55 protein-coding genes (2 of these 55 cut by a window edge) are annotated in these 56404 nt (G+C 70.8%); 16 read left to right on the forward strand and 39 right to left on the reverse strand.

Features of this window, described 5'->3' with window-relative positions; genetic code table 11:
- The 5 genes from B2W79_RS03335 to B2W79_RS03355 all read right to left on the reverse strand — a co-directional run.
- Positions 1 to 966 carry the 5' portion of an SseB family protein gene (locus B2W79_RS03335; RefSeq protein WP_292787083.1) on the reverse strand. Its footprint begins 174 nt before the window's first position, so only the first 966 of its 1140 coding nucleotides appear in the window; its start codon is at positions 964 to 966; its stop codon lies beyond the left edge, outside the window.
- A 44-nt stretch (positions 967 to 1010) separates the two neighbouring features.
- Entirely contained in the window at positions 1011 to 3464 is a 2454-nt protein-coding gene (locus B2W79_RS03340) for an ATP-dependent helicase (RefSeq protein WP_292787085.1), read from the reverse strand.
- Positions 3465 to 3508: 44 nt separating this feature from the next.
- Positions 3509 to 4120, reverse strand: coding sequence for a LysE family translocator (locus tag B2W79_RS03345; protein ID WP_292787088.1), 612 nt, complete (start codon positions 4118 to 4120; stop codon positions 3509 to 3511).
- A gap of 79 nt (positions 4121 to 4199) precedes the next feature.
- Complete coding sequence (locus B2W79_RS03350) at positions 4200 to 5216, reverse strand: ABC transporter permease (RefSeq protein WP_071327458.1); 1017 nt, start codon at positions 5214 to 5216, stop codon at positions 4200 to 4202.
- Complete coding sequence (locus B2W79_RS03355; RefSeq protein ID WP_071327459.1) at positions 5213 to 6202, reverse strand: ABC transporter ATP-binding protein; 990 nt, start codon at positions 6200 to 6202, stop codon at positions 5213 to 5215. Before B2W79_RS03355 ends, B2W79_RS03350 begins: the two co-directional genes overlap by 4 nt.
- Before the next feature lie 89 nt (positions 6203 to 6291).
- Here B2W79_RS03355 and B2W79_RS03360 point away from each other — a divergent pair, with 89 nt between their 5' ends.
- Entirely contained in the window at positions 6292 to 6690 is a 399-nt protein-coding gene (locus B2W79_RS03360; protein ID WP_292787092.1) for a YccF domain-containing protein, read from the forward strand.
- 10 nt (positions 6691 to 6700) lie between these two features.
- Here the strand turns inward: B2W79_RS03360 and B2W79_RS03365 are convergent, their stop codons facing one another.
- The gene (locus tag B2W79_RS03365; protein WP_292787095.1) at positions 6701 to 7687 is read right to left on the reverse strand and encodes a glycerophosphodiester phosphodiesterase family protein; all 987 of its coding nucleotides are present in this window, start codon (positions 7685 to 7687) and stop codon (positions 6701 to 6703) included.
- A gap of 92 nt (positions 7688 to 7779) precedes the next feature.
- On the opposite strand from B2W79_RS03365, the gene B2W79_RS03370 reads away from it, so the two are divergent.
- Together B2W79_RS03370 and B2W79_RS03375 are read left to right on the forward strand one after the other, a co-directional pair.
- A complete protein-coding gene (locus tag B2W79_RS03370; protein WP_071327462.1) occupies positions 7780 to 8700 on the forward strand; it encodes a Bax inhibitor-1/YccA family protein in 921 nt (306 codons plus the stop codon).
- A gap of 161 nt (positions 8701 to 8861) precedes the next feature.
- Positions 8862 to 9134 (forward strand): GlsB/YeaQ/YmgE family stress response membrane protein, encoded by a 273-nt coding sequence (locus B2W79_RS03375; RefSeq protein ID WP_025103755.1) that lies wholly within the window; start codon positions 8862 to 8864, stop codon positions 9132 to 9134.
- A gap of 96 nt (positions 9135 to 9230) precedes the next feature.
- On the opposite strand, the gene B2W79_RS03380 is transcribed toward B2W79_RS03375, so the two are convergent.
- Both B2W79_RS03380 and B2W79_RS03385 read right to left on the reverse strand, forming a co-directional pair.
- A complete protein-coding gene (locus tag B2W79_RS03380; RefSeq protein ID WP_292787106.1) occupies positions 9231 to 10526 on the reverse strand; it encodes an RNA polymerase sigma factor in 1296 nt (431 codons plus the stop codon).
- A gap of 13 nt (positions 10527 to 10539) precedes the next feature.
- The gene (locus B2W79_RS03385; protein WP_292787109.1) at positions 10540 to 10968 is read right to left on the reverse strand and encodes a YciI family protein; all 429 of its coding nucleotides are present in this window, start codon (positions 10966 to 10968) and stop codon (positions 10540 to 10542) included.
- Positions 10969 to 11151: 183 nt separating this feature from the next.
- On the opposite strand from B2W79_RS03385, the gene B2W79_RS03390 reads away from it, so the two are divergent.
- Positions 11152 to 13248 carry a family 10 glycosylhydrolase gene (locus tag B2W79_RS03390; RefSeq protein ID WP_292787112.1) on the forward strand — a complete coding sequence of 699 codons (2097 nt, stop codon included), beginning with the start codon at positions 11152 to 11154 and terminating at the stop codon, positions 13246 to 13248.
- Between the two features lie 55 nt (positions 13249 to 13303).
- On the opposite strand, the gene B2W79_RS03395 is transcribed toward B2W79_RS03390, so the two are convergent.
- From B2W79_RS03395 to B2W79_RS03475, 17 genes are all read right to left on the reverse strand, one after another.
- Positions 13304 to 14692, reverse strand: coding sequence for a glycosyltransferase (locus B2W79_RS03395; protein ID WP_292787115.1), 1389 nt, complete (start codon positions 14690 to 14692; stop codon positions 13304 to 13306).
- Positions 14693 to 14700: 8 nt separating this feature from the next.
- Complete coding sequence (gene guaA, locus B2W79_RS03400) at positions 14701 to 16287, reverse strand: glutamine-hydrolyzing GMP synthase (protein ID WP_062635878.1); 1587 nt, start codon at positions 16285 to 16287, stop codon at positions 14701 to 14703.
- Complete coding sequence (locus B2W79_RS03405) at positions 16284 to 16796, reverse strand: DUF3817 domain-containing protein (protein ID WP_060922041.1); 513 nt, start codon at positions 16794 to 16796, stop codon at positions 16284 to 16286. Before B2W79_RS03405 ends, guaA begins: the two co-directional genes overlap by 4 nt.
- Before the next feature lie 103 nt (positions 16797 to 16899).
- On the reverse strand, positions 16900 to 21474 hold the full coding sequence (locus B2W79_RS03410; RefSeq protein ID WP_292787122.1) for an ExeM/NucH family extracellular endonuclease: 4575 nt from the start codon (positions 21472 to 21474) through the stop codon (positions 16900 to 16902).
- Between the two features lie 307 nt (positions 21475 to 21781).
- Entirely contained in the window at positions 21782 to 22540 is a 759-nt protein-coding gene (locus B2W79_RS03415) for an SURF1 family protein (protein WP_083391655.1), read from the reverse strand.
- Positions 22541 to 22597: 57 nt separating this feature from the next.
- On the reverse strand, positions 22598 to 23713 hold the full coding sequence (locus B2W79_RS03420; RefSeq protein WP_071327468.1) for a GuaB3 family IMP dehydrogenase-related protein: 1116 nt from the start codon (positions 23711 to 23713) through the stop codon (positions 22598 to 22600).
- Between the two features lie 45 nt (positions 23714 to 23758).
- Positions 23759 to 25447: an ABC-F family ATP-binding cassette domain-containing protein gene (locus tag B2W79_RS03425; protein WP_071327469.1), complete on the reverse strand. Its 1689-nt coding sequence runs from the start codon at positions 25445 to 25447 to the stop codon at positions 23759 to 23761.
- A gap of 80 nt (positions 25448 to 25527) precedes the next feature.
- Positions 25528 to 25893: a type II toxin-antitoxin system VapC family toxin gene (locus tag B2W79_RS03430; RefSeq protein WP_292787129.1), complete on the reverse strand. Its 366-nt coding sequence runs from the start codon at positions 25891 to 25893 to the stop codon at positions 25528 to 25530.
- Positions 25890 to 26135 (reverse strand): AbrB/MazE/SpoVT family DNA-binding domain-containing protein, encoded by a 246-nt coding sequence (locus tag B2W79_RS03435; RefSeq protein WP_292787132.1) that lies wholly within the window; start codon positions 26133 to 26135, stop codon positions 25890 to 25892. Before B2W79_RS03435 ends, B2W79_RS03430 begins: the two co-directional genes overlap by 4 nt.
- Before the next feature lie 33 nt (positions 26136 to 26168).
- Positions 26169 to 27989, reverse strand: a complete 1821-nt coding sequence (locus tag B2W79_RS03440) for a PAS domain-containing sensor histidine kinase (protein WP_071327471.1) — start codon at positions 27987 to 27989, stop codon at positions 26169 to 26171.
- Positions 27986 to 28333, reverse strand: a complete 348-nt coding sequence (locus B2W79_RS03445) for a response regulator (protein ID WP_071327472.1) — start codon at positions 28331 to 28333, stop codon at positions 27986 to 27988. Before B2W79_RS03445 ends, B2W79_RS03440 begins: the two co-directional genes overlap by 4 nt.
- Positions 28330 to 28473 (reverse strand): hypothetical protein, encoded by a 144-nt coding sequence (locus B2W79_RS03450; protein ID WP_292787137.1) that lies wholly within the window; start codon positions 28471 to 28473, stop codon positions 28330 to 28332. Before B2W79_RS03450 ends, B2W79_RS03445 begins: the two co-directional genes overlap by 4 nt.
- A complete protein-coding gene (locus tag B2W79_RS03455) occupies positions 28470 to 29957 on the reverse strand; it encodes a glycosyltransferase family 2 protein (protein ID WP_071327473.1) in 1488 nt (495 codons plus the stop codon). Before B2W79_RS03455 ends, B2W79_RS03450 begins: the two co-directional genes overlap by 4 nt.
- Entirely contained in the window at positions 29957 to 30670 is a 714-nt protein-coding gene (locus B2W79_RS03460; protein ID WP_071327474.1) for a PHP domain-containing protein, read from the reverse strand. The genes B2W79_RS03455 and B2W79_RS03460 overlap by 1 nt, the downstream gene beginning before the upstream one ends.
- Positions 30667 to 31656: an ATP-grasp domain-containing protein gene (locus tag B2W79_RS03465; RefSeq protein WP_292787143.1), complete on the reverse strand. Its 990-nt coding sequence runs from the start codon at positions 31654 to 31656 to the stop codon at positions 30667 to 30669. Before B2W79_RS03465 ends, B2W79_RS03460 begins: the two co-directional genes overlap by 4 nt.
- The gene (locus B2W79_RS03470) at positions 31656 to 32702 is read right to left on the reverse strand and encodes a response regulator (RefSeq protein WP_292787146.1); all 1047 of its coding nucleotides are present in this window, start codon (positions 32700 to 32702) and stop codon (positions 31656 to 31658) included. Before B2W79_RS03470 ends, B2W79_RS03465 begins: the two co-directional genes overlap by 1 nt.
- Before the next feature lie 138 nt (positions 32703 to 32840).
- A complete protein-coding gene (locus B2W79_RS03475) occupies positions 32841 to 33152 on the reverse strand; it encodes a DUF2277 domain-containing protein (RefSeq protein ID WP_071327477.1) in 312 nt (103 codons plus the stop codon).
- A gap of 100 nt (positions 33153 to 33252) precedes the next feature.
- Between B2W79_RS03475 and B2W79_RS03480 the strand changes: the two genes are divergently transcribed.
- Positions 33253 to 33663 (forward strand): hypothetical protein, encoded by a 411-nt coding sequence (locus tag B2W79_RS03480; RefSeq protein ID WP_292787152.1) that lies wholly within the window; start codon positions 33253 to 33255, stop codon positions 33661 to 33663.
- Positions 33664 to 33735: 72 nt separating this feature from the next.
- On the opposite strand, the gene guaB is transcribed toward B2W79_RS03480, so the two are convergent.
- Complete coding sequence (gene guaB, locus B2W79_RS03485; protein ID WP_025103734.1) at positions 33736 to 35238, reverse strand: IMP dehydrogenase; 1503 nt, start codon at positions 35236 to 35238, stop codon at positions 33736 to 33738.
- Between the two features lie 316 nt (positions 35239 to 35554).
- Here guaB and B2W79_RS03490 point away from each other — a divergent pair, with 316 nt between their 5' ends.
- The 4 genes from B2W79_RS03490 to B2W79_RS03505 are packed head-to-tail and all read left to right on the forward strand — an operon-like array spanning position 35555 to position 39574.
- A complete protein-coding gene (locus B2W79_RS03490) occupies positions 35555 to 36841 on the forward strand; it encodes an ABC transporter permease subunit (RefSeq protein WP_143049241.1) in 1287 nt (428 codons plus the stop codon).
- Positions 36842 to 36844: 3 nt separating this feature from the next.
- A complete protein-coding gene (locus B2W79_RS03495) occupies positions 36845 to 37822 on the forward strand; it encodes a branched-chain amino acid ABC transporter permease (RefSeq protein ID WP_025103732.1) in 978 nt (325 codons plus the stop codon).
- Positions 37812 to 38810, forward strand: a complete 999-nt coding sequence (locus B2W79_RS03500; RefSeq protein WP_292787158.1) for an ABC transporter ATP-binding protein — start codon at positions 37812 to 37814, stop codon at positions 38808 to 38810. Before B2W79_RS03495 ends, B2W79_RS03500 begins: the two co-directional genes overlap by 11 nt.
- Entirely contained in the window at positions 38807 to 39574 is a 768-nt protein-coding gene (locus B2W79_RS03505; protein ID WP_071327480.1) for an ABC transporter ATP-binding protein, read from the forward strand. The genes B2W79_RS03500 and B2W79_RS03505 overlap by 4 nt, the downstream gene beginning before the upstream one ends.
- Before the next feature lie 60 nt (positions 39575 to 39634).
- Here the strand turns inward: B2W79_RS03505 and B2W79_RS03510 are convergent, their stop codons facing one another.
- From B2W79_RS03510 to groES, 3 genes are all read right to left on the reverse strand, one after another.
- A complete protein-coding gene (locus B2W79_RS03510) occupies positions 39635 to 40891 on the reverse strand; it encodes an ABC transporter substrate-binding protein (RefSeq protein WP_071327481.1) in 1257 nt (418 codons plus the stop codon).
- Between the two features lie 144 nt (positions 40892 to 41035).
- Positions 41036 to 41968: an EamA family transporter RarD gene (gene rarD / locus B2W79_RS03515; protein ID WP_292787163.1), complete on the reverse strand. Its 933-nt coding sequence runs from the start codon at positions 41966 to 41968 to the stop codon at positions 41036 to 41038.
- Between the two features lie 103 nt (positions 41969 to 42071).
- Positions 42072 to 42368 (reverse strand): co-chaperone GroES, encoded by a 297-nt coding sequence (gene groES, locus B2W79_RS03520; protein ID WP_017203655.1) that lies wholly within the window; start codon positions 42366 to 42368, stop codon positions 42072 to 42074.
- Positions 42369 to 42519: 151 nt separating this feature from the next.
- On the opposite strand from groES, the gene B2W79_RS03525 reads away from it, so the two are divergent.
- Positions 42520 to 43725: a THUMP-like domain-containing protein gene (locus B2W79_RS03525; protein WP_071327483.1), complete on the forward strand. Its 1206-nt coding sequence runs from the start codon at positions 42520 to 42522 to the stop codon at positions 43723 to 43725.
- A 6-nt stretch (positions 43726 to 43731) separates the two neighbouring features.
- Here the strand turns inward: B2W79_RS03525 and B2W79_RS03530 are convergent, their stop codons facing one another.
- From B2W79_RS03530 to flgN, 10 genes are read right to left on the reverse strand one after another with little or no spacing between them, the layout of a single operon-like run.
- Positions 43732 to 44916, reverse strand: a complete 1185-nt coding sequence (locus tag B2W79_RS03530) for a hypothetical protein (RefSeq protein ID WP_292787166.1) — start codon at positions 44914 to 44916, stop codon at positions 43732 to 43734.
- Positions 44900 to 46030 carry a hypothetical protein gene (locus B2W79_RS03535; RefSeq protein ID WP_292787169.1) on the reverse strand — a complete coding sequence of 377 codons (1131 nt, stop codon included), beginning with the start codon at positions 46028 to 46030 and terminating at the stop codon, positions 44900 to 44902. Before B2W79_RS03535 ends, B2W79_RS03530 begins: the two co-directional genes overlap by 17 nt.
- 5 nt (positions 46031 to 46035) lie before the next feature.
- A complete protein-coding gene (locus tag B2W79_RS03540) occupies positions 46036 to 46518 on the reverse strand; it encodes a hypothetical protein (protein ID WP_256209335.1) in 483 nt (160 codons plus the stop codon).
- Positions 46515 to 47603: a tRNA (adenosine(37)-N6)-threonylcarbamoyltransferase complex transferase subunit TsaD gene (tsaD, locus tag B2W79_RS03545; protein WP_292787172.1), complete on the reverse strand. Its 1089-nt coding sequence runs from the start codon at positions 47601 to 47603 to the stop codon at positions 46515 to 46517. Before tsaD ends, B2W79_RS03540 begins: the two co-directional genes overlap by 4 nt.
- Positions 47600 to 48088: a ribosomal protein S18-alanine N-acetyltransferase gene (rimI, locus tag B2W79_RS03550; RefSeq protein ID WP_292787175.1), complete on the reverse strand. Its 489-nt coding sequence runs from the start codon at positions 48086 to 48088 to the stop codon at positions 47600 to 47602. The genes tsaD and rimI overlap by 4 nt, the downstream gene beginning before the upstream one ends.
- Positions 48085 to 48702 carry a tRNA (adenosine(37)-N6)-threonylcarbamoyltransferase complex dimerization subunit type 1 TsaB gene (gene tsaB, locus B2W79_RS03555; RefSeq protein ID WP_292787178.1) on the reverse strand — a complete coding sequence of 206 codons (618 nt, stop codon included), beginning with the start codon at positions 48700 to 48702 and terminating at the stop codon, positions 48085 to 48087. Before tsaB ends, rimI begins: the two co-directional genes overlap by 4 nt.
- Positions 48703 to 48759: 57 nt before the next feature.
- Positions 48760 to 49131, reverse strand: coding sequence for a flagellar assembly protein FliW (locus B2W79_RS03560; RefSeq protein ID WP_071327489.1), 372 nt, complete (start codon positions 49129 to 49131; stop codon positions 48760 to 48762).
- On the reverse strand, positions 49128 to 49997 hold the full coding sequence (gene flgL, locus B2W79_RS03565) for a flagellar hook-associated protein FlgL (RefSeq protein WP_313391149.1): 870 nt from the start codon (positions 49995 to 49997) through the stop codon (positions 49128 to 49130). The genes B2W79_RS03560 and flgL overlap by 4 nt, the downstream gene beginning before the upstream one ends.
- A 25-nt stretch (positions 49998 to 50022) precedes the next feature.
- Entirely contained in the window at positions 50023 to 51432 is a 1410-nt protein-coding gene (flgK, locus tag B2W79_RS03570) for a flagellar hook-associated protein FlgK (RefSeq protein ID WP_292787185.1), read from the reverse strand.
- Between the two features lie 13 nt (positions 51433 to 51445).
- Positions 51446 to 51928: a flagellar export chaperone FlgN gene (gene flgN, locus B2W79_RS03575; RefSeq protein ID WP_025104341.1), complete on the reverse strand. Its 483-nt coding sequence runs from the start codon at positions 51926 to 51928 to the stop codon at positions 51446 to 51448.
- Between the two features lie 217 nt (positions 51929 to 52145).
- On the opposite strand from flgN, the gene B2W79_RS03580 reads away from it, so the two are divergent.
- The 6 genes from B2W79_RS03580 to flgB form a co-directional block, all read left to right on the forward strand.
- Positions 52146 to 52949 carry a sigma-70 family RNA polymerase sigma factor gene (locus B2W79_RS03580; RefSeq protein ID WP_292787188.1) on the forward strand — a complete coding sequence of 268 codons (804 nt, stop codon included), beginning with the start codon at positions 52146 to 52148 and terminating at the stop codon, positions 52947 to 52949.
- An 81-nt stretch (positions 52950 to 53030) separates the two neighbouring features.
- A complete protein-coding gene (locus tag B2W79_RS03585; RefSeq protein WP_071327492.1) occupies positions 53031 to 53861 on the forward strand; it encodes a flagellin in 831 nt (276 codons plus the stop codon).
- Positions 53862 to 53949: 88 nt separating this feature from the next.
- Positions 53950 to 55338 carry a flagellar filament capping protein FliD gene (fliD, locus tag B2W79_RS03590; RefSeq protein WP_292787192.1) on the forward strand — a complete coding sequence of 463 codons (1389 nt, stop codon included), beginning with the start codon at positions 53950 to 53952 and terminating at the stop codon, positions 55336 to 55338.
- 2 nt (positions 55339 to 55340) lie between these two features.
- The gene (gene fliS, locus B2W79_RS03595; protein ID WP_062635829.1) at positions 55341 to 55727 is read left to right on the forward strand and encodes a flagellar export chaperone FliS; all 387 of its coding nucleotides are present in this window, start codon (positions 55341 to 55343) and stop codon (positions 55725 to 55727) included.
- Entirely contained in the window at positions 55724 to 56020 is a 297-nt protein-coding gene (locus B2W79_RS03600) for a hypothetical protein (RefSeq protein WP_062635827.1), read from the forward strand. The genes fliS and B2W79_RS03600 overlap by 4 nt, the downstream gene beginning before the upstream one ends.
- Positions 56021 to 56132: 112 nt before the next feature.
- Positions 56133 to 56404 carry the 5' portion of a flagellar basal body rod protein FlgB gene (gene flgB / locus B2W79_RS03605; protein ID WP_025104347.1) on the forward strand. It continues 70 nt past the right edge of the window, so 272 of the gene's 342 nt are visible here — the first part of the coding sequence; the start codon lies at positions 56133 to 56135; the stop codon falls past the right edge of the window.

Here is a 56404-nt window from a genome sequence, read left to right on the forward strand (position 1 = left end):
GATGACCTCCAGCGGGTGCGAGAAGAGCTGGAGGAAGCGGCGGCCGTCGGCGGTCTGCGCCTCGGCGATGCCGACCTGCCCGGTGCCGGATCCGTCGTTCACGGCCACCCACATGCGCGTCGTGGCGAGAGCCTCGCCCACCTTGGCGGGCGAGTCTTGCTCCCGCGGCGCCGCGAGCAGGGACTTGACGGTCATGTCGACGTCGGCCTGCTCGAGCGTCTTCTGCAGGAGCTCGGTGGGGAACACCACCCGGTGCGGCGCGGACGCGTTGTCGATGATGAGGCCCGCGAAGTCGCCGGACACGACCTGCTGCATGACCGAGGTCGTCGGCTGGGCGACAGCGGAGGTCGCGGACGGATCAGCTTCGAGCTGCACGGAATCCCGGACGGCGGCCGCCGAGCTGAACGCCAGCATGAACTGGCGCTCCCCGTCGCGGACCACGGCGACGGCCAGCGGCTTGCCCTCGCTGATCTGCGCGCGGGCATCGCCGTTCACGCGGATGTAGAGGTGCCCTTGGAGAGCCTGGCGGAGCACCCCGAGGAGCTGCTCGTTGGAGGCGCCCGCCTCGACCTGCGCCAGGGACTCGCGCAGGAGGACGTTGTCCTTCATGCCCGCCACGGTCTCGGTCTGCTCCGGCGGGAGCGCGGGAGCGAGCGGGAGCTTCCGCTCGGCCGCCGGTGCCGCAGGCTCCGCGGCGGGGCTGGGCGGCGTCGGCGCGGCAGCGGGCGCTGCGGCTGCCGCCGCGGCCTCCGGATCCGGAAGCGCGACCTCGGGCCCGGCTTCGGCGCCGACACCGCGGAACGCCTGAACCGAGATGCCGACGGTGGGCGATGCCTCGGCCGTCGACGCCTCCGACTCCTCGGTCGCCGTGCTCGCGTCCTCCTCGCTCTCGGTGGCCGGAGCGGCGGAGGGGGCGGGAGCGACGGCGTCGTCGCCGGACTTCTTGCGGCGGGAGAAGAGGGCCATGGGAGCCAGCCTAACCGTGTCTCCCCGCCCTCTCCGCCGCGACGTCAGAGCTTCTGGATCGGGGCGACCTTGATGAGCAGCTTCTTCTGCCCTGCCGTGTCGAACCGGACATGGGCGATGCGCTTGGCGCCTTCGCCGGTGACGGCGTCGACCCTTCCCTCGCCGAAGTCGTCGTGCCGGATGCGGTCACCGGCGGCGAGCTCGAGGTCGCCGTTGTCGCGCATCTTGGCGGTGACGCGGTTGGGGATCTTGTCCATCGCCGTCGAGAGCGGCTTGAGGGAGTCGCGGGGCAGGGCCTTCACGCCGAAGCGGTCGCCCGACCCACCGGAGCGACGGGCGTTCAGCGCACGCGACTGCATACCTCCGCGGGAGTTCACGTCGCCCGGGGACTGCCGCCAGTCGATGAGGGAGGCCGGGATCTCCTGCAGGAATCGGCTGGGCATGGCGACGGTCACCTCGCCGAACTGCGCGCGGGTCATCGCCAGGGACAGGTGCAGGCGCTTGCGGGCGCGGGTGATGCCCACGTAGAACAGGCGCCGCTCCTCCTGCGGGCCGCCGGGCTCTCCCGCCGAGATGCGGTGCGGGATGAGGTCTTCCTCGACGCCGGTGACGAAGACCGCGTCGTACTCCAGTCCCTTGGCGGTGTGCATCGTCATGAGCGAGACCGACCCGGACTCGTCATCGAGGTCGTCCGCGTCGGAGACCAGCGCGACCTCGGTGAGGAAGTCGGTGATGGTGCCCTCGGGGTTGTTCCGCGCGAAGTCGCGGGTCACGGCCACGAACTCGTCGAGGTTCTCCACGCGGGCCTCGTCCTGCGGATCGCGGCTGGCGCGCAGCGCGTCGAGGTAGCCGCTCTTGGAGAGCAGCAGGCTGAGCCCGTCCGCCACGGAGGTGGGCGGCGGCACCTCCCCCGTCGGCGGCAGCATGATCGCGGTCGCCTCGGCGAGCACGGCGTCGAGCTGGGCGATGGCTGCCTGGATCTTCGGGCCGACGCCGAGCTGGCCGGGCAGCGACAGGGCATCGCGGAAGGAGATGCCGTGCTCCTCGGCGAAGCGGGCGATGGCGGTCTCGGTGACGTCGCCGATGCCGCGCCGGGGCTTGTTGAGGATGCGGCGGACCGCCATCTCGTCGGCGGGGTTGGCGACCGCGACGAGGTAGGCCAGCGCGTCCTTGATCTCGGCGCGCTCGTAGAACTTGGTGCCGCCCATGATCTTGTACGGCACGGCCGAGCGGATGAAGATCTCCTCCAGCGCACGGGACTGCGAGTTCGTGCGGTAGAAGACGGCCATCTCCGAGTACGGCATGCCCTTGCGGTGCAGCGCTTCGATCTCGTCGGCGACGAACTGGGCCTCGTCGTGCTGCGAGTAGCCGGTGAAGCCGATGATCCTGTCGCCCTCGCCGCGGTCGCTCCAGAGCTTCTTGTCCTTGCGGTCGAAGTTGTTGCCGATGACCGCGTTCGCCGCGGAGAGGATGTTCTGCGTCGAGCGGTAGTTCTGTTCGAGGAGCACGACCTTCGCTCCCGGGAAGTCGCGCTCGAACTCGCTGATGTTGCGGATGTCCGCGCCGCGGAAGGCGTAGATCGACTGATCCGAGTCGCCGACCACCGTCAGCGACGCCCCGGCCTCGCCGGCTCCCGGCGCCGGCTCGGGGTCAGGCTCGAAGATCATCATGCCGTTGGCGGCATACGGCTCCGGTGTCGAGCCGACGCCGGACACCGGCCGGGTGAGCTCGTGGATGAGCGCGTACTGGGCGTGGTTGGTGTCCTGGTACTCGTCGACGAGGATGTGGCGGAAGCGGCGGCGGTAGGTGTCGGCGACCTGGGGGAAGGCCCGGAACAGGTAGACCGTCTGTCCGATGAGGTCGTCGAAGTCGAAGGCGTTGGCCTTCTGGAGCTGCCGCTGGTAGTCGGCGAAGACCTCGACGAAGACGCGCTCAGCCGGGTCGCTCATGTTGGCCTGGCGCGCATAGGCCTCGGCATCGGAGAGCTCGTTCTTGAGCTTGGAGATGCGCCCCTGGACAGCCGCCGGGGTGAGCCCGTAGGCATCGGCCTCGTGCTCCTTGACCAGCCGCTTGAGGAGGGCGCGGGAGTCTCCGGAGTCGTAGATGGTGAAGTTCTTCGTGAACCCGAACTGCTGCGCCTCGCGGCGGAGGATGCGCACGCACGCGGAGTGGAACGTGGAGATCCACATGCCGCGCGCGGCGTCGCCGATCAGCCCCTCGACGCGCTCGCGCATCTCGCCGGCGGCCTTGTTGGTGAAGGTGATGGCGAGGATCTGGCTCGGCCACGCCTCGCGGCTGCGCAGGAGCGAGGCGATGCGGCGCGTGAGCACGCTCGTCTTGCCCGAGCCGGCACCGGCGACGATGAGCAGGGCGGGGCCGCGATACGTGACGGCCTCGAGCTGCTGGGGGTTGAGGCCGGCGAGGAGGTCGTCCTGCGCGGGGGCGCCGGAGGACTGCGGGCCGACGGATCCGGGGACGATGAGAGGGGCTTCGGTCATGACCTCTCGAGTCTAGGCGGCGGCACCGACATCGAGGTCCCGGCCTAACGGGTCTCGAGCGCCAGACGCCCCGCCAGCAGCACATAGGTCGCCGCGAAGGAGCGCCGCAGCCACGCCATCACCTTCGGCCGGGTGAGGACGCGGGTGCGCATGGTCGCCGCGAAGACCCCGTACGCGGCGAACACGACGAAGGTGACCGCCATGAAGACCAGGCTCAGCATGATCATCTGCGCCGTGGCTCCGGTGCCTCCGGCGGCGACGAACTGCGGCAGGAAGGCGAAGAAGAAGATGGTCAGCTTCGGATTCAGGAGGTTGAGGAGGACGGCAGTGCGGATGATCCGCCACGACGACACGGGCACGGCGTCCTCCTCCGCCGACATCAGCGCAGTGTCCCGCAGCGTCCGCCACGCGAGGTACAGCAGGTAGGCGACACCGAACCACTTGATGACCTCGAAGGCGACGGCGGAGGCGTGCAGGATCGCGGCTAGACCGGTGATCGCGGCGATCATGTGCGGGACGACCCCCAGCGTGCAGCCGAGGGCGGCGACGACGCCGGCCCTCGCCCCCTGGGAGATCCCGATCGCCACCGAGTACACCGCCCCGGTTCCCGGGGTGGCGACGACCACCAGGGTCGTGAGGAGGAATGCGATGCTCATGCGGCCCTTCCGTCGCGGCGGTCGGTCCGCGTGTCCTGTCTACCGGCTCGACGCGCGACGCGCATCCCCCTTCTTCCGCTCAGGCGATGCGGGTGCCCGGCGGCAGCCGTCGCGCGGGCGTCCGAGTGCGGGCCCACGCTCCCGCGAACAGCGCCCCGGCGAGCACCACCTGCACGCCGAGCCCGACGAACCAGCTCGGCACGGTCTCGTCGATCACCTGCTCGGCCGTCTGCGAACCGCTCTCCGGATCGCAGTCGTCCCAGCGCTGCTCCAGCGGCGAGAGCTGCGCGCTGCGGACGCCCCACTTGATCTGCCCGTACAGATCGACCGGATAGCCGTCCGTGCTGAACTCGGTGGGGGTGGCATCAGCCAGCACGACGAACGGGTTGGCGGCGAGCGCCCACCACACGAGGTCGAACCGCGGCGCCTCGTACGTGTACTCCTCCCAGCTCTCGCAGTCCACGTTGCCGTTGCTGTCGTAGGGGCGGCTGTAGCTCGTCGCCTCGCTGCGCACGGCCAGGCCGCCGAGCGCGAAGACGATGATCGTGCCGATGACGAGCGCGGAGACCACGAGGTAGGTGGACGCGACGGAGAACAGCGGCCGGGCGATGAGGCCGCTCAGGCCGACGCCGATCGCGGCGACGATGATGATCTCGACGGCGAGGATGAGCAGCGCCACGAACAGCACGATCGGATCGGTCCCGCCCGCCAGCAGCGACGCCGCGAGGAAGGGAACCGCCACCAGGAGGAACGCGCCGCCCGTCGCGATCGCCGCGAGCAGCTTGCCCAGCATGATGTCGCCGGTCGACGCCGCGGTGACCTGGATCGGCGCGAGCGTGGCCGCCTCCCGGTCGCCGTTGATGGCGTTGCCGCTGAGCGTGGGAGAGACGAGCACGACGAGCAGCAGGACCACGTTGACGACGATGGACGACACGCCCGCCCCCACGTCCTCCCCCCAGGAGTACACGGCGAATGACAGGCCGGTGACGCCGAGGAGCACCAGTGCGAAGATGCCGAGGAGCACGTACCAGCCGACGCTCCGCAGCCGCTGGGTCAGTTCCAGGCGCGCGATGACGCCGATGTTCGCGAGACTCATGCTCCCGCCTCCGTTCCGTGGGGTGCCGCAGGCGGCGGGGGCGGCGGGGTCGTCCCCGCGGGCGGGTGCGGGTGCCGGAGCGCGAGGAACGTATGCTCCAGATCGCTCTGCGCGGGCGCGAACTCCGCGACCGGCAGCCCCGCCTCCACGAGGAGGCGCAGTGACTGGGCGGCGTCATCCTCCCCGGGAAAGCCGACGAGGACGGCGCCCCGGTCCACGGCGAGGGACTCGGGAGCCCGTCCGAGGGCCGAGGCGACCTGCCAGGTGTCCGCGTTCAGACGCTCCGCGGTCGCGCCGGCCAGCCGCACCCGCCACGCGCGGACCGTGCTCTGCGCCGGAGCGGCGTCCACGACGGCCCCGCCGACGAGGAAGACGGCGTCGTCGACGACCTCTTCCAGCTCGGACAGCACGTGGCTGGAGATGAGGACCGTGCGCCCTTCGGCCGCGAAGCGGCGCAGCAGGACCCGCAGCTGCACGCGGGCCTCGGGATCGAGGCCGGACGCCGGCTCGTCGAGAAGCAGCACCTGCGGGTCGTGGACGAGAGCGCGGGCGAGGCCGAGCTTCTGCTTCTGCCCACGGGAGAGCACCTTCGCGGCGGAATCCGCGAGCTCCCCCAGACCGACGAGACCGAGAAGGTGCTGCGCCCGCCGCTCCGCGTCCGCGCGGTCGATCCCGTAGAGCCGGGCCGTGGTCACGATCGTCTCGCGGGCGGTGAGGGAGGGCCAGGCGCCGAGGGCATCCGGCATCCACCCCAGCACGCGACGGGCGGCGAGCGGGTCGGCTTCGGGGTCGATGCCGCCGATGCGGATCGAGCCGCTGTCGGGGGCGAGCAACGAGGCGAGCATCAGGAGCAGCGTCGTCTTGCCCGCGCCGTTCGGGCCCACCAGACCCGTCACCCTTCCCGCTTCTGCGCGCAGCGTGGCCCCTCGCACGGCCTGCACGTCCCCGAATGCCCTGCTGACGTCGTCCACCACTATTCCGGTCATGCGGTCAGTCTGGCATCGCGGGGCGCGAGCGCCGGGGACCTCCGGGCTGATGCCCAGCCGCGCCGCGCCGCGGGTGACACAATCGCTGTATGCGCACGATCCTCAACATCATCTGGGTCATCCTCGCGGGCTGGGCGCTCTTCCTCGGCTACGTGCTGGCCGGCCTGCTGCTGTGCATCCCGATCATCACGATCCCCTGGGCGATCGCCTCGTTCCGCATCGCCGCCTACGCCATCTGGCCGTTCGGCCGCGAGGTCGTCAGCAAGCCGACGGCCGGCGTCGGGTCGTTCCTCGGGAACGTGCTCTGGGTCATCCTCGCGGGGTGGTGGCTCGCGCTCGGCCACATCGTGTCGGGACTCGCGCTGTGCATCACCATCATCGGCATCCCCATGGGCATCGCCGACTTCAAGATGGTCCCGGTGTCGCTCATGCCGCTCGGCAAGGAGATCATCTCCACCCGTCAGGGCGCGTTCGACCGCACGCTCTGACGCCGGCGGGTCAGCCGCGGAAGAACGCGACGCCGAGATCGGGGTGATCGACGAAGACGCCGTCCACGCCCTGCCGGGCGATCACGCCCCACTCGGCCTCGTAGTGCCCGAACGCGCTCTTGCCTCCCGGTCCGCGGTAGGGCGCCGCGAGGAAGGCGTTCTCCGGGCGGCAGGTCCACGTGAAGACGGTCAGGCCGCGGGCGTGCGCATCGGCGACCAGCGTCGTACCCGGCACCAGGAGCATCTTCTTGTCGACGCTGATCCCGTCGATCCGACCGACCAGGCGGTCCAGATTCCCGGGGGTCACGGTCTCCGGGTAGCTCAGGGCCTTCGGCCCCTCGGCGACGAGGAGGTCGTACGGCTGTCCCGCCGCCTCGATGAGGTAGACGAAGCTCGCGTCGACGCCCGCGGCGCGGAGCTGCCCGAGCACGGTCGACTCGAAGCTCTCCACGATCAGCGGCAACTCCCCCGCCGCCCATCCGGCGTCGCGCAGCTCCCGCGCGATGAGGGGCGCGAGGTCGAGTCCGATGCCCGCGAAATGCGTGGCGTGCTTCACTTCGAGCACGACGCCGATCGAGCGGCCCTGCTCCTGTGCTGCCGCCCGCACGAGGTCGAGGACGTCGCGCAGGCGCAGGATCGGCTCCGTGCCGTCGAAGGAGGCGCTGGATGCCCGGAGCTTCGGGAGCCGTTCCCGGCAGCGCAGCGTGGACAGCTCCGCCCAGGTGAAGTCCTCCGTGAACCAGCCGGTCAGTGCGGCACCGTCCACGCGCCTCGTCGTGCGGCGATCCGCGAACTCCGGGTGATCGGCGACGTCCGTGGTGCCGGAGATCTCGTTCTCGTGCCGCACGACCAGGACGCCGTCCTGGGTGGCGACCACGTCCGGCTCGACCGCGTCGACCCCCGTCGCGAGAGCGAGCTCGTAGGACGAACGGGTGTGCTCCGGTCGGTGGCCCGGGGCACCGCGGTGCCCGATGACGAGCGGGGATTTGCTGGGCACGCTCACAGCGTAAGGCACCCCGGGAGTGTCGCCTCACGGGTATCGTGGAGGAAAGCGACCTACGACCCCCCTTTTGGAGTGAGGCCCACCTGATGAGCAACTTCGCTTTCAACAATCCTGCTTTCCAGCAGCAGGACCCGCGCAACGTCGCGACCTACCCGGGTGCGCCCCAGGGCGCTCAGGGCGCGCAGGCCGCGTCGCTCCAGCACGGCGCGATGGATGCCGCCGCCAACGCGCAGCTCGAGGGCATGTACGCCGCCCCCGCCGCAGGCGCGCTCGAGACCGACCGGATGTCCGTCGAGGACACGGTGTGGAAGACCGCCGGCCTCTTCGGCATCCTCCTCGTCACCGCCGTCGTCGGCTGGGTGCTGACGCTCGGCGGCCTCGACGTGCCGCGCTACGACCCGTACAACCCCGCCGCCGTCAACGTGCTGCCCTGGGCCCTCGGGGCGCTCGGCGGCTTCGTGCTGGCGATGGTCATCACCTTCACCTCGCGCAAGAAGGTCCGCCCCGCGCTGATCTTCGCCTACGCGGCCTTCGAGGGTCTCTTCATCGGCGGCATCTCGGCGTTCTTCGAGGTCCGCTGGCCCGGCATCGTCTTCCAGGCGACGCTCGCGACCGTCTCGGTCGTCGGCGTGACTCTCGCCCTCTTCGCGAGCGGCAAGATCCGCGCCTCGAAGAAGGCCACGAAGATCTTCATGATCGCGATGATCGGCTACCTGGTCTTCTCGCTCCTGAACCTCGTCCTCATGTGGACCGGCGTCAACACCAACGCGTTCGGCATGCTCAGCCAGCCGATCATGGGCATTCCGCTCGGCCTCATCATCGGTGTCCTCGTCGTGATCATGGCGGCCTACTCGCTGGTGCTCGACTTCGACCAGATCCAGCAGGGCGTCCGCAACGGCGCTCCCCGCAAGTACGGCTGGCTCGGCGGCTTCGGCATCATGGTCACCGTCGTCTGGCTGTACGTCGAGATCCTTCGGATCATCGCCATCGCCCGCGGCAACAACTGACGCGCGACCCGTCGCGACGAGAGGCCCGTCTCCCTGGGAGGCGGGCCTCTTGCCATATCCGGGAGGGAGCGCGCAAGGGGTTGGCACGCGATTCCGTGGCCGGGCACAGTAGGTGTCACGAAGCCCCGGCACCCCGGGGCTCCTGACCCAAGGAGCTGACCATGAGTTTTCTCGGCTTTCTTCTTCTCGGCCTCATCGCCGGAGCCATCGCCAAGCTGATCCTGCCCGGCAAGCAGGGCGGCGGATGGTTCATCACCCTGCTGCTCGGCGTCGTCGGCGCCCTGCTCGGCGGCTGGCTCGGCAGCCTGATCCTCAACCGTCCGCTCACCGAGTTCTGGGACCTCGGCACCTGGCTCCTCGCCATCGGCGGTTCGATCATCGTGCTGCTGATCTACGGCCTCATCGCCGGCCGCGGCCAGCGGGTCAACGACTGACGCAGACCCCCCTCGACGCGCCCCGCGTCACCCACGCCCGTCCCTCACGGCTGCGAGAGCATCCGTGAGGGGCGGGTCTTTTCGTGCCGCGGACGGTCAGCTCGCCGTTCCCCGCGCCTTGCGCTCCAGGAGTCCGCGCTCACGGTCGTTGCCGGCCAGCCCCGCGGCCACGGCGAACTCGCTGCGTGCCTCGCTCTCCCGGCCGAGTCGGCGCAGCAGCTCGCCCCGCGTGGCCGGGAGCAGGTGGTAGCCGCGCAGCGCCCCGGACGCAGCCAGCTCATCGAGCATCTTCAGCGCGGAAGCGGGCCCGGTCGCCATGGCCACGGCGGCCGCGCGATTGAGCTCCACCACCGGGGACGGGGTGAGCCGGCCGAGCGCCTCGTAGAGGACGACGATGCGGTCCCAGTCGGTCTCCTCCACGGACGGCGCGACGGCATGGCATTCGGCGATGGCGGCCTGCAGACTGTACGGCCCGCGTCCACGGCCGAGCCCGTCCGCCCGCGCCAGTGCCGCTCTCCCCCGCGCGATGCGGCTGCGGTCCCACCGCCGACGGTCCTGATCGGCGAGCAGCACCGGGTCCCCGTTCCGGTCGGTCCGTGCGGGGAAGCGTGCGGCCGTGAGCTCCAGGAGCGCGAGCAGACCGTGCACCTCCGGTTCGCGAGGCTGCAGCGCGGCGAGCACCCTGGCGAGCCGGATGGCCTCGTCGCTCAGTTCCGGCCGCATCCACTCCGGACCGCTGCTGGCCGCGTGCGCTTCGTTGAAGATGAGGTAGAGCACCCCGAGGACCGCGCCGAGCCGCGCCGCATGCTCCTCCCGCGGCGGCACCTCGAACGGCGCGTGTGCCGCCGCCAGCGTCTTCTTCGCGCGCACGATCCGCTGTTGCACGGTCGCCGTGGGGACCAGGAAGGCGCGGGCGATCTCCTCGCTCGACAGCCCGCCGACGACCCGCAGCGTCAACGCGACCTGCGCCTCCCGAGAGAGGACCGGGTGGCACGCGATGAAGAGGAGGCGCAGCACATCGTCGTCCACGGCATCCGGGTCCCACGGCAGCTCGTGGCCCTCCGCCTGCTCCTGTTCGAGGTCGTGCGCGATCAGCGCGAGACGGTCGTCCAGCCGCTCGCGGCGTCGCCATCCGTCCACCGCCTTCCGCTTCGCCACGGCTGTGAGCCACGCGGCGGGGTTCCGCGGGACGCCCTCGGCGGGCCATTGCCGCAGCGCGGCGACCAAGGCCTCCTGCGCGAGGTCCTCCGCCAGGCCGAAGTCGCCGACCATCCGCGTCAGCGTGCCGACGATGCGCGCGGCTTCGATTCGCCACACGGCCGCGACGGCCCGCTCGGCCGCCTCCTGCGCGGAGGCGGCCGAGTTCGCCACGGGGTCGGACGAGCCGTCCATCAGCGGAGCGTCGTCACGCCTGCTCGGCGCGGCGGGCCTGCTCCTCCCGCCAGCCCGCCTCCTTCTCGATCCACTCGTTGTCGGCGGGGAAGTCCTCCGGGCCGGTCACCCGGCGCACCTCGAGGAACGATCCCGCTCCGAGCGGCGCCCGGCTCGCCCACTCCGCGGCCTCCTCGCGCGAGGAGACCTCGATGATCCAGAAGCCGTTGAAGAGCTCCTTCGTCTCCCCGTAGGGGCCGTCCGTGATCAGCGGCTTCTCGGCGCTGAAGTCGACGACGAAGCCCTCCGCCGCGTCGGTCAGGCCCTCCCCAGCGACGAGGACGCCCGCCTTCATCATCGACTCGTTGTAACGACCCATCGCCTCGATGACCTGCTCGAAGGGCATCTCCTGGTAGGCCGCCACCGCGTCGTCGGTCGCGCGCATGATGAGCATGAACTTCATGATGTTCTCCTTGTTCCGAAGGGCCGTTCCTCGACCCTCTCATCACAGACGTCGAACGGGAACGGCGGAGATCGACATCGGGCGAAAAATTCCTCCCGGTCTTCTGCCGAGAGCCGCATCGGCATAGAGTTTCAGTTCAACCCCTTTCAGTGGAAATTCTTTTCCAGATCGAACGAGGACTCGATGAAGAGACGCATCGCCGCCACCGCCGCGGCCGCCCTGCTCCTGCTGGCGCTCCCCACGACCGCCGGAGCGGCCCCCGACGAGGAGCCGCTCACCCGGTACGTCAAGGACACCTCCGGCGCCTATGGCTACGGCACGGAGCCCGTGTACACCTATCCGGGATCCGGCGAGCAGGTCGCCATTCCCACGACGCTGACCCCGGAGAACCGCCGCTTCTCCAGTGCCTGGGTCGGCACGATCGGCAACCTGAACTTCGGCAAGCCCGCGGATGCGGCGGACTTCGACGCCCGCTACGCGACGGTGCTCGACGACTTCGCCTCCTGGAACATGAACGCCGTGATCTTCCAGGTGCGTCCGCTGCTGGACGCGTACTACCCCTCGGCGCTCAACCCGTGGTCCGAGTTCCTCACCGGCACCCAGGGCGCCGATCCCGGGTACGACCCGCTGCAGCGCATGGTGGAGGCCACGCACGCGCGCGGCATGGAGTTCCACGCCTGGTTGAACCCCTATCGCGTGACCAACGCGAAGATGACCTCGCCGGGGATCCTCACGGCCCTCGGGCTCACCGCGGACGAGGTGAAGGCGCTCTCGATCCCGCAGTACATCGCGGCATTGAACGACGCCGGCATCCTCGCCGACGACAACTTCGCCGTGCAGCACCCCGACTGGGTGCTGTCCTTCGAGGAGAAGCTGTTCCTGGACCCGGGCCAGCCCGAGGTTCCCGCGTACGTCGCGGCCACCGTCGCCGAGATCACGGAGAACTACGACGTCGACGCCATCCACTTCGACGACTACTTCTACCCGTACCGAATCACCGTCGACGGCCAGAACGTGTTCTTCGGCGCGCAAGGCGAGGACCGCGCGACGTTCGAGGAGTTCGGCCTCACGGCGGGCTATCCCGACACCGTCGCCGGCATCGAGGCGTGGCGGCGCGACAACATCACGGGTCTGATCACCCTCGTCGGCGACGCGATCGACGCCGGCAACGCGGCGCGCGGCACTGCCGTGCAGCTCGGCATCAGCCCGTTCGGGATCTGGGAGCACAAGGCGCTCGACCCGGCCGGGTCCCACACGCCGACGAGTTCGTCGCAGACGTACAGCCAGGCGATCTTCGCCGACACCCGCGGGTGGGTGCAGGACGAGCTGATCGACTACATCGTGCCGCAGATCTACTGGAGCTTCGATCAGGCCGCCGCCCCCTACGGGGAGCTCGCGCAGTGGTGGAGCGACGTGGCAGCAGGCAGCCGCACCCAGGTCTATGTCGGCCACGCGCTCTACAAGCACGTCAACAACGGGGGCTGGGAGCAGGCCTGGATGAACCCGGAGGAGGTGCCGAACCAGATCCGGTACAACCAGAAGCTCGACGGCATCGAGGGCAGCGTCCTGTTCAGCTACAACGACATGAAGCCGAGTGACCTGGCCGCTCTGCCCGCGGATCAGCAGCCCAAGCACGAGGCCAGGAACACCGCGATCGAGCTCCTCGAGGGCGAGGCCTTCGCCCACCCCACGCTCGTTCCGGCCAAGCCCTGGCTCTCGGACGGACAGGTGGCAGCCCCGGCGGCACCCGAGATCGTCGACGGCGAGCTCCGCTGGCAGGCCGGCGACGCGCGGGAGGCCCGCCAGTATGCGATCTACCGCGGTACCGGCGATCCGGCGCAGATCGTCACCACCCCGGGCGCGCTGGTCGACACGGTCTGGGCAGGCGGTGCGGCGTCGTTCCGCTTCCCCCTCCCCGCCGACGATGCCCCGGCCGCCGCGCGCGCCGCGACGGAGACCTGGGTGGTGACCGCGTTGGATGCCGCCGCCGTCGAGAGTGGACCGGTGGCTGTCGCCGTGGACGAGCCGGTGGACCCGACCGATCCGGGCACTCCGACGGATCCGACCGGACCGACGGACCCCGGCAGCCCGTCGAACCCGGGCGCTGCGGGTGAGGACGGCGTCACGGCACCCGGGAGCGGGGCCACGCGTGGCGAGCGCGGTGATCTCGCGACGACGGGTGGCGATGCCCCCATCGTCGCTCTGCTGCTGGGCGGCCTGCTGCTGGCTGCCGGCGCCGTCACCACGGTCGTGGCCGCGCGCAGACGCCGCACGCGATGACGCCAGCGACCGCCGGGAGTCGCTCGCGACCTCCCGGCGGTCGCGACGGTCGGGTTCAGCGGCGCCGCGACGGCGCCTGCACGGCGGCCGCGATGGTCGCGACCAGTGCATCCGCGGAGCGCTCGGGACTCCACGCCGCAGCGACGGCCGGCGCTTCGACACGCAGCGCCGCCAGACGGTCCGGGTCGGTCAGCAGTCCCCGCAATGCAGCGCCCAGCGCACCGATGTCTCCCGCGGGGACGAGAACGCCGCCGCCCGCGCCGAGAACATCCCGGATGCCGTACCGCACGTCGTAGGACACCACCGGCGTGCCGTGCAGGAGCGCCTCCACGATGCCGAGCGGCTGCCCTTCGAACGCAGTGGAGGTGACCAGCACGGACGCCCGGTCGAGCACGGTGGCGGAATCGTCGGTGTAGCCGCAGAGATGCACGCGGTCCGCGGCGTCGAGCTCGGCGATCAGTGCCGCCAGCCGCTCCTGCTCTGCTCCCGTGCCCCAGATCTCCATCCGGGAGCCCGGCACGTCCGCCTCGACGAAGGCGCGGATGGAATGGTCGATGCGCTTGCCGGCCGCGAGCCGACCCAGCACGACCACGAGGCCCTCCTCGCGCAGGTCGTCACGGCGCTCGACCGGCGCGATGGGGTTCGGCACCACGACATGGTTGGCGGCCTCACCGAACCGCGCCACGACGTCGTCCCGCTGCGTAGCGGTCGGCCAGATGAGCGCATCGAAGCGGTCGGCGAGGCGGAACCAGCGCGTCCAGAGCGTGTTCAGGCCGGCGTCGGGACTGTAGGGCGCCTCCACGTGCATGGTGTGGATGGGGTGCAGGATGCGCACGCGCGGGTCGCGCCAGTCGGCGATCAGCTCTCCGAGCTGGCGGGACTCGCAGATCACGACGATCGGACGCTCCCCCAGCGCCGCCGTGATGTGGGCCAGCCAGGCACCGTAGAGTCCGCGGAAGCCATGCAGCGCGCCGACGACCGCTCCGCTCTCGTCGTAGACGAGGACAGGCTCGTCCGTGAGGTGCCAATCCGGGTTGCCGGGGATGACGGGGAGGGCTGCGAAAGGCCGTCCCGCGGGATCCGCGAGCACGCGGTACTCCCGGTCAGGGTCAGCCGTCACTGCGGCATCCGCGGCGTCACGCAGCCAGGCGGCGGCTCCGCCCTGCGGTGCGACGGCCTCGTCGAAGAGGTTGCGCAGTCGATCGGGGTCGGTGAGCGCACCGCGCTCCGCGAAGACGCGGCGGTGCTCGGCGTGGTCGGCGATCGTCCCCGGATCGAAGGTCAGCAGCTGCGGACCGGCGCCGTCCGCCGCGCCCGCGGCAGCGAGCATCCGGGCGCGCGCGAGCGTGGCGATCGTGTAGCCGCCGTCCAGACCCGGGATCAGGCGGCTGGACAGCACCAGGTACTCGGCGTCCGGGAGGACCGGCGCCGAGACCGGGGGCATCGCGCCCCCTACTCCCACTCGATCGTCCCCGGCGGCTTCGACGTCACGTCGAGCACGACGCGGTTGACGTCGCGGACGCCGTTGGTGATCCGGTTCGAGATCTTCGACAGCACGTCGTACGGCAGGCGGGTCCAGTCGGCCGTCATCGCGTCCTCGCTGGAGACGGGACGCAGCACGATCGGGTGGCCGTAGGTGCGGCCGTCGCCCTGCACACCCACCGAGCGCACGTCGGCGAGGAGCACGACGGGGCACTGCCAGATCTCCTGGTCGAGACCCGCCTTGGTCAGCTCCTCGCGGGCGATGGCGTCGGCCTCACGCAGGATCTCGAGACGGTCAGCGGTGACCTCACCGATGATCCGGATGCCGAGGCCGGGCCCCGGAAACGGCTGGCGCCCGACGATCGCCTCGGGGATGCCGAGCTCGCGGCCGATCGCGCGGACCTCGTCCTTGAAGAGGGCCCGCAGCGGCTCGATGAGCTCGAAGTCGAGGTCGTCCGGAAGACCGCCCACGTTGTGGTGCGACTTGATGTTGGCCGTGCCCGCACCGCCGCCCGACTCCACCACGTCCGGGTAGAGCGTGCCCTGCACGAGGAACTTCACCGGGGCGCCGCCGTCGGCCTTCGCCTCCTCCACGAGGTCGAGCTGCACCTTCTCGAACGCGCGGATGAACTCGCGGCCGATGATCTTGCGCTTCTCCTCGGGGTCGGTCACGCCCTGGAGGTGACCGAGGAAGGTCTCCGCGGCGTCGACCGTGATGAGCCGCACACCGGTGGACTCGACGTAGTCCTTCTCGACCTGCTCGCGCTCGCCCTTGCGGAGGAGACCGTGGTCGACGAAGACGGCCGTGAGCTGGTCGCCGATGGCCTTGTGCACGAGAGCGGTCGAGACGGCGGAGTCCACGCCGCCGGACAGCGCGGAGATGACCCGGGCGTCGCCGACCTGCTCGCGGATGCGCTCGATCTGCTCGGCGATCACGTTGTCGGGGTTCCAGTCGGACGCGAGGCCCGCACCCTTGTGGAGGAAGTTCTCGAGCACGCGCTGACCGTGATCCGAGTGCTTGACCTCCGGGTGCCACTGCACGCCGTAGAAGCCGCGCTCCTCGTTCGCGAAGGCGGCGACCTTCGTGGCCTCCGTCGTCGCGAGCACCTCGAAGCCCTCCGGTGCCTTCGCGACCTGGTCGCCATGGCTCATCCACACGTTCTGCTCGGTCGGCTGCCCGCTGAGCAGCGTGCCGCCGTCACCGGAGATGACGGCATCCGTGGCGCCGTACTCGCGGAGGCCGGTGTGCGCGACCTCGCCGCCGAGGGTCTGGGCCATGTACTGGAAGCCGTAGCAGATGCCGAGCGTGGGGACGCCGAGGTCGAAGACCGACGGGTCGAGCTTCGGCGCGCCCTCCTCGTACACCGACGAAGGTCCGCCGGAGAGGATGATCGCGACGGGGTTCTTCGCGGCGATCTCCTCCGCCGTGGCGGTGTGCGGCACGATCTCGCTGTAGACCCCGGCCTCGCGCACGCGGCGGGCGATGAGCTGCGCGTACTGCGCGCCGAAGTCGACGACGAGCGCGGGGCGCTGCTGGGTCTCGGACTGTTCGGTCAACGGACACCTTCCGGGGCGATCGCGGAGGCCTCGGCGGCCTCTCGGGTGGCGAGATAGGTCTTGACTTCACGGGCGACGACCGCCTCCATGAAGAACGACAGCAGCGGCACGACGCCGCCGAGCGCGAGCAGGATGAACCGCGGGAAGCGCCAGCGCATCAGGCTCCACATGCGGAAGCACGCGAAGAGGTAGACGACGTAGAACCAGCCGTGGGCGACGAGGATGAACAGCGAGATGTTGAAGCCGTCCCCGAGGGAGGTCATCTCGCACGAGTTCGTCCACGGCGCGAACAGCGACCACCACTGGCAGTCCGGTCCCGCGATGACGCCGGCGAACCAGAGCGGGCCGCCCGATCCTCCGGCGAAGAGCTCGAGGTGGATCGGCGTGTACTTCAGCACCATCTCGGCGAGCAGCAGGAGCAGCATGACTCCCGTGATGATCGACGCGATCTGGTAGAACTTCAGCGCACCGCGGATCGCCGGAAAGCTGGCGACTTTCGGTTCGGGCATGCCCCCAGTCTAGTCGGCGGCGGGCGACGCCCCGACCCCGCGGGAACGACGGAGGCCGCCGGGTCGCCCCGACGGCCTCCGCCTCGTCATCCGCCGCTCGGCATCAGAACCATCCGGTCAGGAGGTCCCACAGCCAGTCGACGATGTCCTTGATGATTCCGCCGATGCCGCCGGCGCGGTTGACGGTGACGGTGGCCGTGGCCTCGTCTCCGTCGGCCTGCGCCACCGCGACGGTGTACTTGCCGGGCTGGGCGTTCTTCGGCACCGTCACCGAGGTGCTGAACGTGCCGTCCTGACGGACCTGCACCGTTCCCACCGGGACTCCCTGGCCCTTCTTCGGCCGGAGCTCGACCGTGACGGTCTCGCCGGGCTGGTAGCCCGTGCCCGTGACGTCGAGCTTCTTGCCCGCGGCCACCTTCGAGGAGCCGAGCGCGATGGTCCCCGCGAACTCCTCCTCGCCGGCGATCGTGAACGGCACCTGCACCGTCGTGCCCGTGGCCGGGACCTCTACCGTGAGCTGCTGCTCACCGAACACCCCGGACGGCACCGTGAAGGTGAGGGTGGCGCGGCCGCCCTCGTCGGTGGTGTCCACGATGGTCGGGTCGACCGTGCCGGCCGCGAGCTGGGTGTCGCCGAGCGACAGCGTGACCGCTCCCGGGGCCGCCTCGCCACCGCTGAACGCCAGCGAGGAGAGCGAGACCGTCACCTGGTCGCCGGCGCGGTAGCCGTCGGCGTCCGCCGGGCTGACGGTCACACCGACCGCACGCTGGGCGAGGTCCGGCGAGGCCGTCTTGTTCGCGTCGAACCAGTCGACCATCGACTGGAGGTCGATCTTGCCGGTGTCCCGCTTGCCCGCGCCCTGCTTGAAGGTGGCGAAGTTGTCGCCGCCCGCCGCGAGGAAGGAGTTCGCCGCCACCGTGTACTCCCCGTTCGGGTCGATCGCGGTGCCGTTCAGCGTGATCGAGGTGATCCGCGAACCCGCGGGCGCCGTCGGATCGTAGGTGTAGACCAGGCCCTCGGAGACGCCGAGCTTGAGGAACGGTCGCGCCGAGCCTGCCGGCTGCCACTGCTCCTCCAGCACGCCCTTCAGCTGCGTCCCGGTGAGGGTCAGCGTGACCAGCGTGTTGGCGAACGGCTGGACGGTCGCCGCCTCCCGATAGGTGACGTTCCCGTCGGGATCCTCGGCGTTGCTCGACGCGTAGGTCAGGTTGGCACGGATGCCACCCGGGTTCATGAGCGCGATGTCCGCACCCGTGGACCACTTCTGCACGTCGGCGACGAAGTTGCCGATGGTGGACTCGCCACCGCGGTTCTCCGAGCCGTTGGACTGCCGCGCGCGGTTGAAGTCGGCGGTGATGTCGCCCACCTTCACCGCTCCCAGCACGTCGGCCTCCGCCTTCGCCTTGGCGACGATGGCCTGCACCTCCGGCACCGCCGGGTACAGCGGCTTGCCGGCGGACGTGAGGGGCTTGATCTCGTTGGTGATCGAGAGCAGCTCCTTCGTCTTCGGGTCGACCTGGATGTTCATGAGGCCGAGGTTCTCGCCGTACTGCCCCGCCGAGACGACCGGTCGGCCGTCGATGACGTGGTTGTAGGCGAGGTGCGTGTGCGCCGAGACGATCGCATCCACGTCGTCGTCGACGCCGTAGACGATCTCGCCCAGCGGCGAGTCCTCGGTGATCGCAGACAGCGCGGTGCTCTCCGCGCCCTCGTGCACGAGCAGGATGACGACGTCCGCCTCGCCGTTCGCGGGGTCACCGTCGCGCAGGTCGTCGGCCACCGCGTTCACGGAGTCGACGATGCTGCGCACCTCGAGATCCGCGATGCCCTCGGGCGAGACGAGCGAGTCGAGATCCTCCGTGACGGCGCCCACGAAGCCGACGCGCACCCCGTCGAGCTCCTTGACCCAGGCCGGGGCGAGCGCGGGCTCACCGGTCTCCGTGAGGAACACGTTCGAGGAGATGTACTCCCAGTCCGCGCGCTCCTGCACCCGGTCGCGCAGGTCTTCCCAGCCCTGATCGAACTCGTGGTTGCCCGCAGCGCTCACGTCCAGACCGGCGGCGTTGAGCGCGTCGATCGTGGGGTTGTCGTCGTTGATGAACGAGGTGAACGTCGAGGCCCCGATCAGATCGCCGGCTCCGGCGAAGATCGTGTTCGGGTTCGCCGCACGGAACTGCTGCACCGCGCCGGCGAGCACGGCGGCCCCCGCCGCAGCCCCGTCGGCCTCGATGCGGCCGTGGAAGTCGTTAACCGTCACGACGTCGATGTTCACCGGCGGGATCTCCGACGAGACGCCGACGATGATCGGGTCGTGGTCGCTGGATCGGTACGGGGTGCCCTCCTCGGTGGCGCCGAACGCGTAGCCGCGATCGCTCCACTCCGGCGAGTTGATGCCCCAGACGCCGGCGCCCGTGATGGAGGGGGCGAGCGACGGCGACGCGATCACGTGGTCGAGCGAGCCGAGTTCTCCGTCGAACGTGTAGGTGTACTGCCCTGCGGCCTTGTCGGCGGCCACGTCGCTCCACCCCTGCGAGGTGAACACGTCGATCGGGTCTTCCTGCCCGTAGGCGTTGAAGTCGCCGATCAGCAGCATGTCGCTGCTGCCGCTGGTCTCGGCCAGCTCGTCCGTGAAGGCGAGGACGGCCTGCGCCTGCTTCACCCGATCGGCGTTGAAGAAGCCCTGGCCGTCGGCCGGCTCCGCCCCGGCGCCCTGCGGCGGGGACTTCGACTTCAGGTGGTTGGCGACCACGGTGACCACGCGGCCGTCGATGTCGAACGCCTGCGCGATCGGCTCGCGGGCGTTGCCCCACACGGACTCGTCGGTGACGGTGGCGCTGTCGCCCACCGTGCTCACGGCGTCCTTCTTGAAAATGATCGCGTTCGTGATGTAGTCCGTCGTCGCCGGGTCCTGCAGGGCCTTCGGCGTGCGGACGTAGTCCCACACGTCGGAGCCCGCGTCGGCGTTGAGGCCGGCGACGAGGTCCTTCAGAGCGGTGTCGACGGGCTTGCCCAGCTTGACCGAGTTCTCGATCTCCATGAGCGCGACGATCTCGGCGTCGAGGCCGTTGATGGCCGAGACGATCTTGGACTTCTGGATCGCGAACTGGGCGGCGTTCGCCGCGCCGCGGGCGTCGGCGTTCTCGCTCTTCAGCGTCGTGAAGTAGTTGTAGACGTTGAACGACGCCACCTGCGCGTCACCGCCCACCTCCGGGGCCTTCTCGGGGCGCGGGTTGGTCGCCTCGAAGGTGACCTTGCGCTCCGCCGGGGACGCGTCGTCGATCGGGACGACCGGCTGCAGCCGCCAGTCGTCGAAGCCCCACTGGAGCACGTAGCCGTTGGACCCGAAGTCGACGGTGTCGCCGTTGCGGACCACCGTGTCCTCCGTGAAGTACGGCTGCTGGCCCGGGTGGCCGATGTTGGTCACCTGGATGGACCAGGCGTCGTCGAGCAGGATGCGGTTGGCGCGGTTCTCGGCCGCGATGGCGGCGGCGTCGGCCCCGGGACGCGTGGTCTCGGTGCTCTTGACGTTGAGGTCGTCGCCGGCGTTCAGCCCCAGCGTCCCGTAGTTGTAGAGCTGGTGGCTCGACGCGAGCCGGTACGTGCCGGTCGGAGCGACGTACATGTTCTCGTACTGCTCACGGTCGGCACCGCGCACGGTGTCCGGGAGCGGAGTGAGGGCGGGCACGCCCACACCGGCCGTGACGACCGAGACGTCGGCCACCGCGGCGGGAGCGATCTGGGTCTGACCGAAGTACTCGCTCACGGTGCCGGTCACCGAGACGAGGTCGCCGATCTCGAGCGTGGGCGCAAGCGCGTTCAGGAAGACGAACACCCCGTCCGAGGCGCCGGGGGTCGCGTCGTTGTCGCCGCCCGAGCCCTGCGTCTGGATCACGATGCCCTTGTAGCCGCCGGTGCGATGGTCGGCGGTGACGACACCCTCGACGCGGACGCGCTGTCCGGCGAGCGGCGAGACGTCGCCGGTGCCCTGGACCTCGGCGATCGTGGCGGTCGTGGGCTGCTCGCCCGGCTCCTCCCCCGGGTCGGTGCCGGGGTCGGTGCCGCCGGAGTTCTGCGGGGTGATCGTCGCCGACAGCGTGAAGTCGGCCTTGTTGTCGTCCGCGTCGGCACCCGCGGTGCGGTTCAGCGACCGGACGTCGGTGTTGCTCGAGGGGGCGGCGGCGGCCGCCGTCTCGAAGGTGTTCGAGGTGCCGTAGCCGAGGAGGTCGATCACGCCGTCCGCGCCGACCGTCGAGCCGGGGGTGAGCGTCACCGCGGCGGTGCCCTCGACGAGGGCCAGGGTGCCGTTGGTGCCGCTCGGGCTCAGCGTGGTGGTGGCGTCGGGCGTGGGCAGCGCAGCACCGTTGGTGCCGTTGCTGTTCCCCTGCACGAGGAAGTAGCCCCCCGCGGGGATCGTGCCCTTCAGCGGGGCGACGCCGTTGAAGGCGCCGGTCCCCGCCGCGGAGCGGTACTGCAGGGACATCCCGTCGAGGGTGACGGGCGCCGTCGTCGGGTTGTACAGCTCCACGAACTTGTTCGTGAACGCCGCCCCCGCGCTTCCGCCGGACAGGTAGGCCTCGTTGATCACCACCCCGGTGCCCTCGGTGTTCGCCGACGCAGGCGCGGCCACCAGCGAGCCGAAGCTCAGGGCGGCGACGCACGTCGCGGCGAGAGCGCCCACGCGCCCTCGGATTCTGCGGTGCGAGACGGGGGTCAGGGTCTCCCCGTGCTCAGGAGCGGACATCATCGGTGCTGTCTCCTCGATCGTGTTCCGGCGCTGCTCAGGACGCTGTCATCGCACACATCGGGAACTCCCAGCGTGCGCACATGGAGCGAGCTTACGGAGCGGTTCGGACATCCTCAACGGAGTTTTCCCATTGGTCATCCAGCGCTCACCGAATGGCCGCGACGCCCCCTGACGAAGGTTCACACGGAGCCGTCGCGGCGCGCAGAAGCGCAGCGTCAGCCGCGCGGATGCGCAACGGCCGTCAGACGGTCGCGGCCCCCTGCGCTTCGTCGAACTCCTCCACCTCGCGCTCCCAGGCGTCCTTCGCCAGGCGGTACCAGAGGTAGAACGCGAAGCCGGCGAAGATGACCCACTCGGCGGCGTAGAACACGTTGAGCCAGTTGACCGGCGACTGCTCGTCGGGCGCCGGGGACGCGATGTCGACGAGTCCCGCGGTCGCGGTCGTGGAAGCGAGGTACGGACGGTAGACGTCGAGCTGCTCGATGTCGTGCCAACGGCTCAGCAGAGCGGCCGGCGACATCCGGTCCAGCTGCTCCGGATCCGAGCGCGGCGGGACCGACGGACCCTCATCCGAGATGACGCGACCGGCGACCTCGACCACGCCTCCGTCCGCCTCGGCTTCCAGGCGCTCCACCGCGGCGTCGGCGGCCGCCCGATCCGGGGCCCAGCCGATGGCCACCGCCAACGACACACGTTCGTCGACGCGGAGCTGGCCGGTGACCCAGTACCCCTCCACGCCGTCGTTGAAGCGACTGCCCACGACGAGGAAGTCCCCGGGGACCCAGACGCCTTCGGTCTCCACGCGCTGTCCGACGAGGGGCTCGGGGAGGTACTCCCCCGGCGCGACGACGTCATCGAGCGGTCGGACCTGCTCGGTCGCCCCCGGCGCCGGCGGATCGGTCTCGATCGCCCGCTCCAGCTGCCACTGGCCGAGCCAGGCGAACACCCCGGCGACGACGAGGCACAGCAGCAGCATCGCGATCCAGCGTCCCCGCAGCATGACCTCACGGAGGGTCGGCGGGAAGGGAGCAGGCGCGGTCACGGTGATGCGGAGACCTCAGGCCTCGTACGGGGCCAGCACGACCTCCACCCGCTGGAACTCCTTGAGGTCGGAGTACCCGGTGGTGGCCATCGACTTGCGCAGCGCGCCGATGAGGTTCGCGGTGCCGTCGGCGACGGGCGCAGGGCCGTAGAGGATCTCCTCCAGCGTTCCGATGCCGCCCACCTCGACGCGTCGCCCGCGCGGGAGCTTGGGGTGGTGCGCCTCGGGACCCCAGTGGAATCCCTGACCGGGGGCGTCCGTGGCGCGGGCCAGGGCGACGCCGAGCATGACCGCGTCGGCGCCCATGGCGAGCGCCTTCACGATGTCCCCGGAGGTGCCGACACCGCCGTCGGCGATCACGTGCACATAGCGCCCGCCGGACTCGTCGAGGTAGTCGCGACGCGCGGCCGCCACGTCGGACACCGCGGTCGCCATGGGGGCGTGGATGCCGAGGGTGGCGCGGGTGGTGGACGCCGCGCCGCCACCGAAGCCCACGAGAACGCCGGCCGCGCCGGTGCGCATGAGGTGCAGGGCCGCCGTGTAGGTCGCCGCTCCACCCACGATCACCGGCACGTCGAGGTCGTAGATGAACTTCTTGAGGTTCAGGGGCTCCGCCACGCTCGACACGTGCTCGGCGGAGACGGTCGTCCCCCGGATGACGAACAGGTCGACCCCGGCCGCGGCGACGGTGTCGTAGAACTCCTGCGTGCGCTGCGGGGTGAGGGAGCCGGCGACGGTGACGCCCGCCTCCCGGATCTCGGCGAGGCGGCGGGTGATGAGCTCGGGCTTGATGGGCTCCGAGTAGAGCTCCTGCATGCGCACGGTCGCGTGGTCCTCCGCGAGGCCCGCGATCTCGGCGAGCAGCGGCTCCGGGTCCTCGTAGCGGGTCCAGAGACCCTCGAGGTCGAGCACCCCCAGGCCGCCGAGCTGCCCGAGCATGATCGCGGTGCGCGGGCTGACGACCGAGTCCATCGGCGCACCGAGCACCGGGATCTCGAAGCCGAAGGCGTCGATCGTCCACGCGGTGGACACGTCCTCCGGGTTCCGCGTGCGCCGCGAGGGCACCACCGCGATGTCGTCGAACGTGTACGCGCGACGCGCGCGCTTTCCTCGGCCGAGCTCGATCTCCATGGTCACCCGTCCAGCCTACCCGGCGCCCGGCGGCCTCCGCGGCGGTCAGCGCGCACGCGCCACCCGCCGCTCGTCCCACACCGGCTCGTCGGACTCGTAGACCTCGCCGTCTGTGCCGAACACGAGGAACCGGTCGAAGGAACGCGCGAACCACCGGTCGTGCGTGACCGCCACCACGGTGCCCTCGAAGCGTCCGAGCGCCTCCTCCAGCGCCTCGGCCGACTCCAGGTCGAGGTTGTCGGTGGGCTCGTCGAGGAGCAGCAGGGTTGCGCCGGAGAGCTCGAGCAGGAGCACCTGGAACCGCGCCTGCTGTCCCCCGGAGAGCGATTCGAACGGCTGCTGCGCCTGACGGACGAGGCCGTACCTGTCCAGGGCCGAACTCGCCGCGTCGCGGGGCATGCCGTCACGGAGGTCGTCCCCGCGGTGCAGGATCTCCAGCAGGGTGCGGCCGACGAACTCCGGATGCGCGTGGGTCTGTGCGAAGAGCCCCGGCACCACGCGGGCGCCCAGCACCGCACGACCGGTGTGCGCGACGGGGGTGAGCTCCTCCGCGACCGCGGTCACGTGGCCGAGGGACGGATCCGGGTCGGTGCCGCCGCGGGCCAGCAGCCGCAGGAAGTGCGACTTGCCCGAGCCATTGGAGCCGAGCACGCCGACACGGTCGCCGTACCAGATCTCGGCGTCGAACGGACGCATGAGGCCGGTCAGCTCCAGCCGGTCCGCGACGACGGCGCGCTTGCCGGTCCTGGCGCCGCGGAGGCGCATGTCGAACTCCTGCGCCGGGGGTCGCTCTTCCGGCGGGCCCGCCTCCTCGAACTTCCGCAATCGCGTCTGCGCCGCCTGGTAGCGGGAGGCGAAGCCGTCGTTCGCAGACGCCTTGACCTTGAGGTTCGCCACCAGGACGCGGAGCTTCTCGTGCTGCTCGTCCCACCGTCGGCGCAGCTCGTCGAGCCGATCCATCCGATCGCTGCGCGCCTGGTGATAGGTGGCGAAGCTCCCGCCGTGCACCCAGGCGGTCGACCCCGCCGCGCCGGGCTCCAGCGTGATCAGCCGATCGGCGGCCCTGGCGAGGAGCTCGCGGTCGTGCGAGACCAGCAGCACCGTCTTGTCGGTGGCGCGCAGGCGCTCCTCGAGCCATCGCTTGGTCGGCACGTCGAGGTAGTTGTCCGGCTCGTCGAGCAGGAGCACCTCGTCCGGGCCGCGGAGCAGCGCCTCGAGGGCGAGCCGCTTCTGCTCGCCGCCGGAGAGGGAGGTGAGCTCCCGGTAGCGCGCCCGCTCGAACGGCACGCCGAGCGCCGCCACGGTGCACTGGTCCCACACGGTCTCGTGCTCGTAGCCGCCGGCGTCCGCGTACTCGGCGATCGCGGAGGCGTAGGCCATCTGGGTGTCGTGCTCGTCGCGGTCGATGAGGGCGTTCTCCGCGGCCTCCAGCGCTTCCGCGGCGGCACGGAGGCGCGTCGGAGCCACGCGCACGAGCAGCTCGTGCACGGTCTGGCCCGGCTCGCCGTGTCCGACGAACTGGTCCATGACGCCGAGGCCGCCGTCGATGGTCACCACCCCGTCGTCGGCCGGCTGCTCACCGCGGATGATCCGCAGCAGCGTCGTCTTCCCCGCACCGTTCGGTCCGATGAGAGCACTCGTCGAGCCCGCCCCGACCCGGAACGACACCTCGTCGAGAAGCGGTCTGCCATCGGGAAGCGTCAGCGAGATCCCGGATGCGTCGATGTACCCCACAGGCGTGGCCGTCCTTCCGCCCGCGGACAGCGAGCCGACCAGGCTATCAGTCCGCGCGGCTGCACAACGACCGGGACGAGCTACGGTCGTAACTGCTCGATGCGCCCGCCGTCGCCCCATGCCCGGTCCGCGGTCAGCACCGCCGCGTCCATCCGTTCGGCGAGCGCCAGGCACAACCGGGCTCCGAGAGAGAGCGCGGTGCCCCGAGCCCAGAGCGCTGCCGCCCTTTCCGCGTCGCGATGCGAGACGGGCTCGATCGTCAGACGATAGCTGAGGAGGAGTCCGGAGGCGATGCCCCAGTCGGCCCCGGCGGCGCGCACCTTCTGGGCCACCTCCGACCAGTTCGCCGCACTGATGACGCCGCCATCGAGAGCCTTCTCCACACGGGCGGCACCGGGCTCGTCCTGGAGAAATGCCAGCACAGCCGAAGCGTCGAGGACCCTCACGCCGCGTCGTCCTGCGCAGCGGCCGCGCGGCGCTCGGCGAGCAGAGCCTCCAGGAGACTCTGCCCCTCGAGCTGACGGCGGATCAGCGCCTTCGCCTGTTCGCGAGTGAGGAGGACGACGCCACCCTCCGCTTCGATCATCAGGAGGAGAACGCCCTGATCCCAGTGCTGCCGCGCGCGCAGCTCAGCCGGAATCACCAGACGGCCGCGGTCTCCCATCGGAGCGACGAAGGTGGTATCCATCGACCCACGATACCACTGCCCTTCCTCGCGTGGTCAGTCCGCGCGGCTGAGCGTCTGCAGCACCTCGGTCTTGGGAGCCGCCGGGAGCACGAACCGGAACTCGGTGCCCACCCCCTCCTCGCTGGTCACGTCCATGGAGCCGCCGTGGGCCAGCACGATCGCGCGCGTGATCGTGAGCCCCAGCCCCACCCCCGGCACGGCGTTGCGCGTGGCCGTCGAGGCGCGGAAGAACCGGGTGAAGAGCATGCGCTGCTCGTCCTGCGGGATCCCGACCCCGGTGTCGGCGATGGCGACCTGCACCCCGCCGTCGAGGCGACGCACGGCGGCCGTCACCCGACCCCCGCGGGGGGTGAACTTGATGGCGTTCGAGAGGAGGTTGTCCACCGCCTGCCCGAGGCGTCCGGGATCGACGAGCAGCGGGATCGGCTCGTCGCCGACCTGCAGGTCCAGCTCGATCCCCTCGCGCTGCGCGTGCGGTCCCGCCGAGACCACCGCCGAGCGCACGAGCTCCGCGACGTCGGCCTGGTCCCGTTCCAGGGGGAACCGCCCCGACTCCACCTGCGCCGTGAAGAGCAGGTCGCCGACGAGGTTCAGCAGCCGCTTCGCGTTGCGTTCGATGATGCCGACGAACTCCTGCTGATCCTCCGTGAGCGGCTGACCGGGATCGTTCTGCAGCAGGTCGAGGAAGCCGATGATCGCGCTCAGCGGCGTCCGCAGCTCATGGGAGATCATCCCCACGAACTCGTCCTTCATGCGCGCGACCTCGACGGCTCTCGTCTCATCGGTGAGCACGAACAGGTACCCCTGCTGCGCGCCGGACGGATCCTTGTGCGGCGTCACGGTCACCCGGGCGGGTACCGTCGTGCCGCCCGCGGTCCTGACCTCGATGTCGCCGTCGACCGTGTTCCCTGCGTCCGCCTGGGCGAAGAGCTCGCAGAGGCCCTCCGGCACGTCCGCGCGCTCGTCGGGCACACCGGGCACGCGCGGTGCCCCCGCATCCCCTTCGCGCGCGGCGGTGTCCTCGGCCAGCATCGCCAATGCCGACGACGAGAAGAAGCGATCGACACGCACGTCGTCGAGAGCCTCGTCGTGAGAGAGCCCGAGCAGGCGGACGGCCCCGGGGTTCCACGCCGTGACGCGCCCCTCGCGATCGGTGCCGATCACGGCCTGCGCGGTGATCGACGCCCACAGGCCCTCGAACGAGTCGAGAAGCACGCGGTACTCGTGCTCCTTCTGTCGCAGCTGCACGATCATCGAGACGTTCTCGGACAGCGCCTTGGTCCGCTCCGTGACCAGCTCCTCCGCCTGCTGCACCCGCAGGCGCTGCTGCCGGGAGAGCTCGTTCACCACGGCTGCGACGGCCGCGAAGACGAGAGGGCCGACGACGCCGCGGAGCCACACGACCGCGTTCGTCGGCGGTTCGATGACGTAGGGGATCAGCAGCGCGAGCGACGTGAACGCGCCGACGACGAAGACCCAGCGGATGCCGGGCGCCGCAGCGATCCAGATCACGGGGAGCAGCACGAGCGAGCTGAAGAGCGAGGCCGCGCCTCCCGTCCCCGCGCGGAAGAGCCCCAGTCCCAGGATGTCGACCATCGGGACCAGGAGCACGATCCAGCCCTCCCGGATGTGCAACGCGCTGAGCACTCCGGCGTGGAGCGTCGCGACGAGGACGATCGCGAGGCCGGCCAGCGCGAGGGCGATATCGGTGAACGGCAGGCTGGGGATGGCCCAGGTCATCACGCCTGCGGTCGCGGCGGCGACGAGCGTCGGGAGCTGTTTGATGATCGGGTTCGGGTTGTCGATGACCCGGTACCAGCGGTTCTCGGCGCGCTCCAGCGGTGTCGCCCTCATCGCGGGACCCGTTCCACGGCGCGATGCAGGTCGGCTCCGGTGATCGGCTTCGGCAAGGCCGCGTCCGCGGGCGGGTACTCGGTGACGTCCAGCACCGAGCTGACGATGAGGAAGCACTCCGGATAGCGTTCGTGGATCAGGCGGCAGCAGGCCTGCCCGGAGATGCCGGGGAGCAGCAGGTCCAGGACGGCGACCTGGGGGTCGATGTCCGGGAAGGCAGCGATGGCGGACTCCGCGTCGGGAGCGACGAACACGTCGAAGCCCTCCCGGTCGAGGTACCGCCCCAGGAGGGTGGCCTGGTCCGGAGCGTCCTCGACGACCAGGGCGAGCGGTCGTCCGGTCATCGCAGGAGCAGCTCTCGGACGACGACGATCACGACCACGACGGCGAGGGAGATGAGCGCCTGCGGGACGAGGCGGCGCTCCTTCCGGGCGTCGGCCGCGATCTCCTCCACCTCGGCGTCGTGCGATGGTGCGTCGGTCATGAGTCGACCCGTCCGATCTTCTCGGTCTTGATCCAGGAGGCGTCCGCGCGGCGCCACTCCTTGAGGTACGAGTCGGCGGTGATCGCGCACAGCAGCGATCCGTACCCGCAGACGTAGAGCAGCAGGCCCGCGAAGAAGCGTCCGGCCGGAAGCGGCTCGACCGCCCGCGCGAGCCAGATGCCGAGCATCGACACCGGCCCCCAGAGGGCGAACGCCATCAGCCACAGCACCCGCGTCTGCTCCGTCGACTCCTGCCCCGCCGCGCCGATCAGGCCGTCCAGGGCCCAGGGGAACAGCGCCAGGGCCATGAGGATCAGCGCCCCGAGCCCCGGGAACATGATCGCCTCGCGCCAGGACTGCCGCCCGATGCGCGGATCGAGCTGGACGGAGTAGAGCATCGAGAAGATGTAGATGGCCGCCGCGGCGATCCACATGAACCGGAACACGAACTCCGCGACGTCGCTGTGCAGGAGCAGGAGGACGATCATCGCGGTGGCGGCGAGGAGCAGGAGCGCCGGCATCAGCAGGATCGTGAACCAGGCCAGTCCGAAGGGGATGCTGCCCAGGTTGTGGTCGCGACTCGGACGGAACCAGAGCCTCTTGTAGATCGAGGTGAGCTGCACGTTGCCGCGCGCCCAGCGCAGCCGCTGCTTCCAGAGGCTGTCGATCGTCCGCGGCTCCTCGGCGAGCACCACGGCGTGCGGCTCGAAGACCATCCGGCGGCCGTGGAGCTGACTCTCGAAGGTCGTCATGGTGTCCTCGGCGAGCGTGCCCGTCGGGATGCGTCCGCCGATCGCCTCGAGGTTCGCGCGGGAATGCAGCTGGGCGCCCCCGGCGAGGCAGGCGATCGCTCCCCCGACGTTCTGCGTACGCCGTGCCGAGAGCTGGCCGATGACGTACTCGATCGCGATGAACCGGGTGAGGTAGTTGCGGTCCCTGCTGCCCTCCGCGATGTAGGCCGTGACGGCCCCGACCTCCTCGTCCGCGAGGTGCCGGGTGAGCTTGCGCAGGGAGTTGCGCGCGAAGATCACGTCGGCGTCCATGATGAGCACCGCCTCGGTCCACGGGTCGGCGAGCACGACGTCGAGGCCGTGGTTCAGCGTGTGCGCCTTGCCTTCGCCACCCTTCTCGCGTCGCAGATGGACGACCCGCCCCGGATAGGTCGCCGCCTTCTGCTGCACGATGGCCGGGGTGTCGTCCGTGGAGGCGTCGTCGACGACGAAGACACGGAGGCGCTCGGCGGGGTACTCGAGCTGGAGCAGCCGCTCGATCGCGGGGCCGATGACCAGGCCCTCGTTCCATGCCGGGATGACCACGGCCACGTTCGGGTGGTACGGGGCGGCCTTGCCGTAGTGATTGCGGAAGGCGTGCAGCGGCAGCATGAGGAACTGCAGACCGGTGTTGACGACCGGCAGCGTGCCGATCAGCACGCAGAGGAGGAGGATGACGACGACGACCGTCTCGATCCAGGTCAGTTCGGGCATCAGCGTCCTTCCGTCCCGGTGAGCAGCGGGACGATGCGGGCGTACCGGCCGACGTCTGCGGCCACGTGGCTGTCGGTGGAGGCCACGATGCCGGCGCCCGCGCGCTCCAGGGCGTTCAGCGCCTCCGCGCCGGGGCACACCCACTTCTCGTTGACCTCGACGAGCGTGTCCGTCTCGGCGGCGGCTCGCGCCCACGCGTCGAGGCGCTCGCCCCCGAGTTCCTCCTCCGCGAGACCGATCTTCGGCAGGATCGAGAAGCAATGCGCGAGCTGGTTGCCGGGGTGCCGGCGCATGGTGGCGATCACGGCGTCCACGAACTGGTCGAGGACATCGGCCGGCGCCCAGCCGGACGCGATGCGCTCGCGCACGGCGGTGGGTCCGAGCGGGCCGTCCGCACCGGGGAACTGATGATCGGCGATGAGGATCCGGTCGATGCCCGCCGGAAGCGCCGGGATGTCGAGCGCGCCCGAGGCGTCGAGGATCTTCGCCTCCACTCCGGTGAGCACCGTCAGCCCGTCCGGGACGGACAGGCCGCGGACGGCGGCGAGGTACTCCGGCACCCAGGTCGTGGTCTGCCGCACGTGATCGACGAGACGGACGGTGTCGAGACCGACGGCCGCAGCCGCGGCGACGTTCTCCTCCAGGGTGGAGACCGCGTCGTCGGAGAACGTGGAGTGGACGTGGTGGTCTCCGCGCAGGGCGGGATGACTCACAGCTCCTCCTGGTGACCGGCGTGCGCCGACACGAGCACGTCGTCGACCTCGACGATCACGTCCTCCAGGAAGCGCACGGAGGCGACCTCACGGAAGGGCACCTGCACCGGGATCTCCCGGCCGAGGAAGAGGTCGGCGACGAGCGACGGGATGTCGACCCCGGCGGCGATCGTCAGCGGGAGCGCCCCGGGGAAGCGCGGGTTGACCTCGAGCAGCACGGCCCGCCCGTCCCGGTCCCGACGGAGCTGCACGTTGGCGACCCCCACGAGGCCGATCGCCCGCGCGATGGCGGCGGCGGTCTCCTCGAGCTCGGGGTCGCGGAGGGTGCGGCCGGCGATCGCGACGCCGGAGTCCACACGGGCGCGGGTGCGCGGGACCGCCGCGACCACGCCCCCGGAGGCGTCGGCGATCACATCGACCGAGTACTCCTCGCCAGGGAGGAAGTCCTGCACGATCAGCCCCTCATCGGCGGGGAGGGCGGCGAGCGCCTCCGCGTCGGGGACGAGGCGTACGCCGCGGCTGCCCGCTCCCTGCCGGGGCTTGGCGAACACGGGGAACTCCCACGCGACCTCCGCCGCGTCCGGACCGGCGAGCACGGTGCGCGGCACACGACCGGTCGGCGCGCAGCGCTCCGCGAGGGCGAGCTTGTCGAGGGCGGTGCGCAGCGTGTCGGCGGGCGGCGCGGCGAGGACCGCGGGGGCCAGCTCGTCCCGGCGGTCTGCGAGCGCGATCAGCTCCACGTCGACGGTGGAGATCACCAGGTCGAGACCGTCCTCCGCGACCATCCGCGCGATCGCCGGCACGAAGTCCGCGTCGCGCCCCGGGGGAACCAGACGGCGCTGCGTCGGCGGGACGAGGTAGATGCCGCTCGCCCAGCCGTCCATGTCCGCTGCGAAGACCGTCAGATCGGACCGTCGCAGCAAGGAGCGGATCACGGCGACGCCGGCGGGGCCCCCTGCTCCGGTGACCAGTACGCGCTTCGTCATCAGCTCTCCCGTCGGGTCAGTTCATGGGCGCCGATGAACTCGGCGGTCTCGCGCACGACCTCCAGCGGCTCGACGGCCACGCCGCCGCCGAACCGCGACCAGTAGCGGGCGGTGGCCGTGACGAACTCCGGCGCGAGGTACTCCCGGTTCGCGGCGGCCTGGGACTGGAAGCACTCCAGGAGCCGCAGCTTGTCACCCAGGAAGCGGTCGATGCGGACGAAGCGCGTGGGCCGGTAGTCGATGGTCGCGGAGGGGCTCTGGTAGCACGCGACCGTGCCGACGCGGCGCGTCGCGACGATCGTCGCCTCGTTCACCGCACGGTGATCCTGGTGGCGGTCATGGTGCGAGTGCGTGTAGACGATGGTCGGCTGGATCTCCTGCACGACCTCCTCGATGAGGCGGACGGTCGACCCGCCGCCGGAGATCTCGGTGTCGACGAGGTCTTTCACGAACAGCCGAGCACCCACCTGCTCGGCGGCGGCGAGCGACTCGTGCTGGCGGCTGTCCGCATCACCGCCGCGCGCTCCGCGGGAGAGTGTGAGGATGGTGATGCGATCGCCGGCCGCCGCATGGGCTGCGAGGATGCCGCCGACGCCGATCTCGACGTCGTCGGGGTGCGCTCCGATCGCGAGGACGACCTCACCGGTCTTCGCCTCCGCCGTCCGACGCCGTGACTCCTCGACGAGCCGGGTGACCGACTCCACGAGCCGGGCGTTGTCGAGCGGCTTCGTGAGGAACTCGTCGGCCTGCGCCCGGAGCGCGGACACCGCGTACTCGACCGAGACGTGCGCCGTCATGACGATGACCGGCACGGTCGGCATGAGGCGGCGCAGCTCCGCGAGCAGCTCCAGACCACTGAGTCCCGGCATCTCGATATCGGTGACGACGACATCGGGCTTCACCGCCGCGGCCTTCTCGAGCGCCGAGCGCCCGTCGTCCGCGAGATCGACGACGCAGCCCGCACGCCGCTCCAGGACGGTCTTCACGAGAAGGGCGACGTCGTGGTCATCGTCGACGACGAGGATGCGAGGGGGGACCTCAGCCATGTACAGCTCTCCTTGGGGAGATTCCCTGCCGAGGGGATTCGGCGGTACGACCGCGGTGCCTTCATCACCGGGCCGCAGGGAAAGTCGAGCGGGGTACGTCGATTCTGGCACAGGGCTCCGCCCCCGGCCCGCAGCGCTTCAGCCCGCGCGCGCCGCCCGCTTCTCCTCCTGGTAGAGCCGGATCGCCTCGTACCGCTCCGCCGATCGCGCCCGCCTCTTCGCCGCCTGCTCCTCGCGGTTCTTAGGCGGCGCCGAGGTCACGAGATCATCGAGCAGCCGCCGCGTGGCGACTTCGATCTCGGCCACCGCGCGATCGAAGACCGCACGGTTCGCCCGCGACGGCGCCGTCGTCCCGGAGATCTTGCGGACGAACTGGAGCGCAGCCTCGCGGCACTCCTCGTCGGTGGCCGCGGGCTCGAGGTTGTTCAGAGGCACGATGTTTCGGCACATACCGGCACCGTACGCGCGGCCCGTGGGCTGCGAAAGGGGGATGGCATGCCCGTCCCTCCGTCGCTACGCTCTGGGCTACGACCGGAACCGAGGAGAGATCATGACCGACGCCCCGCCGCCCGACGCCCCGCCGCCCTACAACCCGCCGCCGCCCAGCAGCACGCCGTCGCCGTACCCCGCCGCCGCCGCTCCCCCGCCCGGCGCCCCGTACGCGCAGGACGTGCCGACATCACCCCCGGGGCGGGTGCTGTCGATCATCGGCCTCGTGCTGGCGTTCCTGCTGCCGCCGGTCGGCCTCATCCTCAGCATCATCGCCGCCGTGCAACTCGGCAAGGCGAAGGCCCCCAAGGGCATCGCGATCGCCGGCATCATCGTCGGCGCCGTCCTGACGATCTTTGCGATCATCGGCATCATCCTGCTGGCGACCGTGCTGGCAGGCGTCATCGGGACGTGCGCCGAACTCGGCCCCGGCGTCTGGGACGTCGGCGGTGTCACCTATCGCTGCGGCTGACCGCACCGCGAACGACGAGGGGCCGGATGCAACGCATCCGGCCCCTCGTGCATCCCTCTGCGGGAGTCGCGGTCACTTCTTGTAGTTGGGCGCCTCGACGACGATCTGCACGTCGTGCGGGTGCGACTCCTTGAGCCCGGCCGAGGTGATGCGCACGAACTTGCCGCGCTGCTTGAGCTCCTCGATGGTGCGGGCGCCGACGTAGAACATCGACTGCCGCAGGCCGCCGACGAGCTGGTAGGCGACGGCCGAGAGCGGGCCGCGGTAGGGGACCTGGCCCTCGATGCCCTCCGGGATCAGCTTGTCGTCGCTGGGCACGTCGGCCTGGAAGTAGCGGTCCTTCGAATAGGAGGTCTGCTTGCCGCGCGTCTGCATGGCGCCGAGCGAGCCCATGCCGCGGTACTGCTTGAACTGCTTGCCCGACTGGAAGACGATCTCGCCCGGCGACTCGTCGGTGCCTGCGAGCAGCGAGCCGAGCATCACGGCATCGGCACCGGCGACGAGCGCCTTCGCGATGTCGCCCGAGTACTGCAGGCCGCCGTCGGCGATCACCGGGACGCCCGCCGGACGAGCCGCGAGCGATGCCTCGTAGACGGCCGTGACCTGCGGCACGCCCACACCGGCGACCACGCGGGTGGTGCAGATCGAGCCGGGACCCACGCCCACCTTGACCGCGTCCACGCCCGCGTCCACGAGCGCCTGCGCGCCTTCGCGGGTGGCGACGTTGCCGCCGATGACGTCGATGTGCGCGAACGACTCGTCGGCCTTGAGGCGCTTGACGAGGTCGATCACGCCCTGCGACTGCCCGTTGGCGGTGTCCACGACCAGCACGTCCACCCCGGCGTCGCGGAGGGCCTCGGCGCGCTCCCACGCGTCGCCGAAGAAGCCGATCGCCGCGCCCACCCGCAGGCGACCCTGGTCATCCTTGGTGGCGAGCGGATACTTCTCGCTCTTGTCGAAGTCCTTGATGGTGATGAGGCCGGCGAGCTTGCCATCCTCGTCGATGAGGGGCAGCTTCTCGACGCGGTGCTTCGCGAACAGCGCGATGACCTCGCCGGCCGCGACGCCGACGGGGGCGGTGACGAGGTTCTCCCTCGTCATGACGTCCTTGACGAACGTGCTCTGGCGCTCGAAGCCGGAGACGAAGCGCATGTCGCGGTTCGTGATGATGCCCACCAGACGACCCTCGTCGTCCACGACCGGGAGGCCGGAGATCCGGTACTTGGCGCACAGCGCGTCGACTTCCTCGACCGTCGCGTCCTGCGTCGTGGTGATGGGGTCGGTGATCATGCCGGACTCGCTGCGCTTCACGCGGTCGACGTGTGCGGCCTGGTCGGCGATCGAGAGGTTGCGGTGCAGGATGCCGATGCCGCCCTCCCGGGCCATGGCGATCGCCATGCGGGACTCGGTCACCGTGTCCATCGCGCTGGAGAGCAGCGGCGTCGCGACGGAGATCCGTCGGGTGATCCGGGACGACGTGTCAGCCTCACTGGGGATGACGTCGGTGTGCCCGGGGAGCAGCAGCACGTCATCGTAGGTCAGTCCGACGAAGCCGAAGGGATCGTGCTGGTCCATGGAATCTCCTCCTGCGCGAGTGGCGCGGATCCGGGTGCGAATGGGGGGTCGACGTCGGCCGGTGCGCGGGCGTGACCCGTATGGAGATTCTAAGCGAGACACGCCCGAGAACATTCCCAGGACCCTGTCGTTACCGGACCGTTGGCCCGGACGATAGGTGATTCGCCGATCGCCCATTACGCTCAAGTGCGTCGTCCATCCCCGCGGTTCGACCCGAGCCCGCGGAGACAGCACTCACAGTGGAGGTTGCGTGGGACCCACAGCACTCGCCGGACCGCGAAAGCGCCCTCGGGCCTTCGCCTTCTTCGGAATCCTGATGGCGCTCGCGGCATCACTCCTCCTCCCTCCCGCAGCGGCCTCCGCCGAGACCACGGACGACGGTCAGGAGGTCACCGACTTCTACTTCGCCGGCGTCGTCACCAACGGGGACGAGCCCGTCGAGGGCGTCGTGATGACGATCGAGGGCAACGGCTTCGACGCCGAGACCGAGACGGACGCCGAGGGCAAGTGGCGCCTGTACGTGCCGGAGAAGGAGACGTACACCCTGACGGTCGACGAGTCGACGCTGCCGGACGGTGTGATCGTCGACGCGACGCAACTCCCCGAGGGGATCCAGCCCGTCTCGGGCACGACCGCCTCGTTCGAGCTGGAGTTCGGGCTCACCGGCACGAAGATCGTCAACCTCTTCCTGGGCGAGGGCGAGCGGGTGACCGTCTCCTTCCTCGATCAGCTCCTGTCGCGCATGGTGGGCGGCCTGAACTTCGGGCTGCTGCTCGGGCTCGCCTCGATGGGCGCCGCTCTGATCTACGGCACCACCCGCCTGTCGAACTTCGCCCACGGCGAGATGGTGAGCTGGGGCGCCGTGGTCACGCTCGTCGTCACCTCCTTCTGGCAGCTCCCGCTGTGGGCGGGCATCATCGCCGCGGTCATCGGAGGTGCGGCACTCGGTTGGGCGCTCGATGCCGGCATCTGGAAGCCGCTGCGGCGCCGGGGCCTGGGCGTCGTCCAGCTCATGATCGTCAGCATCGGCCTCTCGCTGGCCCTGCGCTACGGCCTGCAATACATCATCGGCGGCAACACCTACCAGTTGCCCGGCTCCAGCCCGGAGCCGATCCGCCTCGGGCCGATCTCCCTGTCGTACATCGACATGATCGGCATGGCGACGAGCATCATCGTGATCCTCGGCGTCGCGTTCTTCCTCACCCGCACCCGCACCGGCAAGGCGACGAGGGCGATCTCGGACAACCCGCAGCTCGCCGCCGCCTCCGGCATCGACGTGGACAAGGTCATCCGCATCGTCTGGATCCTGGCCGGCACGCTGGCGGCGATCTCCGGCATCCTCTGGGCGTACTTCCGCCCCGGCGTGAAGTGGGACATGGGCATGCAGATGCTGCTGCTGATGTTCTGCGCCATCACGCTCGGCGGGCTCGGCTCCGCGATCGGCGCCCTGATCGGCTCGATCATCGTCGGCCTCGCGGTCGAGGTCTCGACGCTTCTCGGGGTGCCGACCGACCTCAAGTACGCCAGCGCCCTCGTCGCGCTGATCATCATCCTGCTCGTGCGACCGCAGGGCATCCTCGGACGCAAGGAAAGGTTGGGCTGACGCATGGACTTCGGAAGCATCTTCGGCAACACCGCCTCCTACCTGTTCAGCCCGACGACGATCGCCTACGCCCTCGCGGCCACCGGCCTCGCAGTGCACTTCGGCTACACGGGTCTGCTCAACTTCGGCATGGCGGCGTTCATGGCGATCGGCGGCTACGGCTACGCGATCTCGATCCTCACCTTCGGCTTCCCGTGGTGGCTTGGCGTGCTCGTCGGCATCACCGGCGGCGCGCTCTTCGCCCTGCTGCTGGGCATCCCGACGCTGCGGCTGCGCGCCGACTACCTCGCGATCGCGACCATCGCGGCCGCGGAGGTCGTGCGACTGATGTTCGTCACCGAGCTGTTCAAGGACTGGACGAACTCCGCCGGCGGTCTCTCCGGCTACCACCAGAGCTTCCGCGACGCCAACCCGTTCCCGCCGGGCACCTACGGCTTCGGGCCGTGGACCTACAACGCCAACGACCTCTGGGTGCGGGTGTTCGGTCTGCTCACCCTCGCTCTGACGATCCTCGTGGTCTGGGCGCTCATGCGCAGCCCGTGGGGCCGCGTGCTCAAGGGCATCCGCGAGGACGAAGACGCCGTGCGCTCGCTCGGCAAGAACGTCTTCGCCTACAAGATGCAGGCACTCGTGGTGGGTGGCGTGATCGGTGCGCTGGGCGGAATCGTCTTCGTCCTGCCCTCGGCGGTCATCCCCGGCAGCTACTCGACGTCGCTGACGTTCTTCCTGTGGACGATCCTGCTCCTCGGCGGCGCAGCCACGGTGTTCGGTCCGACGCTCGGCGCCGTGCTCTTCTGGGTGGTGTTCGCCTTCCTCGGCGCGCTCCTGCCCGCGATGGCCACGGCCGGCTACCTGCCCATGACGAGCGCTCAGGCCGACGTGGTGCGCTACATCCTCATCGGCATCGTGCTGATGCTCATCGTCGTGTTCCGCCCGCAGGGCATCCTGGGGAACAAGAGGGAGATGACCTTTGTCAAGTGAGAACGACGCGGCCGTCACGCCCGCGAAGAGCGCTCCTCGCGCCAAGACCACCGGCCTCGCCGCGGGTCCCGCCGCCCCCGGGGTCAAGAAGGTCGACCCGATCCTCGTCGTGGACGCCGTGCAGCGGCGCTTCGGCGGCCTGACCGCGGTCGACGTCGATCACCTCGAGATCCCCCGTGGCGCCATCACGGCGCTCATCGGCCCCAACGGCGCCGGCAAGACCACGCTGTTCAACCTCCTGTGCGGCTTCGACAAGCCCAACAGCGGCACGTGGTCCTACGACGGCAAGAACCTGTCCGGTATCCCGTCGTTCAAGGTCGCCCGCATGGGACAGGTGCGCACCTTCCAGCTCACCAAGTCGCTGTCGCTGCTGACCGTGCTGGAGAACATGAAGCTCGGCGCGAAGGACCAGCGCGGCGAGGGCTTCTGGGCCGGTCTGATCCCCTTCCTCTGGCGCACGCAGGAGCAGGAGATCGAGCAGCGCGCCCACGAGCTCCTCGTGCGCTTCAAGCTCGACGCCAAGGAGCAGGACTTCGCGGCATCGCTCTCCGGTGGTCAGCGCAAGCTGCTGGAGATGGCCAGGGCCCTCATGAGCGACCCGAGCCTGGTGATGCTGGACGAGCCGATGGCCGGGGTGAACCCCGCCCTCACGCAGTCGCTCCTCGACCACATCCTCGACCTCAAGGACCTCGGGATGACGGTGCTCTTCGTGGAGCACGACATGCACATGGTGCGCCACATCGCCGACTGGGTCGTCGTGATGGCCGAGGGTCGCGTGGTGGCCGAGGGACCACCGGAGACCGTCATGGAGGACCCCGCGGTCGTGGACGCCTACCTGGGCGCCCATCAGGACGTGGACCTCGGCGCCGTCACCGGCCGTCTCCCGGTGATCTCGGACGCCGACGCGGAGCGCATCCGCGAGCAGATCGAGACGGAGGTCGAGGCCGAGGTCGAGGCCGAGGACGCCGCCGAGGAGGACAAGGCATGAGCACCGCGATCCCCGCCGAGGGCACCCCCGCGACCGGCGACATCATCGTCGAGCTGAAGGACGTGCACGCCGGCTACCTGCCGGGAGTGAACATCCTCAACGGCGCGAACCTCGTCGCCCGCCAGGGCGAGCTCATCGGCATCATCGGCCCGAACGGCGCCGGCAAGTCGACGCTCCTCAAGGCGATCTTCGGCATGGTGAACGTCCGCGAGGGCGACATCACCGTGAAGGGCGAGAGCATCGTGGGCCTCAAGGCCGACAAGCTCGTGCGCCGCGGTGTCGCCTTCGTACCGCAGACGAACAACGTCTTCCCGTCGCTCACCATCCAGGAGAACCTGGAGATGGGGCTCTACCAGAACCCGAAGATCTTCGCGGAGCGGCTCGAGTTCGTCAACAGCATCTTCGCGGAGATCGGCAAGCGTCTGAAGCAGCGTGCCGGCTCGCTCTCCGGCGGTGAGCGGCAGATGGTCGCCATGTCGCGCGCACTCATGATGGACCCGTCCGTGCTGCTGCTCGACGAGCCGTCCGCCGGCCTCTCCCCCGTGCGGCAGGACGACGCCTTCATCCGCGTCTCCGACATCAACAAGGCGGGCGTGACGACGATCATGGTCGAGCAGAACGCCCGGCGGTGCCTGCAGATCTGCGACCGCGGCTACGTGCTCGACCAGGGCAAGGACGCCTACGAGGGCACCGGGCGGGAGCTGCTGAACGACCCGAAGGTCATCGGCCTCTACCTCGGCACCCTGGGGACAGACGCCGCCTGAGATCGGCCTGGGCACGGAAAAGACCCCGGATGCCGAAGCATCCGGGGCCTTCTCCGTTGGTTACTTGATGCGCGAGGTGACGTTCTCGGCGTCGAACTCGTAGACGCCGATCGCCGCACCCTTCGGGTCGTTGTTCTCGTCGAAGGTGATCTCGCCGGAGAGACCGTCGTAGTCCGGCGTGCCGCCGTCGTTGATGATCGCGGCGCAGTCGGCGAAGTTGTCGCACTTCTCGCCGTCGCCGTCACCGCCGGAGACGGTGATCATCTCGGCCGCGATGTCCGGGCCCTCGACCGAGCCGGCCTTCAGCGCCGCCAGAGCGATCAGCACCACGGCGTCGTACGCCTCGGCCGAGTAGGTCACGGCGTCGATCGGGTCGTTGCCCTCGGCCGTCCAGACCTCGTTCAGCTGGTCGAGGAAGTCCTGCGGCAGCTCAGCGCCGGCGCGGGTGCCCTTCGAGCCCTCGAGGCTGACCGGGATATCGGCACCCCAGTCCTTCAGGTTGCCGTCGACGAGGTACAGCGACCCGGTGTCGACCCCGGCGTTGCCGAGCAGCGGCGCGATGGTGGCGAACTGGTCGTAGGAGACGACCGCGACCGCGTCCGGGTTCGCCGCGGCGATCTCCGAGACCTGCGCGTTGAACTGACCGTCACCCTGGTTGTACGACGCGTCGGCGACGACCTCGCCGCCGGTGCTCTCGAACGTGGCCTTGATCGCCTCGAACAGTCCCGTGCCGTACGGGTCGTTCTGGTAGATGATGCCCAGCGTCTTGTGGCCGTCCTCGGCGATCTCGTTGCCGAGGACCTCACCCTGGAGGTTGTCGCTCGGCGCGGTCCGGAAGTACAGCGGGTTGATGCCCGTGAAGTCCGGCGAGGTGTTCGACGGGGACACCGTGAGGATGTCCGCGCCCGCGTTGCCGTCGAGGATGAGCTTGGTGACGCTGGAGGACGCCGCGCCGATCATGGCGGTGATGTCGTCGTTGCGCAGGTTGTTGATGGAGGTCTCGTAGGCCTTGTTGTCGAGGTCGCCCTCGTCGGCCGTGCTGAGGTCGATCGTGATGCCGGCGTCGGCCTCGTTGATCTGGTTGACGGCGAGCTGGACACCGGCTTCCATCGGCGCGCCCAGGAACGCGAGCGTACCGGTGGCCGGCAGCAGCGAACCGAGCTTGAGCGTCAGGTCGGCGGCCGGCTTGTCGCCACCCCCGTCCGACGGCTCCGCGTTCGGCGTGCTGCTGCAGCCCGCGATGATGAGGGCGGAAGCGCTGACCAGCGCGATCCCGGCGAAGATCCTCGCGCTGCGCGAGCCCTTCAGTGCGTTCATGATGCTCCCTTGCGTAAACGAACGTGGATGGTGACCACAGTCGGGTGCTCTAACACTAGGGCGTGCGCCCCGCGCGCAGGAGGGGCAAGTATCTCGGTGCGTTAACGATCCAGGACCGTCGATTCCGGGCGTGGACAGGCGGGATCAGAGCGCTGCGGCGGGGGTGTCCCGGCGGCCGCGCCGCGCGGCGAGGAGCAGGTCGACGATGAAGACCGCGATCGCGATCCACACCAGGACGAACCCGATCCAGCGCTCCGGCGGCATCGGCTCACGGAGCACGGCGACCCCGATCAGGAACTGCAGGACGGGGGTGAGGAACTGCAGCATGCCGATCACGGCGAGGTCGACCCGACGCGTGCCGGCTGCGAAGAGCAGCAGGGGGACGGCTGTGGCCACACCCGCGAATGCCAGCAGCACGGCGTGCGACCAGCCCGCCGTCCCCATCGTCAGCCCGACGGGCGTCGTCGCCACGATCACGAGCTGCACCACCGCGATGGGGATCAGCCAGAACGACTCGAGCGTCAGCCCGCTGACCGCGTCGACGGCGGGGCCGATCTTCTTCTTGATGAGCCCGTACAGGCCGAAGGAGGCCGTCAGCGTCAGGGCGATCCAGGGGACGTGGCCGTACGCCACGACGATGACGACCACCGCGGCGGCCGCGATGCCGACGGCCACCCACTGCAGCCGACGGAGGCGCTCCTTGAGCACCAGGACGCCGAGCAGCACGGTCGTGATCGGGTTGATGAAGTAGCCGAGCGCCGTCTCCACGACGTTCCCGCTCAGCGTGCCGAGGACGAACACCTGCCAGTTGACGTAGATGAGCAGGCCGGCCAGGGCCGTCCACCCCAGCAGTCGCGGGCTCCGGACGATCGCGAGGAGGGCGGGCCATCCCCTCGTGACGGTGAGCAGCAGGAGACAGAAGACGAAGGAGAGCAGCACCCGCCAGGCGACGACCTCCCACGGACCGGTCGGCTGCAGCAGGAGGAAGTAGAGCGGCAGGAAACCCCACAGCAGGTAGGCGCTCCCGGCGTACGCGATGCCCGCCGTCTGGGTGGCGCGGGTCGTCTCGGGGGCCACCGCACAACCTTATGCCCGCGAGGACCAGGGCCGCGCCGCTCCGAAAGCCGACGAGGGCCCGGATGCCGAAGCATCCGGGCCCTCGTCGAACCGGGTGGTGCGATCAGCGGACGACGACCGCCAGGACGTCGCGAGCCGACAGGACGAGGAACTCGTCTGCACCGAACTTCACCTCGGTGCCGCCGTACTTGCTGTAGAGCACGCGGTCGCCGACGGCGACGTCGAGCGGGACGCGGTTGCCGTTGTCGTCGATACGGCCGGGGCCGACCGCCACGACCTCGCCCTCCTGGGGCTTCTCCTTGGCGGTGTCGGGGATGACCAGGCCACTCGCGGTGGTCTGCTCGGCCTCGACCTGCTTGATGACGATGCGGTCCTCGAGCGGCTTGATGGAAACCGACACGGTCTACCTCTTCTTTCTTGACGCTGACACGAAAGACTCGTTCGCACTCTCAACCCGAGAGTGCTAATGCCAGTGTAGGCGGTCGGCTGGCACTCATGCAATGCGAGTGCCAACCCGGGTCGGAGCGGCGAGCGCGCCGTAGGCTGGGAGGGTGGAGATGTCCGAGCTGCGCGCCCTGCTGACCCCCGCCGGCCTGGAGCTGCTCGATGCGCTCGGGCCGGTCACCTCCACCGCGGAGGCCGCAGCCGCCGTCTCCCGGCTGCGCGCCGCGGGCCACTCCCCCGACCTCGTCTCCGCCGTGGTCGGACAAGCGCACCTGCGCGCGAAGGCCGCGGCGAAGTTCGGCCCGTTCGCCGCCCGCATGCTCTTCACCCGCGCCGGCCTCGAGCAGGCCACCCGTTTGGGCGTCGCCGCTCGCCACGCCCAGCGGATCCGCCGGGCCGGCCTCACGAGTGTCGCGGATCTCGGCTGCGGCATCGGCGGCGACGCCCTCGCATTCGCCGGCGCGGGGCTGGCGGTGCACGCGGTGGACGCCGACGAGGTGACCGCGGCCCTCGCCGCCTACAACCTCGCCCCGTTCGGCGACGACGCCACGGTGCGCCACGCGACCGCGGAGGAGGCCCTCGGAGAACAGGTCCCCGGCCGGGCGATCTGGATGGATCCCGCGCGCCGCACCTCCGGGCACAGCGAGACCCGGCGCGTCTCCGCCGACGACTACTCGCCGTCCCTCGACTGGGCGTTCGCCGTCGCCGCGCAGCGCCCCACCGGGATCAAGCTCGGCCCGGCCCACGACCGCGGCGCCCTGCCCACGGACGCGGAGACGCAGTGGGTCAGCGCCGAGGGGAGCGTCGTCGAGCTCGTGGTGTGGTCGCGCGAGCTGGCGAGGGACGGGGTCCGGCGCTCCGCCCTCGTCATCCGCGGCGAGCGCTCGCACGAGCTCACCGGCGCCGCAGACGCCGAGGACGCTCCCGTCCGTGCGCTCGGGGCCTTCCTCCACGAGCCGGACGGCGCCGTCATCCGGGCCCGTCTCATCGGCGACGTCGCCCGCAGCCTCGACGCGGGGATGCTCGATCCGCGCATCGCGTACCTGACCTCCGACGCCGCCCTGACGAGCCCGTTCGTGCAGTCGTTCCGCGTCCGGGAGACGCTGCCGATCACGCCGAAGACGATCAACGCGGCCCTGAAGACCCACGGCATCGGCCGCATCGAGATCAAGAAGCGCGGGGTGGACGTCGATCCCGCGGCCTTCCGGCGCAAGCTGACCCTCCGAGGCGATGCCGAGGCGACCCTGATCCTCGCGCGATTCGGCGATCAGCGACGCGCGATCCTCGCCGACCGGGTGCCCGCCGCGGACTGAGGATGGTCAGTCCTCCGACTCCCGGCCCGGGATGTCGACACGTATCGGATCCCCGGGCGGCCCGGTGGTCACCAGGTACGACTCGCCCGTCGCCTCGTCGACCACGGCGGGGCCCGAGGTCACGGTGAGATAGGGCGTCTGCCATCGCGTGAAGTCGACCTCGATCACGGACGCCGACAGCAGCTCCCCGGTCTCGTGGTCGACGTCGAGCAGCTGCACGCGGAGCCCGGACTGCACGGCCTCGTCGACCGTGGCGCACTGGCGCGAGCCGTCGGCGTCGACGATCAGGCAGCGTTCGGCGGCCCCGCTCTCCGCACGGCGCTCGCCGAGCCAGACCGGCTGCTCGCGGAAGGATCCGAGGACGGAGAGGTTGAGGTCGTAGCCATCGCCGACGAGCTCCTCCGCCCTCGCCCGCTCCGCCTCACCGAACTGGGCGACGAGCGTCGAGCCGCCTCCCCAGCGCTGGATGCTCACCATCGGCTCGTCCGCGGTGGAGAAGAGCATGACCGCCGTCACGCCCTCGAAGGAGAAGGAGTCCTCCTCGTCGTCCGCTGCGGAGGTCGGCACGGGGAGCGAGGCGTACAGGCCCGGCCCCACCTCCTCCTCCGCCAGACAGGTCGACTGGGAGTCCTTGTCGACGTCGAGGATCAGACACCGGCTGGCCCCGTCGTCCTGCGTGGCGAACCAGGCGAGCGCGCCCTCCGCCTCCGCCACCGGACGCACGGAGCCGGGGTCGTAGCCCTCACCGGCGAGCGCGATCCGCCGCTCCTCTTGCGCCTCCGTCAGCGGAAACGCGTCCGGCCGCGGGGCGAACAGCGCCCACCCGGCTCCCACGCCGATCGCGAGGAGAGCCGCCGACGCCACGAGCACCGGCACGAGACCGCGGCGGTTCGCAGCCCGCGCCTCCGTCCGGGAGACGTCGTCCGGGGCGGCCGGAGGGGTGTCCTCCGCGGCCGGCACGTTCTCCGGCGCCCGGCGAGCGGTCACGTCCTCCGGCGGGTCGTCGCCCACGGATGACGACTCCGTCCGCTCGTCCTGCGTGAAAGGGGTCCGGCGACGATGCCCCTCCTGAAGCTCCTGAAGCCGACGGGCCGCTGCGGCGTCGAGCCCGCCGTCGCGGCCGTACGCCGCGCGCTCCAGCGCCCGGCGCTCCGCTGCCGCGGCGTCCTCTCCGTCAGTCTCCGACCGCACCGGCGTCGCTCCCCTCGCGGATGATCGTGAAGGACGGCACGCGCGCGCTGGTCGGCAGCTCGTACGTCGTCACCTGCCCGGTCGTCGTGTCCGTCACCTGCAGCCGCAGCCGCCCGTCGTGCTCCGCCAGCGTCTCGGTCTCCTCGCAGGCCATCGGAGCGTCGGCCGTCGATCCGTCGTAGACGAGACAATGCCGCCCCGAATCCTGCGCGGAGGCCGTCCAGATGGGGACATCGTCGTCGTACCCGACGACCCAGATGGAGTTCGGGTCGAACCCTTCCTCGACCAGACGCGCGGCCGCGCGGGTCTCCGCCTCGTTCGCGTACGTGATCCCGCCGCCGTCACCGATCCCGTACTCCGAGACGTCGACGCTCACCGCCGGTTCGCCGTCGGGTGTGAGGATCAGCTGAGCCATGATCTGGCGCGTGTAGTCGTCGTCGCGCTGCGTGGTCACCTCGCCCCACAGGCCTTCCTCCTGCACGGTCTCGCGCCGATTGCAGCTCGGCGTCGTGCTCTCCGCCGACCGGAGGACCAGGCAGATGCTCGCGCCACCGTTCTGCGTCGCCGTCCAGACCACCGCGTCGTCCTCCGTGGCGAGCGCGCGCACCGAGCCGGCGTCGTACCGTCCGGACGCGACGAGCTCGGACTGCCACTGCTGCTGTACCGCGCTCAGGGCGACAGCGGCTCCGCCGGTCCGGCCGAAGGCCAACCAGCCGATGCCGACGCCGAGCAGCAGCACCACGACCGCGGCGAGCACACGTGTCCCGAGGAGACGGCCCCGCCCTGCCCGGAGAGTCGGAGAGTCGGTCCGGGCGGTCGCGACCTCCTCGGATTCCTCTTCCGGCATCGCGGGATCGCCGCCCGGGGTCGGAGGTCCGTCGTCGTGCGGACCGGACGACAACCCGGAGGACGGCGGAGGGCCGGGTGGCCGGGACTCCTGGACGGGACCGGTCGCCAAGGGGGCCGCAGGGGGACCCACGGGCCGTGTCCGCCGGGAATCCTCGAGCGCGCGCAGACGGGCGGCCTCCGCGGCGCTCAGCTCCCCGCCGGGCCCGTACGCCTTGCGCTGCAGGGCCCTGCGCTCCTCGACGTCGTCGTCGTCCGCTCCGGCCATCGCGCCTAGCCCAGCCTCTCGAACTGCATGCCCGCCCAGACCAGCCATCCCAGGCTGTACACGGTCGCGCACAGACCCAGCACGAGCGCCCAGCGCGCGATCGCGCGGTTCTCGACGGGGCGGCGCAGCGACATGATCGCGGCGATCACGGCGACGACCGCGACCGGGATCCCCCACCCCACGAAGAACGATGCGCCGAGAGCGACGATCGCCGCCAGTAGCGCCCACGGCGCCAGCCGAGTGTCGTCCACGGGCACCGGCTCGGACGCCGGTTCCCAGGCGTCCTCCTCCCCGTGGTCGAGGTCGGGCCCGCTGACGACCACCGGCTCGATGCCCACCGGACCCGTCGGGAGCTTCGTGTACCCCTCCCGCGGGGCCCCGGGAAGGCGCGCCGTCCCTGCCGGACGTTCGACCTGCCCGCTCGCGCGCTCGACCCGCGCACGGGGCATGGCCCCGTCCGGCTCCGGTCCGCGCGCGAGCCCGCTCACGCCGGCACCGCCTCCGCGACCTGGATCTCGGTGACCGGCAGCGTCGAGTCAGCGCCGAAGCCGAGCGTCGAGGCGGGGCGCCCCGACGCGATGAGCTCAGCGGCGAGCGCGGCGATCATGGCACCGTTGTCCGTGCAGAGCGACAGCGGCGGGATGCGCACGGTGACGCCGGCCTCGGCGGCCCTGGCCAGCGCCACCTCGTGGAGCCGACGGTTCGCGATCACACCACCGCCCAGGAGCAGCCGCGGCACCCCGAGGTCCGCGCAGGCGTTGAGCGCCTTGGTGACGAGAACGTCGACGACGGCCTCCCGGAAGCTGGCGGCGACGTCGGCGATCGGCAGCTCGCGCGCGTCGGCGCCCGCGGCGGCGTTCTCCGCCTCGAAGCGCTCGACCCAGCGGGCGACAGCGGTCTTCAGCCCGGAGAAGGAGAAGTCGTAGCGATGCTTCGCGAGGTCGGAGGCACGGGAGAGCCCGCGCGGGAAGCGGATCGCGTCCGGGTCTCCGCCGACCGCCGCCCGGTCGATCTCGGGGCCGCCGGGATACGGCAGCGACAGCAGCCGGGCGACCTTGTCGAAGGCCTCGCCTGCAGCGTCGTCCACGGTCTCGCCGAGCAGCTCGACATCGGTCGTGAGGTCGCGCACGTGGAGCAGGGAGGTGTGGCCGCCGGAGACCAGCAGCGCGATCGTCGGGTACTCCAGCGGCGCCGCCTCCGGGGTGAGGATGTCGGCGGCGATGTGGCCGACGAGGTGGTTGACCGCGTACAGCGGCTTGTCGAGGGCGACCGCGAGTCCCTTCGCCGCCCCCACACCGACCATGAGCGCTCCCGCGAGGCCCGGGCCGCTCGTCACGGCCACCGCATCGAGGTCGGCGAGGCGGACGTCGGCCTCGGCGAGAGCGGCGTCGATGGCCGGCTGCAGCGCTTCGAGGTGCGCGCGGGCCGCGACCTCCGGCACGACGCCCCCGTACCGGGCGTGCTCGTCCATGCTGGAGGCGATCGTGTTGGACAGCAGCGTGCGGCCCCGCACGATGCCGATGCCGGTCTCGTCGCAGCTCGTCTCGATGCCGAGCACCAGGGGCTCACTCATGCGGTCGCCTCCTCCGGCGTATCGGCGGGCGCCGGATGGCGGCGCAGGTCCAGACGCATCACGATCGCGTCGACGTCGTCCGGCTGATAGTAACGGGGGCGCCTGCCGATCTCCTCGAAGCCCTCCGTGCGATACAGCCCCTCGGCCGCCGGGTTGTCGGCGCGCACCTCGAGGAACACCTCGTGCGCGCCCCGTGCCGCGGCCGTCCGCAGCAGGGCACGCAGCAGAGCGCGCCCGCGTCCCTGTCCTCGGACCTCGGTGAGGAGGGCGATGGTCTGGATGTCGGCGTCCGCGCCGCCCTGCAGGGCCCTGACCCCGCCGTAGCCGACGATCGCCCCGCCTTGCTCGTCGACGAGGTAGCGGCCGTGCGGGCTCGCCAGCTCGCCCGCCATGGTCTCCCGACTCCACGCGTCGGTCGGGAACGAGCGCTGCTCGATGGCCATGATCGCGTCGAGGTCGTCCGGCCGCGCGTCCCGGAGCGTCATGCGCCCACCTTCTTCGGGGCACCGGGCAGGGTGACGTCCGGGTGCCGCAGGTAGAGCGGCTCCTCGCCGGCGAGGGTCCGGCCGGCAGCGAGCGCCCGCGCCCCCACCCGGGCGAGGTCGACCGCGGACAGCGTCGTCACGTCCACCCGGCGGAGGCCCGCGAGATGCTCGTCGGCGTCGGCGGCCCGCACGAGGACCGTGTCGGCGATCGTGCGCGGGATCCCGTCCTCGTCCAGCCCGTCGAAGACGGTGACGGCGACCTCGCGACGGCGGGCGTCGGTGACGACGGCGAACGGGCCGGTCACGGTGGCCTGGATCGTGAGCGCTGCCGCCATGTGGCTCGGGACCGGGACGACCGGGACACCGCGGCCGAGGGCGAACGCCCGCGCGGTCGCGATGCCGATCCGCAGCCCGGTGAACGGGCCCGGGCCCATTCCGGCCACGACGTGCGTGATGCCATCGGACCCGCTCTCCCGGAGCACGTCGCGCACCAGGTCGCCGATCACCTCGGCGTGGCCCAGCGGATCGGCGGTACCGGCCTCGGCACGACGCGTCCCGTCCGGGTCGATGAGGGCGACGGCGGTGCCAAGGGAGGTGTCGACGGCGAGGATCACCTCTCCAGGGTAGTCGTCACCCCGCCCGTCACGCCCGGTCCCCGGCACCCGCGCAGGTCAGCCCAGCGGCGCCCGCACGGGGTAGTCCTGACCTTCGAGGATGACCTGCGTCGCCGCTCCCGTCGCCCGGTTCACGACGACCGGCGCCAGCAGGTTGACGCTGACGCCCTCGGCGGCGGGGTGGGCGACCACGAGCACGAAGGCGTCGTCCGCCGAGGCGAGCGCGAGGTCGGTGACCTGCGCATCCGTGAGGATCGGCGCGTACTCCGTGAGGACGGTGTTCGGGTCGACCAGGTAGAGCCGCAGGGCCTCGTCCTCGACCGCCCGCATGGCGAAGAGCCCGTCCGCACCATCGACGGGCGCGAGGGCGAAGTCCACGTGCGGAGCCAGCCCGGGCGGCGGGGCCGTGAAGGTGAGCGCGGCGGTCATCGCAGGAACTCCATCAGCGATGGCTGCAGCACGCGCGCGTTCACGGCGAGCGCCGAGCGGTAGACGAGCTCCTGCGCCTGCAGGCGGATGAGCACCTCGACCGAGTCGACGTCCTCGACCGCGGCACGGCGGGACTCGAGGGACACGGAATTCTGCACTGTCGCCTCCTTGGCGCGTTCGATCTGAGCCTGCCTGGTGCCGACCGCGCCCTGCACGCCCAGCATCGCCGTGCGGCGGTCGTCGATCTCCGCGAGCCGTGGTCCCACGTTGGTGCCGGAGCGGAGGTCGGCGACGATGCGGTCGACGAGAGCGAACACCGAGTCGTCGCCGGTACCGAACACCGCCGCCCCGTCGGTGTCGACGCGGACGGCCGCCGCGTCGGACACACGGCGGGTGACCTCGGAGCCGGCGACGCCGCTGTACGAGTAGTCGGCGGCGAAGGCCGCGGTGTCCGAGGTCCCGGCGAACACGGACCGTCCGAGCAGCCGAGTGTTGGCCTGTGAGAGCAGCTCGTCGCGAATGCCCTCCAGCTCCACCGCGAGGGCCTCCTTCGCCGCGGCGTCCAGCGCCCCGTCGTTCGCACCCTGCGCGGTGAGGTCCCGCACCCGCGAGAGCAGCGAGGTGCTGGAGGTGATCGCCGTGTCGGCCGCGGTCACCCACGCCAGGCCGTCGTCGATGTTGCGCGCGTACTGCTCGGTGCGCCGCTGCTCGGCATGCAGGGCGAGGGCGGCAGCCGCCGCCGCCGGATCGTCCGAGGGGGCGGCGAACGCCTTCTGCGACGTCGCCTGCTCCTGCAGCCGGGCGAGCTCGGAGAGGTTGGACTGCAGCTGGCGCATCGCCGTCTGCGTCATGGTGGTCTGGGTCACGCGAGAGATCATGGAGCTTCTCCGATCAGCGTCCGACGACGCCCGTGCGGTTGATGAGGACGTCGAGGGCCTCGTCGACGGCGGTGAGCACGCGGGCCGCCGCCTGATAGGCGGTCTGGTAGGTGAGGAGGCTGATCGTCTCCTCGTCGCCGTCCACGGCCGCGACGGACTGCTGCGCGCCGACGGCACCGACCGCCGCCGCATCCGACACCTTCGCGCGCTGCACGTCGGCCGCGGTGGCCACGCCGAAGCGGGTCACCTGGTCGGTCCACAGCGCATCCGGAGAGGTCGCGCGCTGCCCGATCTGGGAGATGAGGTCGGCGTTCGTCGCGTCCTTGGAGCCCGCGCCGGGCGCGGCGAGGGCCAGGTCGGCCGCCGAGGTGACGGCCACCTGCAGCCCGAGCGCGGCAGAGCCGGTCGCCGGGAGGGTGAAGAAGTCACCACCCGGCTGTCCGGACGCCGTGACACCGGAGCGGTGCTGCGCGTTGAGCGACTCCGCCAGCGCCGTGGCCACCCGGTCGTAGGTGGCGGCGAGCTGCGCCAGCATCCCGCCGTCGGCGGCCGGGGCGAGCACCGCGAGCGAGCCGCCGAGCTCTCCGCCGTCCACCACGAGGGGCAGATCCGGGACCGACTCCCAGACGACCCCGACGCGCGGAGCGCCGTCGATCGTCGCCGAGCCGGTCAGGGCGAGGTGACGGGCGTCCCCGCCGGCGACCAGGGCGTTGCCGCCGAGGCGCACCGTGAGCGTGCCGTCCGTCTCCAGAGTCGCCGTCGCGCCGGCGAGCCGGGCCACGTCCTCCGCGAGCAGGTTGCGGCGGTCGGTGAGTTCGTTGGCCGAACGCCCCGAGGCCAGAGCCTCGCGGATCTCGGTGTTCAGCACCGCGATCTGGTCAGCCGCGGCGTTGACCTGGCTGACGGTGCGCTCCGCGGTCCCTCGAGCGGCCGTCCACTGCGCGGCGACCGTGCGGTAGCCGCCGGAGATGTGGGCGGCGAGCTCCTTCGCCGACTCCAGGATGCTCGCGGCCGCGGCCCCGGAGTCGGGGGTGTTGGCGAGGTCCTGCCAGCCGGCCCAGAAGTTGGTCAACCGGTTGGCGAGGCCCTTGTCCGTCGGCTCCGCGAGCGCCGACTCGGCGGTCGTCGCCGCGAGCGCGCGGGTGGCCCAGTAGCCGGAGGCGCCGAGGGTGTCGCGGACCCGGGCGTCCAGCAACGCGTCGCCGAGGCGGGTCACCCCGTCGATGGAGACGCCGTGTCCGGGCAGCGCACCCATGCTGAAGCGCCCGGTCTGCGCGACGGCGGCGATGGAGGAGGTCTCGACGCGCTGCCGCGTGTACCCCTCGGTCTTCTGGTTGGCGATGTTCTGCCCGACCACATCCATGCCCCGGCGCGCGGCGGCGAGGCCGCTGGCGGCGGTGGTCAGTCCACTGAAGGTCGACATGAATCCCTCTCGGTCACATCTCGGTGTCGATGATGCGGGCGGCGTCCTCGCGGGCGCGGTCGCCGCGGGTGGTGTACTCGCCGCTCTCCTGGCCGAGAGCGGCGATGGTCTCCTGGGTGGCGCGGAGCACCCCGCTGAGCTGTTCCGCGGCGGCGTCGCGCATCTGCTCGACCTCCGCCGTCAGCTTCACGAGCGCGCGCATGTGGTCGGTGAAGACGTCACCCCAGGCCCCGTCCGGGGCATGCTCGATGAGCTGCCCGATCGTCGCGTCCTGAGGAGCCCCCCACTCCTCGGCGACGCCGGCGACCTCGACGGCCCTGGCCAGGCTCGCGGCGCGCAGGCGGTCGAGCACCTGATCGATCTCCCTGGCCGCGAACTGGATCCAGTGCGACCGGCCGGCGGCGAGCAGCAGCTGTTGCTCGTCGAGCTTGAAAAGCAGCATCTCGAGCAGCTCGCGCTCGCGCCAGAGCTGCATCGATAGTTCGTTGGCTCCCATGATCCCCTTGTCCCCAGCGATCGCCCGCCCCACGCAGGTGCGACCGGCCCGCCTATTAACGGTTCATAAATCTCTATCGGCCATCGCGCCCCTAAGGTTACTATGTGGATTGGCGGCGGTTAGTTATCCCCATGGACATATCTCGGACCTTGTGATATGGACATCTACCCCTCGCCATGAGCTTCCGGAGTGCATCCAGAGAGGTGGATCATCCCCCATGTCGTCGCGCGCTGAGCGCAACCGCCTCGTCGAGGCCAACCTCCCCCTGGTCGGCTACCTCGCTGCAGACACCCATGCTCGGGCTACCCATATCCCCCGCGAAGAACTCGCCGCCGTCGGCGCGCTCGCGCTCGTGACCGCCGCCGACGCCTACGACCCCGCGCTCGGCGTCCCGTTCGGCGCATACGCCCGCCGACGCATCCTCGGCGCCTTCGCCGACGAGATGCGCGCCATGGACTGGGCATCCCGCGGCATCCGCAAGCGCATCAAGGAGACCGTCGCCGTGCGCGACACCCTCACCGCCGCGCTCGGTCGCACGGCGACCGCCACCGAGATCGCCACCGCCATGGGCTCCCCCAAGGAGGCGGTCGTGGAGGCCCTCGCCGACGCTGCGCGCACGGTCGCCCCGCTCGACGACCCCGCCACCCGGGACCTCGTCGCCGACATCCCCCTGCCGGAGGAGTCCGCGCTGGTCGGCGAGCGGAGAGAGGTGCTCGAGCACGCCATCACCGCTCTCCCCGAGCGCATGCGCCGCATCGTCGTGGCCGTCTACGTCGAGGAGCGCCCCGTCAAGGAGATCGCCGAGGAACTCGGCGTCACCCACTCCGCCGTCTCGCAGCAGCGGGCGGAGGCGGTGCGCCTGCTCCGCGACGCCCTGGACCGCTACTTCGCCGAGGGCGGCACGGAGACCACGACCACCACCCGGGTGTCGCCCGCCGCGCTGGATGCGTACTTCGGCCGCATCGCCGAGGCCGCCGGCGTCCGGATCGGCGACGTCTTCCGCGCCGCCGCCCCCGCCTAACGCGATCGGATCCTCCGCCGATAGGTGAGGGCAGGAGACCACGGATGGTCTCCTGTTCAACACATCACGGAGGAAACCCTCATGGGTATGCAGATCAACACCAACGTGGGCGCGCTCAACGCCTACCGCAACCTGTCCAACACGCAGAACGACCTGTCGAAGTCGCTCGAGAAGCTCTCGAGCGGTCTGCGCATCAACCGCGCAGCGGACGACGCCGCCGGCCTCGCGATCTCCGAGGGCCTGCGTTCGCAGGTCAACGGCCTGAACGTCGCGGCCCGCAACGCCCAGGACGGCATCTCGGTCATCCAGACCGCGGAAGGCGCCCTGACCGAGGTGCACTCCATCCTGCAGCGCGTGCGCGACCTGACCGCTCAGGGCGCGAACGACTCGAACAACGCGAAGTCGCGCGAGGCGATCCAGAAGGAGATCAACACCCTCGGTGACGAGCTCACCCGGGTCGCCGACAGCACGAACTTCAACGGCATCAAGCTGCTCTCGGGCGGCACGACGCTGACGTTCCAGGTCGGTGCGGGCTCCGTCGCCGCCGATGACCAGATCTCGGTCGCCCTGACCGATTTCGACACCCTCGGCGCCGACATCAAGACCCTCGCGGCGACGATGACCGACGCGGCATCGTACGGTGCGGCTCTGGCGGGCATCGACACGCAGATCCAGGCGGTCTCGACCGCACGTGCCGGCTACGGTGCGCTGCAGAACCGCTTCGAGTCGACCATCAACAGCCTCAACGTGTCGGCCGAGAACCTCGCCGCCGCCGAGAGCCGTATCCGCGACACCGACATGGCGTCCGAGATGGTCAAGTTCACGTCGGCGAACATCCTGTCGCAGGCGGGAACGGCCATGCTGGCCCAGGCCAACCAGGCCAACCAGGGCGTGCTCCAGCTGCTGCGCTGATCCGCGCCGCCGCACGGAATCACTCCGGGGGTCCGGGTGACGGCTTCGGCCGTCGCCCGGGCCCCGCCGCACACAGAAGGGAAGCCGCATGTCGCTCTCGCTCGACGGCCTCGTGTCGGGGCTCAAGACCACCGAGGTCATCAAGGCCCTCATGGACGTGCACGCCATCCCCCGCACGCTGCTCAAGGCCAAGATCGACGACAAGAACGTCGTCATGACGCAGCTGCGCACCCTCAACACGGCCGTGCAGAACCTCGCCGCCGCCGCCGAGAAGGCCGCAGCGCCCGGCGGTCTCGACCGCTTCACCGGCAGCGCGTCGTCCGAGTCGGTGAAGGTCGCCTTGCGCACCGGCGCCGCTCCCGTGTCCACCGACATCGTCGTCGACCGTCTCGCCCAGGCGCATACGGTGGTCTCGGCCGCCCTGACCCGCTGGCCCGCGGACCCGCCCGTCCTGACGCTCGAGGACGCCACGGGCAAGCGCGTCCAGGTGCAGGCCGACTCGACGTCGATGCAGGACATCGCCCAGGCCATCAACGACGCCGACACCGGTGTCCTCGCCACGGCCGTCCCCGCCGGCAAGGATGCCGACGGCACCCCCGTCTACCGCCTGCAGCTCCGGGCCGAGGAATCCGGAGAGGCCGGACGGTTCCGCGTCTACGCGGGCGACCTCGCCGCCGTGACCGCCGGCACCGCCACGGACGTGTCCACGGAGCCCGGCGCCGCCGTCATCGCCACGGGCACGGACGCGCAGCTGCGGCTCTGGGCCGGCACCGCGGCCGAACAGGTCATCACCTCCTCCGGCAACACGTTCACCGATCTCTTCGAGGGCGTCGACGTCACGGTCTCCACCGTCTCGACCACCCCTGTCACGGTCACCGTCGCCGTCGACGGCGAGGCCAGGACCAAGGCCTCCGGGGAGTTCATCGCCCTCCTCACCGACATCTTCACGCGCATCGACAACGGCTCGAAGGCGACGGTCGCCGCGGGACAGGGCGAGAAGACCACCCTCGGCGTCTTCACCGGCGACAGCACCATCCGCGGTCTGCGGACGGCCCTCGCCGACGCGGTGCAGCACCCCGTGGACGGCGTCTCGCCCTCCACGATCGGCATCTCGACAGACATGTACGGCAAGCTCACGTTCGACGAGGAGAAGTTCTCCGAGGCGCTGGCGAAGGACCCCGCGGCCGTCGGCGCGCTCTTCTCCGCGGTCGCGGCACGCGTGGAGCAGACGGCGACGTCCTACTCGGACAAATACGACGGGCTGCTCACCTCGCGGATCACGGGTCAGGAGAGCGAGGTCAAGAGCCTCGGCGAGCAGATGGAGCGCTGGGACGTGCGCCTCGCGCAGCGCAAGGCGTCGCTGGAGCGCACGTACGCGCGCCTCGAGGTGATGCTGTCGCAGATGCAGTCGCAGTCGTCGTACCTCGCCTCCCAGATCAACGCGCTGCCGAGCAGCCGCTCCGGGTCGAGCTCGTGAGCATGAACGCCGCCCTGCGCGCCCAGCAGCGGTACCGCGAGGACGCCATCCTGTCCGCCCCGCCGGAGCGCCTGGTCACGATGCTCTACGACCGGCTCCTGCTCGACATCGAACGCGCCGAGACGGCGCAGCGGGCGGCCGACTGGACCGAGGCCAACACCCAGCTCCAGCACGCGCAGGCGATCGTGGCCGAGCTGTCGTCGTCCCTCACCGACGACTGGAGCGGCAGCGCCGGGCTGCGCTCGCTGTACGTCTTCCTGTCCCAGACGCTGATCGGCGCCAACATCGGCCGCGATCCCGAGCGCACGCATGCCTGCCGCGAGCTCGTCGTGCCGCTGCGCGACGCCTGGCACGCTGCCGCCCTGGCCGTCGCGGAGGGCCGCGCATGACGGACGAGGACTGGGCCGCGCTGCTCGACCGGCTCGAAGCGGACGCCGACCGGATCCTCGCCGCGCCGGCGGGCGCCGTCGAGGTGCACGACATCATCCCCTGGGCGCCGCCGTCCTCCCCGCTCCCCCCGCACCTGGCCGATCGCGCCCGCGCGGTGATCGACCGGCAGCACGCCGCCATGGAGCGCGCCCGCTCCGAGCTCGAGGGGCTGCGGCAGCACCTCGGTGCCGTCCGGCGCGTGCCGGCGCCCCGCTCGCCTGATGCCCCCGCCTACCTCGACGTGGACGGGTGAGCGGCCCTCCTAACGAAACCGCACGGACGGCCGACAGTCTCCCGAGAGCACGGATCGCTCGTAAGACTCGGCCAGGGAACGGCCACTTCGCCCACACACGGGGAGCCGGTTCGTGTTCGACTCTGTGACCATCACCGCACTGACGAGTGCGCTGAACGGCCTCTCGCTGCGCCAGCGAGCCATCGCCGACAACATCGCCAACATCAACACCCCCGACTACCACGCCAAGCGCGTGCAGTTCGAGGCCGCGCTCGCCGACTCGATCGCCGCCGGCGACGGGGACGTGTCCGCCACGGTCGGGACGTCGCTCGAGCCGACGAGGCTGAACGGCAACAACGTGAACCTCGACACCGAGACCCTGTCCAGCATCGACACGATGCTGCG

This window comes from Microbacterium sp. UBA7513, assembly GCF_002478345.1.
GTDB lineage: Bacteria > Actinomycetota > Actinomycetes > Actinomycetales > Microbacteriaceae > Microbacterium.

Bases quoted from the DNA above. Each gene is read 5' to 3' on its own strand.
- B2W79_RS03510 (WP_071327481.1), bottom strand. From the start codon at position 40,891: ATGAACGCACTGAAGGGCTCGCGCAGCGCGAGGATCTTCGCCGGGATC.
- B2W79_RS03585 (WP_071327492.1), top strand. From the start codon at position 53,031: ATGGGTATGCAGATCAACACCAACGTGGGCGCGCTCAACGCCTACCGC.
- B2W79_RS03380 (WP_292787106.1), bottom strand. From the start codon at position 10,526: ATGGACGGCTCGTCCGACCCCGTGGCGAACTCGGCCGCCTCCGCGCAG.
- B2W79_RS03420 (WP_071327468.1), bottom strand. From the start codon at position 23,713: ATGGAGATCGAGCTCGGCCGAGGAAAGCGCGCGCGTCGCGCGTACACG.
- B2W79_RS03475 (WP_071327477.1), bottom strand. From the start codon at position 33,152: ATGTGCCGAAACATCGTGCCTCTGAACAACCTCGAGCCCGCGGCCACC.
- B2W79_RS03440 (WP_071327471.1), bottom strand. From the start codon at position 27,989: ATGAGGGCGACACCGCTGGAGCGCGCCGAGAACCGCTGGTACCGGGTC.
- flgK (WP_292787185.1), bottom strand. From the start codon at position 51,432: ATGTCGACCTTCAGTGGACTGACCACCGCCGCCAGCGGCCTCGCCGCC.
- B2W79_RS03535 (WP_292787169.1), bottom strand. From the start codon at position 46,030: ATGGCCGGAGCGGACGACGACGACGTCGAGGAGCGCAGGGCCCTGCAG.
- guaB (WP_025103734.1), bottom strand. From the start codon at position 35,238: ATGGACCAGCACGATCCCTTCGGCTTCGTCGGACTGACCTACGATGAC.
- B2W79_RS03600 (WP_062635827.1), top strand. From the start codon at position 55,724: ATGACGGACGAGGACTGGGCCGCGCTGCTCGACCGGCTCGAAGCGGAC.
- B2W79_RS03405 (WP_060922041.1), bottom strand. From the start codon at position 16,796: ATGCCCGAACCGAAAGTCGCCAGCTTTCCGGCGATCCGCGGTGCGCTG.
- B2W79_RS03435 (WP_292787132.1), bottom strand. From the start codon at position 26,135: ATGGATACCACCTTCGTCGCTCCGATGGGAGACCGCGGCCGTCTGGTG.
- B2W79_RS03490 (WP_143049241.1), top strand. From the start codon at position 35,555: ATGGCGCTCGCGGCATCACTCCTCCTCCCTCCCGCAGCGGCCTCCGCC.
- B2W79_RS03450 (WP_292787137.1), bottom strand. From the start codon at position 28,473: ATGACCGACGCACCATCGCACGACGCCGAGGTGGAGGAGATCGCGGCC.
- fliS (WP_062635829.1), top strand. From the start codon at position 55,341: ATGAACGCCGCCCTGCGCGCCCAGCAGCGGTACCGCGAGGACGCCATC.
- B2W79_RS03370 (WP_071327462.1), top strand. From the start codon at position 7,780: ATGAGCAACTTCGCTTTCAACAATCCTGCTTTCCAGCAGCAGGACCCG.
- B2W79_RS03465 (WP_292787143.1), bottom strand. From the start codon at position 31,656: ATGACGAAGCGCGTACTGGTCACCGGAGCAGGGGGCCCCGCCGGCGTC.
- flgN (WP_025104341.1), bottom strand. From the start codon at position 51,928: ATGGGAGCCAACGAACTATCGATGCAGCTCTGGCGCGAGCGCGAGCTG.
- B2W79_RS03360 (WP_292787092.1), top strand. From the start codon at position 6,292: ATGCGCACGATCCTCAACATCATCTGGGTCATCCTCGCGGGCTGGGCG.
- B2W79_RS03455 (WP_071327473.1), bottom strand. From the start codon at position 29,957: ATGCCCGAACTGACCTGGATCGAGACGGTCGTCGTCGTCATCCTCCTC.
- B2W79_RS03480 (WP_292787152.1), top strand. From the start codon at position 33,253: ATGACCGACGCCCCGCCGCCCGACGCCCCGCCGCCCTACAACCCGCCG.
- B2W79_RS03385 (WP_292787109.1), bottom strand. From the start codon at position 10,968: ATGAAGTTCATGCTCATCATGCGCGCGACCGACGACGCGGTGGCGGCC.
- B2W79_RS03395 (WP_292787115.1), bottom strand. From the start codon at position 14,692: ATGCCCCCGGTCTCGGCGCCGGTCCTCCCGGACGCCGAGTACCTGGTG.
- B2W79_RS03345 (WP_292787088.1), bottom strand. From the start codon at position 4,120: ATGAGCATCGCATTCCTCCTCACGACCCTGGTGGTCGTCGCCACCCCG.
- B2W79_RS03375 (WP_025103755.1), top strand. From the start codon at position 8,862: ATGAGTTTTCTCGGCTTTCTTCTTCTCGGCCTCATCGCCGGAGCCATC.
- B2W79_RS03505 (WP_071327480.1), top strand. From the start codon at position 38,807: ATGAGCACCGCGATCCCCGCCGAGGGCACCCCCGCGACCGGCGACATC.
- B2W79_RS03560 (WP_071327489.1), bottom strand. From the start codon at position 49,131: ATGACCGCCGCGCTCACCTTCACGGCCCCGCCGCCCGGGCTGGCTCCG.
- fliD (WP_292787192.1), top strand. From the start codon at position 53,950: ATGTCGCTCTCGCTCGACGGCCTCGTGTCGGGGCTCAAGACCACCGAG.
- B2W79_RS03350 (WP_071327458.1), bottom strand. From the start codon at position 5,216: ATGAGTCTCGCGAACATCGGCGTCATCGCGCGCCTGGAACTGACCCAG.
- B2W79_RS03390 (WP_292787112.1), top strand. From the start codon at position 11,152: ATGAAGAGACGCATCGCCGCCACCGCCGCGGCCGCCCTGCTCCTGCTG.
- B2W79_RS03470 (WP_292787146.1), bottom strand. From the start codon at position 32,702: ATGGCTGAGGTCCCCCCTCGCATCCTCGTCGTCGACGATGACCACGAC.
- B2W79_RS03340 (WP_292787085.1), bottom strand. From the start codon at position 3,464: ATGACCGAAGCCCCTCTCATCGTCCCCGGATCCGTCGGCCCGCAGTCC.
- rimI (WP_292787175.1), bottom strand. From the start codon at position 48,088: ATGACGCTCCGGGACGCGCGGCCGGACGACCTCGACGCGATCATGGCC.
- tsaD (WP_292787172.1), bottom strand. From the start codon at position 47,603: ATGAGTGAGCCCCTGGTGCTCGGCATCGAGACGAGCTGCGACGAGACC.
- B2W79_RS03415 (WP_083391655.1), bottom strand. From the start codon at position 22,540: ATGCTGCGGGGACGCTGGATCGCGATGCTGCTGCTGTGCCTCGTCGTC.
- B2W79_RS03445 (WP_071327472.1), bottom strand. From the start codon at position 28,333: ATGACCGGACGACCGCTCGCCCTGGTCGTCGAGGACGCTCCGGACCAG.
- B2W79_RS03495 (WP_025103732.1), top strand. From the start codon at position 36,845: ATGGACTTCGGAAGCATCTTCGGCAACACCGCCTCCTACCTGTTCAGC.
- B2W79_RS03355 (WP_071327459.1), bottom strand. From the start codon at position 6,202: ATGACCGGAATAGTGGTGGACGACGTCAGCAGGGCATTCGGGGACGTG.
- B2W79_RS03580 (WP_292787188.1), top strand. From the start codon at position 52,146: ATGTCGTCGCGCGCTGAGCGCAACCGCCTCGTCGAGGCCAACCTCCCC.